52 protein-coding genes and 1 pseudogene are annotated in these 48,002 nt (G+C 64.3%); 40 read left to right on the top strand and 13 right to left on the bottom strand.

The genetic code is table 11. From position 1 onward, the window contains the following. Positions 1–182: 182 nt before the first annotated feature. From zapE to H610_RS0113575, 3 genes are all read right to left on the bottom strand, one after another. Positions 183–1,277, bottom strand: a complete 1,095-nt coding sequence (gene zapE / locus H610_RS0113585) for a cell division protein ZapE (RefSeq protein WP_028240175.1) — start codon at positions 1,275–1,277, stop codon at positions 183–185. A 133-nt stretch (positions 1,278–1,410) separates the two neighbouring features. Next, positions 1,411–2,775: a tryptophan--tRNA ligase gene (locus H610_RS0113580; protein ID WP_028240174.1), complete on the bottom strand. Its 1,365-nt coding sequence runs from the start codon at positions 2,773–2,775 to the stop codon at positions 1,411–1,413. Positions 2,776–2,803: 28 nt separating this feature from the next. Continuing rightward, positions 2,804–3,430 (bottom strand): alpha/beta hydrolase, encoded by a 627-nt coding sequence (locus H610_RS0113575; RefSeq protein ID WP_028240173.1) that lies wholly within the window; start codon positions 3,428–3,430, stop codon positions 2,804–2,806. A gap of 236 nt (positions 3,431–3,666) precedes the next feature. Between H610_RS0113575 and H610_RS0113570 the strand changes: the two genes are divergently transcribed. Then, positions 3,667–4,095: a YhcB family protein gene (locus tag H610_RS0113570; protein WP_028240172.1), complete on the top strand. Its 429-nt coding sequence runs from the start codon at positions 3,667–3,669 to the stop codon at positions 4,093–4,095. Between the two features lie 46 nt (positions 4,096–4,141). Here H610_RS0113570 and nadC read toward each other — a convergent pair whose 3' ends face one another. Continuing rightward, on the bottom strand, positions 4,142–4,990 hold the full coding sequence (gene nadC / locus H610_RS0113565) for a carboxylating nicotinate-nucleotide diphosphorylase (RefSeq protein WP_028240171.1): 849 nt from the start codon (positions 4,988–4,990) through the stop codon (positions 4,142–4,144). Between the two features lie 276 nt (positions 4,991–5,266). Between nadC and H610_RS0113560 the strand changes: the two genes are divergently transcribed. The 9 genes and pseudogenes from H610_RS0113560 to H610_RS24995 form a co-directional block, all read left to right on the top strand. Beyond that, positions 5,267–6,466 carry a tyrosine-type recombinase/integrase gene (locus H610_RS0113560; protein WP_028240170.1) on the top strand — a complete coding sequence of 400 codons (1,200 nt, stop codon included), beginning with the start codon at positions 5,267–5,269 and terminating at the stop codon, positions 6,464–6,466. Then, positions 6,463–6,762, top strand: a complete 300-nt coding sequence (locus H610_RS25495; RefSeq protein ID WP_033045758.1) for a hypothetical protein — start codon at positions 6,463–6,465, stop codon at positions 6,760–6,762. The genes H610_RS0113560 and H610_RS25495 overlap by 4 nt, the downstream gene beginning before the upstream one ends. A 13-nt stretch (positions 6,763–6,775) precedes the next feature. Next, positions 6,776–7,159: a type II toxin-antitoxin system RelE/ParE family toxin gene (locus H610_RS0113555; RefSeq protein WP_028240169.1), complete on the top strand. Its 384-nt coding sequence runs from the start codon at positions 6,776–6,778 to the stop codon at positions 7,157–7,159. Further along, the gene (locus H610_RS0113550; RefSeq protein WP_028240168.1) at positions 7,143–7,445 is read left to right on the top strand and encodes a helix-turn-helix domain-containing protein; all 303 of its coding nucleotides are present in this window, start codon (positions 7,143–7,145) and stop codon (positions 7,443–7,445) included. Before H610_RS0113555 ends, H610_RS0113550 begins: the two co-directional genes overlap by 17 nt. Positions 7,446–7,524: 79 nt before the next feature. Then, positions 7,525–7,992: a TIR domain-containing protein gene (locus H610_RS0113545; RefSeq protein WP_028240167.1), complete on the top strand. Its 468-nt coding sequence runs from the start codon at positions 7,525–7,527 to the stop codon at positions 7,990–7,992. Then, a complete protein-coding gene (locus H610_RS25005) occupies positions 7,992–8,618 on the top strand; it encodes an Nmad2 family putative nucleotide modification protein (RefSeq protein ID WP_033045760.1) in 627 nt (208 codons plus the stop codon). Before H610_RS0113545 ends, H610_RS25005 begins: the two co-directional genes overlap by 1 nt. A 3-nt stretch (positions 8,619–8,621) precedes the next feature. Further along, the gene (locus H610_RS0113540; RefSeq protein ID WP_028240166.1) at positions 8,622–9,752 is read left to right on the top strand and encodes a nucleoside triphosphate pyrophosphohydrolase family protein; all 1,131 of its coding nucleotides are present in this window, start codon (positions 8,622–8,624) and stop codon (positions 9,750–9,752) included. A 2-nt stretch (positions 9,753–9,754) separates the two neighbouring features. After that, entirely contained in the window at positions 9,755–10,417 is a 663-nt protein-coding gene (locus H610_RS25000) for a uracil-DNA glycosylase (RefSeq protein WP_071534888.1), read from the top strand. 63 nt (positions 10,418–10,480) lie between these two features. Continuing rightward, positions 10,481–10,591, top strand: a pseudogene (locus tag H610_RS24995) (JAB domain-containing protein); the annotation flags it as partial. 82 nt (positions 10,592–10,673) lie between these two features. On the opposite strand, the gene H610_RS24990 reads toward H610_RS24995, so the two are convergent. The 4 genes from H610_RS24990 to H610_RS24980 form a co-directional block, all read right to left on the bottom strand. Next, positions 10,674–11,243 (bottom strand): SLOG domain-containing protein, encoded by a 570-nt coding sequence (locus H610_RS24990; protein WP_033041349.1) that lies wholly within the window; start codon positions 11,241–11,243, stop codon positions 10,674–10,676. Beyond that, the gene (locus H610_RS23890; protein WP_158407679.1) at positions 11,240–12,409 is read right to left on the bottom strand and encodes a toll/interleukin-1 receptor domain-containing protein; all 1,170 of its coding nucleotides are present in this window, start codon (positions 12,407–12,409) and stop codon (positions 11,240–11,242) included. Before H610_RS23890 ends, H610_RS24990 begins: the two co-directional genes overlap by 4 nt. 14 nt (positions 12,410–12,423) lie before the next feature. Further along, complete coding sequence (locus H610_RS24985; protein WP_033041352.1) at positions 12,424–13,026, bottom strand: TIR domain-containing protein; 603 nt, start codon at positions 13,024–13,026, stop codon at positions 12,424–12,426. Positions 13,027–13,131: 105 nt separating this feature from the next. Beyond that, positions 13,132–13,608 carry a TIR domain-containing protein gene (locus tag H610_RS24980; protein ID WP_033041353.1) on the bottom strand — a complete coding sequence of 159 codons (477 nt, stop codon included), beginning with the start codon at positions 13,606–13,608 and terminating at the stop codon, positions 13,132–13,134. Between the two features lie 625 nt (positions 13,609–14,233). Here H610_RS24980 and H610_RS0113525 point away from each other — a divergent pair. From H610_RS0113525 to H610_RS0113510, 4 genes are all read left to right on the top strand, one after another. Then, a complete protein-coding gene (locus H610_RS0113525) occupies positions 14,234–15,061 on the top strand; it encodes a DUF932 domain-containing protein (protein ID WP_028240164.1) in 828 nt (275 codons plus the stop codon). Positions 15,062–15,140: 79 nt separating this feature from the next. After that, positions 15,141–17,204 carry a ParB/RepB/Spo0J family partition protein gene (locus H610_RS0113520; protein ID WP_028240163.1) on the top strand — a complete coding sequence of 688 codons (2,064 nt, stop codon included), beginning with the start codon at positions 15,141–15,143 and terminating at the stop codon, positions 17,202–17,204. A gap of 61 nt (positions 17,205–17,265) precedes the next feature. Further along, positions 17,266–17,475: a hypothetical protein gene (locus tag H610_RS0113515; protein WP_028240162.1), complete on the top strand. Its 210-nt coding sequence runs from the start codon at positions 17,266–17,268 to the stop codon at positions 17,473–17,475. Between the two features lie 758 nt (positions 17,476–18,233). Beyond that, positions 18,234–18,548 carry a DUF736 domain-containing protein gene (locus H610_RS0113510; protein ID WP_014646114.1) on the top strand — a complete coding sequence of 105 codons (315 nt, stop codon included), beginning with the start codon at positions 18,234–18,236 and terminating at the stop codon, positions 18,546–18,548. A gap of 70 nt (positions 18,549–18,618) precedes the next feature. Here H610_RS0113510 and H610_RS0113505 read toward each other — a convergent pair whose 3' ends face one another. Further along, positions 18,619–18,912: a helix-turn-helix domain-containing protein gene (locus H610_RS0113505; protein ID WP_015476703.1), complete on the bottom strand. Its 294-nt coding sequence runs from the start codon at positions 18,910–18,912 to the stop codon at positions 18,619–18,621. A gap of 318 nt (positions 18,913–19,230) precedes the next feature. On the opposite strand from H610_RS0113505, the gene H610_RS0113500 reads away from it, so the two are divergent. From H610_RS0113500 to H610_RS0113460, 9 genes are all read left to right on the top strand, one after another. Further along, entirely contained in the window at positions 19,231–19,581 is a 351-nt protein-coding gene (locus H610_RS0113500; protein WP_015476702.1) for a DUF2958 domain-containing protein, read from the top strand. Between the two features lie 335 nt (positions 19,582–19,916). Continuing rightward, the gene (locus H610_RS0113495) at positions 19,917–20,714 is read left to right on the top strand and encodes a DUF2285 domain-containing protein (RefSeq protein WP_028240160.1); all 798 of its coding nucleotides are present in this window, start codon (positions 19,917–19,919) and stop codon (positions 20,712–20,714) included. A 90-nt stretch (positions 20,715–20,804) separates the two neighbouring features. Continuing rightward, entirely contained in the window at positions 20,805–21,074 is a 270-nt protein-coding gene (locus tag H610_RS0113490; protein WP_003488056.1) for a helix-turn-helix transcriptional regulator, read from the top strand. Between the two features lie 26 nt (positions 21,075–21,100). After that, a complete protein-coding gene (locus H610_RS0113485; protein ID WP_156867395.1) occupies positions 21,101–21,958 on the top strand; it encodes a replication initiator protein A in 858 nt (285 codons plus the stop codon). A gap of 241 nt (positions 21,959–22,199) precedes the next feature. Beyond that, on the top strand, positions 22,200–22,838 hold the full coding sequence (gene parA, locus H610_RS0113480) for a ParA family partition ATPase (RefSeq protein ID WP_015476698.1): 639 nt from the start codon (positions 22,200–22,202) through the stop codon (positions 22,836–22,838). Then, the gene (locus H610_RS0113475; protein WP_023094609.1) at positions 22,835–23,098 is read left to right on the top strand and encodes a hypothetical protein; all 264 of its coding nucleotides are present in this window, start codon (positions 22,835–22,837) and stop codon (positions 23,096–23,098) included. Before parA ends, H610_RS0113475 begins: the two co-directional genes overlap by 4 nt. Continuing rightward, the gene (locus H610_RS0113470) at positions 23,095–23,652 is read left to right on the top strand and encodes a DUF2840 domain-containing protein (protein WP_015476696.1); all 558 of its coding nucleotides are present in this window, start codon (positions 23,095–23,097) and stop codon (positions 23,650–23,652) included. Before H610_RS0113475 ends, H610_RS0113470 begins: the two co-directional genes overlap by 4 nt. Beyond that, positions 23,649–24,248, top strand: coding sequence for a S26 family signal peptidase (locus tag H610_RS0113465; RefSeq protein ID WP_028240158.1), 600 nt, complete (start codon positions 23,649–23,651; stop codon positions 24,246–24,248). The genes H610_RS0113470 and H610_RS0113465 overlap by 4 nt, the downstream gene beginning before the upstream one ends. A gap of 448 nt (positions 24,249–24,696) precedes the next feature. Next, positions 24,697–26,682: a relaxase/mobilization nuclease domain-containing protein gene (locus H610_RS0113460; RefSeq protein ID WP_028240157.1), complete on the top strand. Its 1,986-nt coding sequence runs from the start codon at positions 24,697–24,699 to the stop codon at positions 26,680–26,682. 234 nt (positions 26,683–26,916) lie between these two features. Here the strand turns inward: H610_RS0113460 and H610_RS0113455 are convergent, their stop codons facing one another. From H610_RS0113455 to H610_RS0113440, 4 genes are read right to left on the bottom strand one after another with little or no spacing between them, the layout of a single operon-like run. Next, complete coding sequence (locus H610_RS0113455; protein ID WP_236079463.1) at positions 26,917–27,369, bottom strand: chromate resistance protein ChrB domain-containing protein; 453 nt, start codon at positions 27,367–27,369, stop codon at positions 26,917–26,919. A 58-nt stretch (positions 27,370–27,427) separates the two neighbouring features. Next, positions 27,428–28,027: a superoxide dismutase gene (locus H610_RS0113450; RefSeq protein WP_028240156.1), complete on the bottom strand. Its 600-nt coding sequence runs from the start codon at positions 28,025–28,027 to the stop codon at positions 27,428–27,430. Positions 28,028–28,038: 11 nt separating this feature from the next. Then, positions 28,039–29,367 (bottom strand): chromate efflux transporter, encoded by a 1,329-nt coding sequence (chrA, locus tag H610_RS0113445; RefSeq protein WP_051231744.1) that lies wholly within the window; start codon positions 29,365–29,367, stop codon positions 28,039–28,041. A gap of 38 nt (positions 29,368–29,405) precedes the next feature. Further along, entirely contained in the window at positions 29,406–30,347 is a 942-nt protein-coding gene (locus H610_RS0113440; protein ID WP_028240154.1) for a chromate resistance protein ChrB domain-containing protein, read from the bottom strand. A gap of 65 nt (positions 30,348–30,412) precedes the next feature. Here H610_RS0113440 and H610_RS23885 point away from each other — a divergent pair, with 65 nt between their 5' ends. The 17 genes from H610_RS23885 to H610_RS0113350 all read left to right on the top strand — a co-directional run bounded on the left by H610_RS23885 (position 30,413) and on the right by H610_RS0113350 (position 47,849). After that, on the top strand, positions 30,413–31,264 hold the full coding sequence (locus tag H610_RS23885; RefSeq protein ID WP_051231742.1) for an MFS transporter: 852 nt from the start codon (positions 30,413–30,415) through the stop codon (positions 31,262–31,264). Between the two features lie 67 nt (positions 31,265–31,331). Then, on the top strand, positions 31,332–32,276 hold the full coding sequence (locus tag H610_RS0113430; protein ID WP_017677032.1) for a LysR family transcriptional regulator: 945 nt from the start codon (positions 31,332–31,334) through the stop codon (positions 32,274–32,276). Beyond that, entirely contained in the window at positions 32,273–32,551 is a 279-nt protein-coding gene (locus tag H610_RS0113425) for an EexN family lipoprotein (protein ID WP_028240153.1), read from the top strand. The genes H610_RS0113430 and H610_RS0113425 overlap by 4 nt, the downstream gene beginning before the upstream one ends. 236 nt (positions 32,552–32,787) lie before the next feature. Continuing rightward, a complete protein-coding gene (locus H610_RS0113415; protein WP_028240152.1) occupies positions 32,788–34,788 on the top strand; it encodes a conjugal transfer protein TraG in 2,001 nt (666 codons plus the stop codon). Beyond that, positions 34,785–35,249 carry a ribbon-helix-helix protein, CopG family gene (locus H610_RS0113410; RefSeq protein WP_028240151.1) on the top strand — a complete coding sequence of 155 codons (465 nt, stop codon included), beginning with the start codon at positions 34,785–34,787 and terminating at the stop codon, positions 35,247–35,249. The genes H610_RS0113415 and H610_RS0113410 overlap by 4 nt, the downstream gene beginning before the upstream one ends. Next, a complete protein-coding gene (gene trbB, locus H610_RS0113405) occupies positions 35,246–36,298 on the top strand; it encodes a P-type conjugative transfer ATPase TrbB (RefSeq protein WP_028240150.1) in 1,053 nt (350 codons plus the stop codon). Before H610_RS0113410 ends, trbB begins: the two co-directional genes overlap by 4 nt. Then, entirely contained in the window at positions 36,295–36,678 is a 384-nt protein-coding gene (locus tag H610_RS0113400; protein WP_003103996.1) for a TrbC/VirB2 family protein, read from the top strand. Before trbB ends, H610_RS0113400 begins: the two co-directional genes overlap by 4 nt. Beyond that, entirely contained in the window at positions 36,675–36,947 is a 273-nt protein-coding gene (locus H610_RS0113395) for a VirB3 family type IV secretion system protein (RefSeq protein ID WP_023083647.1), read from the top strand. Before H610_RS0113400 ends, H610_RS0113395 begins: the two co-directional genes overlap by 4 nt. Positions 36,948–36,962: 15 nt before the next feature. Beyond that, entirely contained in the window at positions 36,963–39,416 is a 2,454-nt protein-coding gene (gene trbE / locus H610_RS0113390; protein WP_028240149.1) for a conjugal transfer protein TrbE, read from the top strand. Continuing rightward, on the top strand, positions 39,413–40,138 hold the full coding sequence (gene trbJ / locus H610_RS0113385; RefSeq protein ID WP_028240148.1) for a P-type conjugative transfer protein TrbJ: 726 nt from the start codon (positions 39,413–39,415) through the stop codon (positions 40,136–40,138). Before trbE ends, trbJ begins: the two co-directional genes overlap by 4 nt. Before the next feature lie 11 nt (positions 40,139–40,149). Further along, the gene (locus H610_RS0113380; protein ID WP_028240147.1) at positions 40,150–40,491 is read left to right on the top strand and encodes a hypothetical protein; all 342 of its coding nucleotides are present in this window, start codon (positions 40,150–40,152) and stop codon (positions 40,489–40,491) included. Further along, the gene (gene trbL, locus H610_RS0113375) at positions 40,488–41,864 is read left to right on the top strand and encodes a P-type conjugative transfer protein TrbL (RefSeq protein ID WP_028240146.1); all 1,377 of its coding nucleotides are present in this window, start codon (positions 40,488–40,490) and stop codon (positions 41,862–41,864) included. Before H610_RS0113380 ends, trbL begins: the two co-directional genes overlap by 4 nt. Before the next feature lie 12 nt (positions 41,865–41,876). Further along, positions 41,877–42,581: a conjugal transfer protein TrbF gene (trbF, locus tag H610_RS0113370; RefSeq protein WP_028240145.1), complete on the top strand. Its 705-nt coding sequence runs from the start codon at positions 41,877–41,879 to the stop codon at positions 42,579–42,581. Next, positions 42,578–43,570, top strand: a complete 993-nt coding sequence (gene trbG, locus H610_RS0113365; protein WP_028240144.1) for a P-type conjugative transfer protein TrbG — start codon at positions 42,578–42,580, stop codon at positions 43,568–43,570. The genes trbF and trbG overlap by 4 nt, the downstream gene beginning before the upstream one ends. Positions 43,571–43,572: 2 nt before the next feature. Then, positions 43,573–44,856, top strand: coding sequence for a TrbI/VirB10 family protein (locus H610_RS0113360; RefSeq protein ID WP_028240143.1), 1,284 nt, complete (start codon positions 43,573–43,575; stop codon positions 44,854–44,856). Beyond that, positions 44,853–45,098 carry a DUF2274 domain-containing protein gene (locus tag H610_RS0113355; RefSeq protein WP_028240142.1) on the top strand — a complete coding sequence of 82 codons (246 nt, stop codon included), beginning with the start codon at positions 44,853–44,855 and terminating at the stop codon, positions 45,096–45,098. Before H610_RS0113360 ends, H610_RS0113355 begins: the two co-directional genes overlap by 4 nt. Positions 45,099–45,593: 495 nt before the next feature. After that, the gene (locus tag H610_RS0113350) at positions 45,594–47,849 is read left to right on the top strand and encodes a DUF1631 domain-containing protein (RefSeq protein WP_028240141.1); all 2,256 of its coding nucleotides are present in this window, start codon (positions 45,594–45,596) and stop codon (positions 47,847–47,849) included. Positions 47,850–48,002: the final 153 nt, after the last annotated feature.

Here is a 48,002-nt window from a genome sequence, read left to right as displayed (position 1 = left end):
AGATGATGGCCCAGCGGCAGGCTTTTGTAGGAGCCAGCTTGCTGGCGAATTGGTGCATGGCGGGCCCATCGCCTCACCGCTCGCCGTTCGCGAGCAAGCTCGCTCCTACAACCGAACACCCAAGGCCGGGACGGCCACGTTATTCCGTCCAGCCTCCAGCGCTCTTTATCGTCTTTTCCGCTTTAAGGCTTGTGCGGCCGCGCCAGGTATTCGTGCGACTGCATTTCCAGCAGGCGGCTGAGCGTGCGCTGGAATTCGAACTCCAGGCGGCCGCCGGAATACAGGTCCTTGAGCTCGACCTCGGCGGAGATGATCAGCTTGACGTTGCGGTCGTAGAACTCGTCGACCAGGTTGATGAAGCGCCGCGCCATGTCGTCCTTGGCCACGCCCATCTGCTCGACGTTGGCCAGCAGCACCGCGCCGAAGATCTTGCCCAGCTCGATGTAGTCGTTCTGGCTGCGCGGCCCATCGCAGAGTTCGCGGAACTCGAACCAGGCGACGTCGTTGCAGACCTTGCGCGCATGGATCTCGCGGTTCTCGATCATCAGCACTTCGTCGAGCTGGCACTTGCTGTTTTCCGGCAGCAGGCTCTTGAAGCTGCGCTCCAGGCTCTGCTCGGCTTCCTCGCCGAGCGGGAAGTGGAACAGCTCGGCCTGCTCCAGGGCGCGCAGGCGGTAGTCGATCCCGCTGTCGACGTTGACGATCTCGGTGTGTTCCTTGAGCAGGGCGATCGCCGGCAGGAAGCGGGCACGCTGCAGGCCGTCCTTGTACAGGCCGTCGGGCACGATGTTGGAGGTCGCCACCAGCGTCACGCCATTGTCGAACAGTTCCTGCAGCAAGGTGGCGAGGATCATGGCGTCGGTGATGTCGGAGACGAAGAACTCGTCGAAGCAGATCACCCGGGCCTCGTCGGCGAAGCGCTTGCCGATGATGGTCAGCGGGTTCTTCTCGCCCTTGAGGGTCTTCATTTCCTCGTGCACCCGCTTCATGAAGCGGTGGAAGTGAGTGCGCATCTTCCGCTCGAACGGCAGGGCGTCGAAGAAGGTGTCGACCAGGTAGGTCTTGCCGCGGCCGACGCCGCCCCAGAAGTAGATGCCCTTGATCGGCCCCTGCTTCTTCTTGCCGAACAGCTTGCCGAGCAGGCCGCCCTTGCCGCGGTCGTCCGCGACCAGGTCGTCGTACAGGCGCTGCAGGTGGCGTACCGCGTTTTCCTGCGCCGGGTCGTGGAAGAAGTCAGGACGTTTCAGGTCTGCCTGATAGCGCTCGAGGGGAGTCATCGCGGAGTCGGGGTAGTGAAGCGGGGCCGCCACTTTAGCCGCGGCCTCGGCACTTGGCAATTTAGTCAGGTCGTTCAAGGGAGCCCTCGCATGATGTGTCGAAAAGTGGCCCGAGGGCGTGCACAGGCGCCCGTCAGTCGGCGGCGGCCAGGCTCGCCACGGCATCGCGCAGCCGCAGCATCGCCGCGTCCAGCGCCTCGCCGTCGGCGTGCGCCGGGCTGTCGCCGATGCACTCGCCGTCCAGCCACAGGCTGAATCGGTTTCCTTCGTCCTCGCGAAGCTCCAGGGCGTCGGCACCGCTCGCCAGCAGCCGCTGGGTGACGGCGCCGACCGCCTTGGGATCGGCGAACGGACGCGACAGCAGCAGTTCCTCACCATCGGCGGCGAGGAAGCGGAAGCGGAAACTGCCGTCCTGCTCGCGGAAGCTGACGAAGCGCGGCGTCTTGCCCGCCTTCTTCTTCGCCGGCGCGGCCGCGCGGGTCTCGCTGCGGAAACTGCGCAGGCCCACCGCCTCGCGCAGCTCGCCGAGGAAGGGGGTGGCGATCCCGCGGGCCCTGGCGGCGCCGGCCAGGAGGATGTCCTCCAGCTCGGACGGCCGCGCCATCAGCGCGTGGTAGCGCTCGCGCGCCTCGCCCAGCTCGTTGTCGAGCAGCGTGAACAGGCGCTCCTTGGCCTCGCCCCAGGCCAGCCCATCGAGCAGCGCGGCGCGGAACTCGGCCAGCTGCGTCGGCGTGGCGAAGGCCTGGTAGAGGGTGTAGAGGTGCGCGCTGTCCGGGTCCTTCGGCTCGCCCGGCAGGCGCGAGTCGGTGACGATGCGGGCGATCGCCGCCTTCAGTTCCCTGGCGCTGGCGAACAGCGGGATGGTGTTGTCGTAGCTTTTGGACATCTTGCGTCCGTCGAGGCCGGGCAGCGTCGCCACCTCTTCCTCGATCACCGCCTCGGGCAGGGTGAAGAACTCGCGGCCCCGGCCGAACAGGTGGTTGAAGCGCTGGGCGATGTCGCGCGCCATCTCCACGTGCTGGATCTGGTCGCGGCCGACCGGCACCTTGTGGGCGTTGAACATGAGGATGTCGGCGGCCATCAGCACCGGGTAGCTGTACAGGCCCATGGTGACGCCGGCATCCGGGTCCTCCCCGGCCTCGACGTTCTTGTCCACCGAGGCCTTGTAGGCGTGCGCGCGGTTGAGCAGGCCCTTGGCCGTCACGCAGGTCAGCAGCCAGCACAGCTCGGGGATCTCGGGGATGTCGGACTGGCGGTAGAAGGTCGCCTTGTCGGTATTCAGCCCGCAGGCCAGCCAGGTGGCGGCGATCTCCAGGCGCGAGCGCTGGATGCGCAGCGGGTCGTCGCACTTGATCAGCGCGTGGTAGTCGGCGAGGAAGTAGTAGGAGTCGGTCGCCGCGTCGCAGCTGGCGGCGATCGCCGGGCGGATCGCGCCGGCATAGTTGCCCAGGTGCGGCGTGCCGGTGGTGGTGATGCCGGTAAGGATACGAGTGGTCATGTGGGGCTCTTGCGTCTTTGGCGGCGGGTCACAGGCGAGGCAGCACCAGCTCCTTCAGCTCGACCAGCTTGCCGTGAAAAAAGTGGCCGCATTCTGCCACTTTCAGCAACTCGTGGGGGCGCTGCAGGGCCGCCGAGAAGGCATAGACCGTCTGCGGATCGACCACTTCGTCGGCCTCCGGCTGGATGATGGTCAGCGTGCCCCTTTCCGGGAACGGCTTGTCGGCCAGGCGGTGCACCGCCGGGGCCACCATGAACAGGCGCTCGACCGACTCGCCCGCGGCCTCCAGGCGGGCGGCCAGGCTTGCCGCGACGAAACCGCCGAAGGAAAAGCCCATCAAGGTGAGCGGACGGTCGGGGTATTGCGTCCTGAACCAGCGCAGTGCGGCTGCGGCGTCGTCGATCTCGCCCTCGCCCATGTCGTGGCTGCCGGCGCTGGCGCCGACGCCCCGGTAGTTGAAGCGCAGGGTGGCGTAGCCGGCATCGCGCGCGGTGCGCTGCAGGGTCGAGACGACCTTGTTCAGCATGGTGCCGCCCTGCACCGGGTTGGGATGACAGAGCAGCGCGATGCGCGCCGCCTCGGGCTCGGCATAGTGCAGGGCCTCCAGCGCACCGCTGGGGCCTTCGATGACCAGGGATTCTTCGCGTTTGAGCAAGGTGGGAACTCCGTGACCCGCGCCGGGGTCGACTCGTCTTCTCCGGGGGCTGTCACCGACCGGAGCCTTTTGCGGCGGTGTACAGCGCCGGAACGAGACGTTAACGTAACAGGCCATCGAAACACCACCGTGCCGGCAGGCGAAACCGGCCCGGACGCTGCTGTGAGATGGCCGCCCGCACCGCATGCCGTCGGCTTCGACCGCTGCACGCACAGCCGTTTACAGAGGAAGGACTCGTGGAACAGACCCTCGCGACCTGGTTGCTCCCGATCGTCGGCCTGATCGCCGGCATCGCCATCGGCTACCTGATAGCCCGCAACACGGCCCCCAGCCGCACCCAGCGCCAGGTCGACGACCTGCAGGAGCGCTTCGACACCTACCAGAGCGAAGTGATCACCCACTTCAACACCACCGCGAGCCTGCTGCGCAAGCTAACCAACAGCTACCAGGACATGCAGGAGCACCTGTCCGAGGGCGCCAACCGCCTCGCGCTCGACGAGCAGACCCGCCAGCGCCTGCTCGCCGCCCTGCACAACGAGGACGCGGCCACACGTGAACGGCTCAGCGCACCGGCCTTCACCGAAGCGCCGAAGGACTACGCGCCGAAATCCGCCGACGCGCCCGGCACGCTGCACGAGAACTTCGGCCTGAAGAGCCGCCTCTGACCCCTCGGGTGCCGGCGTCCGCCGGCACCGTCTTACCACCCCGCCCCTACTGACGCAGCCGCATCGACAGGTCCACCGCCCGGACGTGCTTGGTCAGCGCTCCGATGGAGATGTAATCCACCCCGGTCTCGGCGATCTGCCGCAGGGTGACTTCGTCGATCCCGCCGGACGCTTCCAGCTTCGCCCGGCCGGCGCTGAGCGACACGGCCGTGCGCATGTCCGCTAGGCTCAGTTCGTCGAGCATGACGATGTCGGCGCCGGCATCCAGCGCCTGGCGCAGTTCATCGAGATCCTCGACCTCCACCTCGACCGGCTTGCCCGGTGCGATCCGCCGCGCCGCCCGCACCGCCTCGGCGATGCCGCCGCAGGCGGCGATGTGGTTCTCCTTGATCAGGAAGGCGTCGTAGAGGCCGATCCGGTGGTTGTGGCAGCCGCCGCATGTCACCGCGTACTTCTGCGCCAGGCGCAGGCCCGGCAAGGTCTTGCGGGTGTCGAGCAGGCGCACGCCCGTGCCTTCGACCAGGTCGGCGTAGTACCGGCAGCGGGTGGCCACGCCGGAAAGCAGCTGCAGGAAATTCAGCGCCGTGCGCTCCCCGGTCAGCAGGGCGCGCGCCGGTCCCTCGAGATGGAACAGCACCTGGTCGGCGCGGACCCGGTCGCCGTCGACCACCTGCCAGTGCACGGCCACGCGCGGATCGAGCTGGCGGAACACCGCATCCACCCAGGCCGTACCGCTGACCACGGCCTCCTCCCGGGTGATCACCGAGGCATGCGCCAGGCGCTCGGCTGGAATCAGCTGCGCGGTGATGTCGCCGGTGCCGACATCCTCGGCGAGGGCGCGGCGGACGCTGGCGTCGATTTCCGCGGTGAGATCCGCGAGGACGAGGTTTGGCATCTAGGCTACTCCTTAAGGTGCGCGGAATTATAAGGAGACCACCGGCCACTCGCAGCATTCGCTTAACGGCTAGGCTCAACCCGGCCCCGGAACTTTTTTGTTTGACGATGACTCCAGCCCGGTACTTCGCTGGACTGCGCCGTAGCTCGATGAAGCAGGTTTATCAAGGACTTACGCGCGTCCATCATATGCCGGTGCTTTCTGAAACTTGACCCGGTTTTCCCTCGCGCCGCTCCTATCTGGCTCTTGGAATTCGGGTCGTTCCAAGGAGTCATCATGGCGAAGATCAAGCTCACCAAGACCGCCGTAGAGTCGGCGCAACCCCAGGCCAAGGACATCGAACTACGGGATACCGTGGTGCCGGGTTTCCTCTGCAAGATTACCCCGAAGGGCCGTCGGGTGTTCATGCTCCAGTACCGCACGAACTCCGGGCAGCCCCGCAAGCCCTCGCTGGGCCTGTTCGGGGAACTGACCGTGGAGCAGGCCCGCGTCATGGCGCAGGACTGGCTGGCCGAGGTTCGCCGAGGCGGCGACCCCGGCGGCGCCAAGGCCGAGGCGCGCAAGGCGCCCACGGTCGAAGCGCTGTGCAAGAAGTTCATGGAGGACTACTCCAAGAAGCGCAACAAGCCGAGCACGCAGCGCGGCTATCAGGCCGTCATCGACCGCTGCATCGTCCCGCTGATCGGCCGCAAGAAGGTGCAGGACGTGAAGCGGCCCGACATTGCCGGGCTGATGGAGAAACTGGCCTACAAGCCCGCCGAGGCGAACAACGCCTTCGGCGTGCTGCGCAAGATGTTCAACCTGGCCGAAGTGTGGGGCTACCGCCCGGACGGCACGAACCCGTGCCGCCACGTCCCGATGTACCCGCCCGGCGAGGAAACCCGGCTCATCGTGGACGACGAACTGGCGCTGATCTTCCGCCAGTTGGAGAAGCTGGAGGCGGAAGGACTGGAGAACTACGTCATCCCGCTGGCGATTCGCCTGCAATTCGAGTTCGCCGGCCGCCGCTCCGAAATCTGCATGCTTGAATGGGATTGGGTCGATCTGGAGAACCGGCGCGTGGTCTGGCCCGACAGCAAGACCGGCGGCCTCTCCAAGCCCATGAGCGCGGAAGCCTATCGACTGTTCTCGACGGCACCGCGCCGAGAAGGTTGCCCCTACGTCCTGCCTTCGCCCAACGACCCGACCAAGCACCTGACCTTTGGCGAGCACTATGGCGGATGGTGCCGGGTGCTCAAGGCAGCCGGCGTCCCACACGTCGGCACGCACGGCATCCGCCACCGCTCCACGACCGACATTGCCAATTCGGGAGTGCCGACCAAGGTAGGCATGAAGCTGACGGGCCACAAGACCGTGGCGATGTTCATGCACTACGTCCACACCGAGGACAAGCCGGTGCGGGATGCTGCCGAACTGGTGGCGAGTCGGCGGCAGGCCATCACGGGCGCGCGGCGCCCTGCGGAGGCCACGGCATGAGCAAGAGGACGCTTTCGGTGGCGCCCCCCGCTGCCTTGGCGGCCGACTATCCCCGTTCCGCAATTTCCGAGACAGTGTCTGGGAAATTCGGCCTCGCCGAGCTGGCCAAGGTCTTCACGCTGCCGTGGTCGGCCTATGCGCTGCTGATTTCGGTCAAGGATGCCCGCGGATCGGTGGCCGGCATCCCGTCCAGTCGGCTCCGATTGTCGTGCCGGCGTCACGACAATCGGGCGGGCCATCCCTTCTATCTAGGTGCTACACCGGAGACTGGAAAAGTATGCCCGTTTCGGGTATAGTTTGGAGGTCGAAATGACGGTCATCCTCAAGCGCAAGGACTTTGCACGCTGGCAGTCGGGCGAGAAGCTGTCCGATGCCGCGTTGTGCAAGGCGGTTCAGGAGATGGAAAGCGGTCTGATCGACGCGGACTTGGGCGGCTCCCTCTACAAGAAGCGGGTGGCCCGCCCCGGTGGTGGTAAAAGCGGCGGCTACCGCACACTGGTATCGGCCAGGATCGGCAGCCGCTACGTGTTCCTGCATGGGTTCCCGAAGAACGACAAGGCGAACATCACGCAGGACGAGAAGAAGGCGCTGCAATTCGCCGGCAAAGCGTTCTTGCAACTGTCCGGGGAAACGTTATCGAAGGCGTTGCAGTCGGGCGTGTTATTGGAGGTGCATTGTGAGCAAGATCATTGAATCCCTGCGTGACGACCTGGCCACGCTTCATGAAGTGGGTGCGATCAGCAAGGTGACGATGCGCGAGTTCGACGCGATCTGCCCGCCGCCAGTGCGGGAGTTTGGCGCCGAGGACATTAGGCGCCTACGGGAGACGCTGAAATTCAGCCAGCCGGTGTTCGCGCATCACCTGCACACCTCGGCCTCGACCGTGCGCAAGTGGGAGCAAGGTGAAACCCGACCCGCTGGCCCGGCGCTGAAGCTGCTCAACATCATCGCCGACAAGGGGCTCCGGGCGATCCTTTGATTGATCTGCGTTTTCTGCCATAACCACCTAATTTCAGTTACGATCTTTTACGCTATCAAAACGTCGATGGAGGTGACAGATGGCAGAGAAAAGGAACGTGTTTATCAGCCATGTCCATAAGGACGATCATGGGCTCCAAAAGCTCAAAGATCTGCTGGCTCCGAAAGGGATGGATGTAAGGGACTCCTCCATCCATACAGGAAAGTTCAACAACGCCACGGATGAGCATTACATCAAGACGCAGATTCTGGCCCCAGCGATAAACTGGGCGGGCGTATTTATTTGCTACGTCTCACCCCAGACGAAAGATAGCGACTGGGTGACCTGGGAAATCGAATATGCAGCCAAGCAAGGCAAACGTATTGTTGGCATCTGGGAGCATGGTGAGAAGGAATGCGACATTCCTGAGGCACTGAAAGAATACGCCGATGCCTTGGTCGGCTGGAATGGTGACTCAATCATTGATGCGATCAACGGAAAAGATACATGGGAAAAACCCGACGGTGGCGCCTGTGATCCGGTTCCTCTGAAAAGGCATCCCTGCTGATGGCACGTGTCCACTCCTACGTGGTGCGGTACGACAGTGGTTTCGCACCCAATCCCTTTTACGAATACTGCACGCTTGCAACCTGCAAGCCAAATATCCGCAAGGGCGCTGACATCGGTGATTGGGTGGTAGGCAGTGGCAGCAATGATCGAAGTGTTCGGCGAGGCGGGTATCTGGTTTATGCGATGCAAGTCACCGAAACGATGACATTTGATGAATATGGGGCAGATCCACGGTTTGAATCTAAAAAGCCCTATCGCAACGGTAGTCGGAAGCAAAGTTGCGGGGACAATATCTACTTCAGAGCCGCACCAGCGGCCGTCTGGCAGCAACGAGATTCCTTTCACTCTCGCCCCGATGGTTCACTTAATCCTGATCACGTCACTCGCGACACGGGTGTAAACAGGGTTCTCATCAGCAATGACTTCGTGTACTTCGGAGGAGAGGGGCCGGAGTTCCCGGAAGAGCTAAAAGACCAGCAAGGCCGGTCTCTATGCAAAACAGGAATAGGTCTAACTACTTTTGACGATCCAAAACTGATTGCGAACCTAGAGCAATGGGTTCGTAGCTTTGGGCTGAATGGATATCAGGGCGCTCCATTCGAATGGCTGACGCTTCGGAGGTAACCGATGCACAAGGAAGGTTCTCTGCTGCTTTCGGACTACGCTTCGGAAATTGCAGCTACGGATGTACTCAGTCCAACCGATTTCAATCCTGTCCTTCAAGGGCTTTATGGGGAAGTCGGTGGAATAATGTCTACTGTCAAAAAACATGTCCGGGAAAAATCTGCGTACCCTGGTTTCAGAAGGGCGGCGGAAGAAGAATTCGGTGATACGCTTTGGTATTTGGCTGCGATCTGCCGGCGCATGCAAGCTCCACTTGAAGATATCTTTGCCGAGGCGGCGAATCACGGGAACTTCAAGAACATAGGGGCAGCAAGCGACATAGCCGAAGGTGCATTCGCTTACATCGCCATGCCTGTGGCGGCCCCTGCGTCGTTGGACATTACCTTGGTACGCTTGGGGCAGGCGGCCGCAGCTCTGCTGGGAAGTGGGCCTGCGCGCAATGACGTGGTCACCTTCGCGCGAGCCTATCTCGATGCAATCCATGCCGCAGAGTTGGCGTTCTCGGACGTAGCGCGGGGGAACCTCCGGAAAGCTAGGGGTGCATTCTTGGAGCCACAGGCGGTTGACCTGATTGGCCTTGATTTCGATAGCGAGTTTGGAATAGAAGAGCAGCTCCCTAGAGAGTTCAAGATCCGAGTCAATCAACGCGGTAGCGGCAAAAGCTATCTCCAATGGAATGGCGTATTCATAGGTGATCCCCTGACCGACAACATCGCTGACCGAGATGGCTACCGATTTCATGATGTTTTCCATTTTGCATATGCAGCCATCTTGCATTGGTCACCTGTAATACGGGCATTGATCAAGCACAAGCGAAAGAGCCAGTCCAAATATGATGAAGAGCAAGACAGCGGCCGGGCAATCGTCGTTGAGGAAGGGCTTACGGCATGGATTTTCTCTAGAGCCAAGGAATTAAACTATTTTGAGAATCAAGAAAAGGTTTCCCTTGGGATTCTCAAAACCATTGAAGAGTTTGTGAGTGGCTATGAGGTTGAGAAGTGCCCGCTAAAGCTTTGGGAAAAAGCCATCATGGACGGATATTCCGTATTCCGTCAAATCAAGAAAAATCAAGGCGGCTGGATCATCGGCAACCGAAAAGAACGCACCCTACAATATATGCCGCTTGAGTCTTAAGAATGAAAATCCACCCCTTTGTTGAATCAGTTTCCTCGCTGCAATTTGAGGACTGCTTCAATCCTTATTCTGATCGCTGTGAAGTTCATGATCGTCGAGACGCGCCCCGCCGCCGCGCCGCCGCACTTTCCGCATTATTGCGTCGCGCTTCAGAGGAGCCTGTAGATGCGATTTGGATCGGTCGAGATTTGGGGTATCGCGGAGGCCGCCGAACTGGGTTGGCCCTGACTGACGATGTTCACATGAGCCAACATGCCAAACGTTGGAATGTCGATCTGGCTCCAGAACGGCCCACAGTCGGCAATGCCGTAGCCGAGCGAACCGCTGCGGTTATATGGGGAATGCTAGAGCACATTGATGCTCGCATCTTTCTCTGGAATGTTTTCCCACTTCACCCTCATGAATCAGGGGATCCGTTCACCAACCGGCAACACAACGCCCGTGAAAGGCGAGCCGGCGAAGAGCTACTACAACAGCTCATCGTTCTGCTTCGTCCCTCGCGCATCGTCGCCATCGGCAACGATGCTGCCGCAGCCGCTCATCGAATCACGGATAGCGTGCCTGTTATCTGCGTGAGGCATCCGAGCTATGGCGGACAGACGCAGTTTCAAGGGCAAATCTCTGAACTGTATGGACATCCAATGAAGACTGGATCGCTGTTCTGACGAATTGCTCCAGCATTTTAGCGAGCGGATACCGCCCCTTCTATCCAACTCGCCAGGTTTTCACTGATGCAGCGACTGAAAGAGGCTCTGACGCTGGTGGAGGTGCGCACACTGGATCACGTCGTTGTGGCCGGGCAGGAAACAACTTCATTTGCAGAGCGAGGGCTATTGTGAACCGAGGGGGCTGCACAGGCGGCCCCATTTTTTTATTCGCTCCATCAAGCTTACTGAACGCAGTTACTGCAAAATTTCCCGGCTAATCCACAGGCAGAAGCTTTCGACGAAATAAGCTGGAATAGGTTCGGTCGCGTGAAAAAATTGGATCATATTCTCCCTGTTGATAAATTATTTTGGCGGCGGCCCCTGTTGTTGAAAGCGGGAGCACTGTAGCTTTGGGATGGTGTTCGACGAACAATTTATGCTCCTCATAGATCCCCTCCATGCCGCCGACGAACACCGCTGCGCTGAAACGGCGGCTTTCGATCATTGCTTGCCTCATGGCCGTCAAACTGGCTTCTCTGTTGCCATCAACCGCTGGCACCATATGCACGTCGACGAACTCCGCTAGCTCAGGAGGCAATCGACCCTCAAAAAGCTTACTTTGGTAAATCGCCACCCTGTTGCGGTCAAGGTTTGCCTCGCGGGAAAAGAGAGCCAATAGCGGCGTTATCGCCGGATGGCCGCCGCACGTGATTCGTCCAATCGGCAACACTACTTCAACCAAAGCCTTGATTGCTTCCCGTATAGCAAGAACATCGGCGGTGTCGAAAAATACCCGATTGCGATCAGGCAAAGGCACGCTGGCAGATAGAAATATATCTATCATGCGGTGAGCTCCTTCAGAAGTTGTGGCGCCTTCGACATTTGCACGGCCCGGATCGGCAAATACGAGTCAAGCCAATCTAGGTGAGAGAGCCACGTTCTCAGTACACCTCTATTGTCGTAAATCACCCATATTTCTCTCGTCTCAACAGTGGGGTTGGTAATGGCTTCGAACACTTCGTTGATGCGATCAGCGGTTGGTATTCCCACTGCCGGTACGATCGCCAGCGTTCGATTGGACTCGGTTTTGAGAGAAATCCAGCCTTCAATCTGAACACTTGGATCAAGTCCCTCGTCGCGGGCGGCGTCGCAAAAGTTATCGACCAAATATCGGTGGCGGGCGGCAATTGCTGGTGCGCGTAGCCGTTCGACCTCGTCGCAAATTCTCGTCACCAATCCCTTCGTGGCCCAACGCCCCCGCATTGGAATAAATCCAAAGAAGTCCCGACGCCTAAGCTTCATGAAGTGGCTGAAGGACGATGCAGGGTCTTCCTTTTGCCCCGGCCATAGTAGGTGCAAGATTTGCACATTGGTCGCGTTTGCGCGCGCCAATTCTTCAGCCGTCCAACGACCTTCTCTGAAGCCAGGTGTGTCGATCAGCACCACGACATCGGAATCCGACATCCTGTGCCAGAGTTGTGATTGGAAATCTGCGGCTGGAGGCACTGACCTCACGTCGATGAAAACGTCAAAGCCACGAGCATCGAGCGCATCGTACAACCGATCGGCCAGCGGCTGAGACCCTGTTCGTTTGTAACTGATGAAAAGTCGTCGCTCACGTCGCAACAGCCTAAATGTCTCAAGGACTAGCGTAACGAGGCGGGTGATGCCTTCATCGTTGGTGCCCAATACAATAGCATTGACATGTCTGAGCTGCGGCGGAATTTCTGCATGAACCTGGGACAAATCCGAAACGACCGGAGCGATAACGATCGAGTCATCAATCAACTCCGTCACAAGTGCGGTATCGGCAGTGCTTTCCGACGAGCCGAAAAATACTGCCATCACCGGCGATTTTAAGCTGCGGTTAGAGGCGTTGGCATCGCTGAGAAACGTAATTGCGTTGCTCGGAATCCCGAGCCCCTGAAGCGCCAGATCAACGCTACGGCGGAGGCGAGTGTCATGCCCATGGACCGCACCCAGCAGGATAAGCTGGTAGGGTGATCTCATGCTTGAGTTCTCGCTCATCGGCCAGCCATTCCCGCAGCAGTTTCAATCCATCCGCCAATATTTTTCCTGCCATCCTGGCCTATGAAATCGTAACTCAGGCAGTGATTTGACAGTTGGACTACGCTATTCGTTTTTGGTGCTGTGAACCACAGATCACCCTCAGGAATCGCAAGCGTGTAATCTGCGTAGGCCACCCACTTTCCGTCCTTCCACTCGGCGAGATATATGCCGCGATCGGTTCTATAAAGTCCCATCTGCGCCAATGGATCAGCACCCTTTGTAGATGTCGCTTTGTCTTTATTCTGGACACCGTGAATGAAAACGGTTAGCAAGCCGTTTCCCTTGATAACACTGCGAGCAATTTCGTAGCGCACCCATCGCCGTGACCATGTATGGGTTCCAGCAAGGACACAAGTTACCGAAGTATTCTCCAACCCCTTGCGGAGAAAAGTCTTTAGTGCATCGTCACTCTCTTTTTTCGATGCCTCAAACACGCTGCTGTCAAAGAAGCCCCGGCTTTCCTCATCGGATTCCTTCACAACCCAACTGTTGCGGACATTCCAGGCGCGCCATACATCAGGCTCATAGTGAAAAGAAAAGAATGTTCTGCGTGGCATTTTGACTCCATCTATTACACTAAACCCAGGCAAATTTGGATGTAGGTGACCCGCATCCTCCACAGCAAACGACACCTCGCAGGATGCAATTCAGATATTGCCGGTTCATCGTGCCTTTATAGCGTCGCTGACCCAAGTTTCAATATTCGACTTGATGTAGTCATACACATTGGTGCTGGTGGTGTATGGCGGATCGTAGACTTTACCCGTGACAGCTTCTCCATCAACGGTGAGGCCTGTAAACGGATTAGATCCTTTCGACGACTGATTTCCGTCTGAGTCTTTCAGATTGTGGACATGGATGGCGAGTACACCCAGCCCGTCCTTCCAGGCTTTCTTTATCTCGTGTTTGACCCAGCGGCGGCTGGCAGTCTTCTCGCCCACAAGTACGACAAGGCATTCTTTGCCTTTCATGTTGTCGGCGATCCATTTTTTGATGGCATCATCGCCTGCTTTCTTGATTTCTTCCCATTTGTTCGAATCCAGTAGAGGCTGTTTTTCGATAGCTCCGATTTGCCGAACTTGCGACACGCGCCAACTATCCTGTTTATAGTGAAAGCTCAGAAAGCATTTATTCGCCATGACTTATCTCCATTTGTCGTTGGTGCTTCGATGAAGCAAATCTCGAATTGAGGATTGCGATAGTTATTTAACTGAAGTCGTAATTAATCGCTGGCTTGAAATACTTTCTTGTAAATTTCCTTACAAATGATAGCTGAAAGTGTGCGCCTGCGTCTCCGCTTCGCGGACCGCGCTGCTCCAGGTTCGCTATTCGCTCATCCCTGACGGGACTGGCATTCGCCAGCCTTCCACATCCCTGACGCCTCCGGCCCGGCTTCCAGCTTCGGGCCTGCGCGCTTCGCTTGCGTGCGGTCAGCACAAAGGGATGGCCGTTGCCTTGTCCAGCCGTCTCCCCTGACTTCATCACCTTACCCGCGACCGTAGCCCGCTCCCGTGTGCCGTCAAGGCGCGCAGGGCCGTGTCCTCGGCTGCGCCTGCGGGCCGCACCAACCCTGCGCTTGTCTCCTTGACGGCCCCCGTCCGCGCGCTCCTTTGGCCGCGGGCGATGAACTCAGGAAAGACGGTGGCAACAGGGCCAACCGGGTTCCTCGTGCCGACCGCACCGAACAGCCGAAAGGCTGGGCTCCGAATCTAGGAATCCGGTGTGCGGTTTGAACAGCAAACCCTTTTCGTCAGGAGAAATGCAATGCAACTCGCATCCCGATTCGCTTCCCGTTCCCCGTCGCTGCGCAGCGATTACCCGCTGTCCGATGACCAAATCCGCCGTGTGGCCCCGTCCATCTTCGCGGACGCGCCGCACGAAAGCCGTTCCGAACGGTACGCCTATATCCCCACCGCCGCCGTGCTGGCGGAACTACGCAAGGAAGGGTTTGAACCCTTCATGGCAGCGCAAACCCGCGTGCGCCACGACGACCGCCGCGACTACACCAAACACATGCTGCGCCTGCGCCACGCCAGCCAGATCAACGGCGCGGAGGCTAACGAAATCGTGCTGCTGAACTCGCATGACGGCACGAGCAGCTATCAGATGCTGGCCGGAATGTTCCGGTTCGTGTGCAGCAATGGCCTTGTCTGCGGCGACACGGTGGCGGACGTGCGCGTGCCCCACAAAGGCGACGTGGCCGGTTCCGTCATCGAAGGCGCTTACGAAGTCTTGCGCGGCTTCGACCGCGTGCAGGAATCCCGCGATTCCATGCGCGCCATCACCTTGAACGATGGCGAATCCGAAGTGTTCGCCCGCGCCGCGCTGGCCCTCAAGTACGACGACCCCGACAAGCCCGCGCCCATCACGGAATCGCAAATCCTGATGCCGCGCCGCTTTGATGACCGCCGCCCGGACTTGTGGAGCGTGTTCAACCGCACGCAAGAGAACCTGACCCAAGGCGGCCTGCGCGGGCGCAGCGCCAACGGACGCCGCCAGCAAACCCGCCCGGTACAGGGCATCGACCAGAACATCCGCCTCAACCGTGCGCTTTGGCTGCTGGCCGATGGCATGCGCCAGTTGAAAGCCTGAACCCCCACGCGGCAGGGGCAGGCAGCAGCCCTTGCCGCTTCTCTCGCTGCTGCATCCCTAACCGCAAGGAGTTATCACCATGAACGCCGTTACCCAAACCGAAACCCGCGCCATCGAAACTGCCGCGCCGCTGGAAGTGGCCGACCCGAGCAAGAACCTGATTTTGGTTCCACTCTCGCAGTTGCTGCCGCGCCGCTCCAAGCGCAACGCACGCAAGACCCCGCGCCTGTCCATTCCCGAACTGGCCGCGAGCATCGCCCGCATCGGCCTGCTGCAAAATCTCGTCGTCATCCTCGCCGCCGATGGCGAGCAGTACGAAGTGGTGGCCGGCGACCGCCGACTGACCGCGTTGAAGCTGCTGGCGAAGAAGAAGCGCATCCCTGCCGACTACGAAGTGGCGTGCCTGCTGGTGCCCGATGCTTCGGCCCGTACCGTCAGCCTCGCGGAAAACCTGCTGCGCGAGCAGATGCACCCGGCCGACCAGTTCGAGGCGTTCGCCGCACTGGTCAAGGAAGGCCGCCCCATCGAAGACATTGCCGCCGACTTCGGCGTGACCCCGCTGGTGGTGCAGCGCCGTCTCAAACTCGCCAACGTCTCGCCGCGCCTGCTGGCCGACTACCGCGCCGGAGCCGTCACCCTGGAACAGTTGATGGCCCTGACCATCACCGACGACCACGCCGCGCAGGAAAGCGCGTTCTACGGTGCGCCAGAATGGCAGCGTGGCGCGTCCGCGCTGCGCGAACGCCTGACCGAACGCGAAATCGACGCCACGCATCCGCTGGTGCGCTTCGCCGGGCTGGACGCCTACACGGCGGCGGGCGGCGGCATCCGCCGCGACCTGTTCGCGGAAGGCGATGCCGGAACCTACCTGACCGACGCCACGCTGCTGGAAACGCTGGTGCGCGGCAAGCTGGATGCGCTGGCTGGGGACGTGCGCGCCGAGGGTTGGGCGTGGGTCGAAGCCGTGCCGCACATGAGCTACGCCGAGCGGCAGGCGTTCCAGAACGCACCGCGCCAGCGCCGCGAACCGAGCGCCCGCGAAGCCCGCCGCATCGCCTCGCTGCAAACCCGCCTCGACAAGATCGACACCGAACTGGAAGAAGCCTACGACGCCGAGGACGAGGACAAGACCGAAGCGCTGGAACCGCGCCGCGAACAGGTTGCCGGGGAACTGCAAGCCGTGGAGGAAGCCTTGCAGGGCTACGCCCCGGATGTGCGCGCCGTGGCCGGCGCCATCGTCACCCTCGACCGCAGCGGCGAAGCCGTGATTCATCGCGGGCTGCTGCGCGAGGCAGAAGCCAAGGCGCTGCGCACGCTGGAACGCTTGCGGCAGGGTTTCGGCAGCGCGGAAGGCGAGGCCGGGAACGACGACGAAGGCGAGGACACCGAGCAGCCCAAGGCCGCGAGCCTGTCCGACCGGCTGGCGCAGCGGTTGAGCGCGCACCGCACCGCCGCGCTGCAAATCGAAGTCGCCCGGCATCCGCAAGTCGCGCTGGCCGCGCTGGTGCATGGCATGGTGCAGAGCGTCTTGCAGGACAACCACTACGGCCACGACTTGCCGCTGGGCGTGAGCCTGAAAGTGCAAGACCGGCTGGAAGGCATGGCCCCCGACTGGCCCGAGTCGCCCGCCGCCGTCGCCCAGCGCGAGTTGCAGCAGGTCGCGGGCGAAGCGCTGCCGCAGGACAGCGCCGAACTGTTCGTCGCGCTGCTGGCGATGGAGCAAGGCGAACTGGTGCGGCTGCTGGCGGTATGCGTAGCGGCGACCGTGGACGTGGTGACGCCTCGCGCCACTGCGCACCAGCCGGGCGCGGAACTGGCGCAGGCTGTGGGGCTGGACATGGCCGCATGGTGGCAGCCCACCGCAGACGGGTATTTCCAGCATGTGCCGAAGGCCGCGATTCTGGAAGCCGTGGGCGAGTTCGCACCGTCGCACGCTGCACGGCTGGCGAAGTTGAAGAAGGCCGACATTGCCAGCGAAGCGGAACGGCTGGCCGATGGTACGGGCTGGATGCCCGCCATCTTCCGCACCGAAAGCCCGCAACAGGACGCGCAGGCCGTGGCAGTGGATGCGGGCGCCGAAGCGCCGGAGGAAGTCGCCGCCGTGGCGGATGAGCTGCCGCAGGCCGAGGCACTGGCCGCGTGATCCTGCACCGCAGATAGCGCCCCGGTTCCGGCCGGGGCGCTTCACGCCAAGGATTCCTATCATGAGCCGCAACACCACGGACCGCCCGCGCATGGCGGCGATCTATGCCCCCGGTACGGTACGCGCCCGCCGCTGGCACGGCGATGGCGACGTGCGCGGCTACCGTCCGCCGCGTGGCTGGACGGCCCGCGCCGACCTGACCGACCTACATCCCATTACCGGCCACACCTTGCCGCGTGCCGCGTGGTGGATTGTCGAAACCAAGGAATAACGAGCAGCACCGGCCCCAAGCCGTTCCGCCTTGGGGCCGGTGGTCAAAAATCCGGGGCGTCGGTGGCCGCGCCCGGTTCCAACGTCGAAGTCAAAATCGCCCCGTTGCCGCCTTCGTCCAGGCGGCAACGGGGCGGACGTGCAAGTGCCTTGCACGCGACACGTCCATCGGTGCCCGCTGGCGCGGGCAAGGTTTCGATGGCGCCCCGCCGCAATGGGCGGGGCTTGTAGGGCTACGCCCCGGCTTGCTGCGGCAGGTTGTGCGATAGCGTGCCGTCCCCGACGCTGGCGATTCGCGCCTGTACGTCACGAAGGGCGATTCACCGACACGCCACCCGGCCTCGCTATGGAGCATCCACACCACGCCTCAAGCATGTGGTCGCGCGCTGCGGCAGGGGCGCTCTGGCCTTGTCGTCGGGGCTTTGACCTGGTTCGCGTCAGGGCGCAAGCCGGTGCAGCCGTCACGCGGGGATGCCGAGTCGGCCATGTCTCCTTTCGGGGGCGGGCGGCCCGTGCGTCCTTGGCTTGTCGTGAATCCTGGCGAGGGAACGGCTACGCCTTGGGCTTCATGGCCGCAACCTTCCAGCGAAAACAATTTCCCCGCCGCTGCGCGGCTTCCTCGCGCGGCAAATTCTTTTCGCTTCCAGGTTCTCCACGGTGTTGCGACCGCTGCGCGGTGCGGCCAGCCCATCCCCCGCCGGCCGGATCACAACAAGGACGCACTGGCGCGACCTTGTTCAACCCGAAAGGAGAAACATCATGGCTAACATCGGCACCTTCACCGCAGAGAAAGACGGCTTCACCGGCCAGCTCCGCACCCTGACCCTGAACGTCAAGGTCAAGCTGGTTCCCAACGACAAGGGCGACAGCGAGAACGCCCCCGACTTCCACCTTCAGGCGGCCGGCCACGAGATCGGCGCGGCGTGGAAGAAGACCAGTGAGGCCGGGCGCGAGTACCTGTCCGTGAGCATCGACGACCCTTCGTTCCCGGCGACGGTCTATGCCCGCCTGATCGAGAACGAGGACGGCACGCACGACCTGATCTGGTCGCGCAGCAAGCCCAAGGCAGCCTGACGGCCGCCCACCGCGCCCCGTCCATTGCGGCGGGGCGCCGTGCTGCTGGCGCAGCACGTCACGCACGCGCCTACGGCGTGTCGCGTTCCTTCAACACCGCCTCCAGCTCCTGGCGCACCTGCGCCAGAAGCTGATCGGCCCTGCGCGTGCTGTCGCCGGCATAGGCCAGCGTCAGCAACGTGAGCGGATGCACGTCCATGACCTCGCACAGCTCGGTCAGCTTGTGCATGGTCGGGCTCTTCAGGTCGCGCTCCAGCAAACTCAGGTAGGTACGGCTGGACACGTCGGAGAACGCTTCCTGGCTCAAGCCGCGCGCTTTCCTGACCGTCCGTATTGCTGTCGCCAATGAGTCTTTCGCCGCCACCTATGGTTTTCCTTAGAAAACCAAGATGACAGCCGATTGCGCACTATAGGGCTACAAACTATAGTGCGCATTTGGTGTCGTTGATTTCCGTATTCGTGCCTTTGCAGAAATCCGCATGGGCGGATTCCGACAGAATCTGGGAACCGCATCTGTGTCTTTCCTGGCCTGCGCAATTCCGCTTCCGCGTTTCCGTGCATGTACGGATTCGATGGCTTGCGCCTTCGTGCTTTCCCGCCAAAGCACGCATCCGCTTCGGCGGTTCCGCGCTTCGGTGGAAAATCGTATCCGTGCATCCTCGGATGCGTGGGGATTCGGGCCATGACCCAGCCGCTCGTCACCGCTGAACAGCGGGCGCAACTGCTCGCCGTCGGCGCGGCACGCGCCGCTGGCCGAAGCATCGACCCAATGCCGGCGGTGCGACTGTTCACCCCCGACGCGCACGCCACCTGGCTGCTGGCCGCGCTCGACCCGGCCGATGGCGATACGGCATGGGGGCTGATCGACCTGGGAATAGGCATGCCCGGCCTGGGCCATGTGAAGCTGTCCGATCTGGCGTCCATCGTCGGGCCGCACAAGCAACCTGTGATGCGCGATCGCTACTTCCAGCCCGTGCGGCGGCTGTCGGAGTACCTGCGGCTGGCCGAGGAAAACGGTTCGATCACCGACTGAGCAGTCCCAGCCAACGACGGCGCATTCTGACTATTTCAGTCTTACCCAAGACCTGATTGGTCTGAATCCGCACTCTTGCACCGAAGCGGTGCGCTTCTGATGCAAACAGTCATGATCTATGGCGCGGGCTGCTGCACGGTGCTCCATGCTGCGCACCATTTTTGTGGCGCGCAACCGTCGCATTCAGACGATTTCCGCAATGCCCTGGAGCCAATCGGTCTTGACACCGCAGTTACAGAGTACCCCGATTTCGATGACGACTTGATGGCGACTCGATAGCTCCCGCACAGCGGAATCCGTGGCGACGTTCCTGCTGAATGACAGGAGGCTGCGTCATGGCTGACCCGAGCGCCGAACACTGGTATCCGACCGCCGCGTATCTCTACATGCTGCACCTCGACGGCCCCGCGCTGGCGTGGGAATACCTGCGTCGCCACCCCGACTACCGCCGCGACTGGCTGCGCCGCCGCCGCCGGCCAGAGGCCGCCGCGCGCTGGGGACTGCGCCTGCTGGAAGATCCCGCCCTGGATGCGCGCGACGCGCACCCGGCCTGGTTCCCCGATCACGATGCGGTAGTGCAGCTCTACCCGGACGCCGACCCGCCGCCCGACGCGGTGGCTTTCGCGTTCTGGTGCCTTCCCGGCCAGAAGCACCTGATCCACGACGGCAAGCGCCTGGTGCTGCTGACACGCTGGCTGGGCTGCTGCCTGCGGCTGGTGATCGCTCCCGGCCTGGCCGACGGCATGGCTTACGCCTATGCCATTCGCGCCTGCGCCGCATCCTGCGGACGCTATCAGGCGCTGGCGGCCGAACTGGACAAGCTGGCCGCCGCTGGCGATGCAGCGCCAGCGGGAACGGCACGGTCGCGGCCGGCACCCGCTGCGCTGCTGGAGTTGAACACGCTCCAGGCGCTCGACGGCACCCTCGCGGGCGCGTCCCTGCGCGACGTGGCCGAAGGGCTGTTCGGCGTCGATGCTGTCGCCGCCGACTGGTACGCCGATAGCGCCTTGCGCGCCCGCGTGCGGCGACTGGTGCACCGGGGCGATGCGCTGATGCGCGGCGGCTATCGCCGCCTGGCACAGCTTCCGCCCGTTGCACAGGGACGCGCTGCATCCCCTGCAAAACGTCCCTGAGCAGGAAGCCTTGCTTTCTTGAAAGTGCCTCTATCCGGCCGCGTGGTGTGGCCGGGCTTGATGGAGGTACATCCCATGCGACCCGCTCCCTTGCGGCCTGCCGCCGCTGCTGTCGCTGCGCCCGTGCAGCCCCAACGCTACCTGACCAACGACGAAGCCGCCGAATACCTGCGTCTGTCGCCGCGCACGCTGGAGAAACAGCGCGTGATCGGCGGCGGCCCGAAGTTCCGCAAGTTCGGCCGCCGCGTCATGTACGCGGTGGCCGACCTCGATGCCTGGGCCGACCAGCGCAGCTACGAGGCCACGTCCGACCCGGAATATGCCGAGCGTCACGCGGGCGACTACCGTGATGGCCGCTGATCGTCGGCTCGCCGGTGGCCATCGTCATGTCCAGCCCATCGCTGCCGTCGGGGCAGCGATCGCAGCAGCGGGAACAGCTCGACCTGTTCCGCGCGCTGCCGGGCGACGGCATGGCGCCGCGCGACAGCCAGGACTTGATGGCCTTTCCGTTCTTCTCGCTGGCGAAGTCGCGGCGCACGGCGCCGATCGACTTCCGCAGCGGGAACATCACCATCCGCGTGGAAGGCACGGCCGAGCACGGCATCGCCACGATATGGGATGCCGACGTGTTGATTTGGGCGGCCTCGCAGATCGTGGAGGCGCGCGACGCAGGCATTCGCCCGTCGCGCTGGATACACGCCACGCCCTACGAAATCCTGCGCTTCATCGGGCGCGGCACGTCCTTGAACGACTACCAGCGCCTGAAAGCCGCGCTCGACCGGCTGCAATCGACCAGCGTGGCGACTTCCATCCGCGAAACCACCGGGAGGCGCTTGCACCGCTTTTCGTGGGTGAACGAATGGCGCGAGCTGGCCGACGCCAGCGGCACGCCGCTGGGCATCGAGCTGATCCTGCCGGACTGGTTCTATGCCGGCGTGCTCGATGCCGCCCTGGTGTTGACCATCGACCCGGCCTATTTCCGCTTGAAAGGTGGCATCGAACGCTGGCTGTATCGCCTGGTGCGCAAGCACGGCGGGCGGCAGGAACACGGCTGGCAATTCGACTTCCGGCATCTGCACCGCAAGTCCGGCAGCGCGGCGCGCTTCTCGGACTTCGCCTACGACCTGCGCGTGCTGGTCGCGCGGCAGTCGCTGCCCGGCTACGTCCTGGGCATCGAGTCGATGCCGGACGAGAAGCTGGAACTGCTGACCTTCCGGCCCGTGCCGTTCACGGCACGGGGATAACTGCGGGAAAAGCTGTGGACGGCCTCGTGCTATCAGGAGTGCCGGGTATCGTGCTATCGGGAGTACGCCTATCGTGCTATCAGGAGTACGAAAACGCCGCAAAGCCAGTAACGGCGCGGGTTTGCGACCCCTCTAACTTACCTAACTATAAATCTCTAACTTTTAGTAGAAACGCGTCGTTTCGGTGGACAACCACGAAACGGCACGGCCAGGCCGGCTTTCCAGCAGGGAGGGCCGCGCCATGATCTTCGCGTTTCTCAACCAGAAAGGCGGCGTCGGCAAGACCACACTCGCTACCCACATCGCGGGCGAGCTGGCGATGCGCGGGCTGCACGTCATCCTGCTGGACGCCGACCCGCAGGGTTCTTCGCTGGACTGGACGCAGCGCAGAAGCCAGCAGGGCTTGCCACGGCTGTTCAGCGCCGTGGGCCTCGCCCGCGAAACGCTGCATCAGGAAGCGCCGGAGCTGGCCCGCCGCGCCGATCACATCATCATCGACGGCCCGCCGCGCATCGCCGCCCTGGCGCGTTCCGCGCTGCTGGCGGCCGAGCGCGTGCTGATTCCCGTGCAGCCCAGCCCGTATGACCTTTGGGCCAGCGCCGAGATGGTGGCGCTGATCCGCGAGGCACAGGTGTTCCGGCCTGCGCTGCGCGCGGCCTTCGTCATCAATCGGCGCGTCAGTACCACCATCATCGGCAGGGAAGCACGGCAATCGCTGGCCGAACAGCCGCTGCCGGCGCTGCACAGCGAAGTGCGCCAGCGCATCGTCTTCGCCGACAGCGTGGCCGCTGGCCGGCTCGCCCGCGAAACCGCGCCCGACAGCGCCGCCGCACGCGAGATTGCCGTGCTCACCGATGAACTGCTGCGGTGGCCGACATGAGCAGCCCGCGCAGCAAGCGCGTCGGCATCGGCGCACGTCCGCCCGCGAATCCGCACGCCGAGGCGTGGATTCGCCAGGGCGATGCCGATGCACTCAACAAAGGCGACCTCTACACCGCACGCCTGACGCTCGACGTGACGCCTGCGCTGCGCGCGCGCATCAAGATCGCCGCCTTCGGCCAGGGCGTGACCGTGGCCGAACTGCTGCGCGGCCTGCTGGAGCGGGAGTTTCCCGACAAGCGCCCGGAGAACCTGCCATGAACGGATCCGCCTTGCCTGCCGCTCATGCGGCGACGGCTGCACCGGCTGCTGCGCCGCCGCCTTCGCTTTCGACGCTCGCCGACCAAGCTGGCAGCGTGCCGCTGACTCGCGTATCGCTCGCCTACATCGAACCGCGCTTCAAGCTCTACCTGCGCTTCGGCGAGCCGGCGCGCACGCTGCGGCTCGACCGCTGGCGGCGCTGCGCGGTGTTCCTGCCGCGTGCAATGTTCTGCCGCGTGCGCTGGGAAGCAAACGACTACGGCACGATCCGCTGGCAACTCATGGTGATGCAAGCCGCCACGCCGCTGGACGACATGCAGCGCATCCCCGGCGTGCGGCCGGGCGCACGCCTGCTGCTGCACGCCGAAGGCGAAAACGCGGTGCCTGCCGTGCTGGAACGCATCGACGGCATCGAAGGGCAAGGCATCGCCGCCATCGACGTGTCGCCCGCGTACTGGCGCACGCTGGGCAACCGTCTGGCGGCCCGCCTGGCGCTGCCCGAATACACCGCCGAGCGGCACGCCGCCTGGCTGGCCGGAAAGGCGCTGCCATGACGACCCAATCCAACACCACATGCACGCACGAAGCCGCGCCGCATCCTCGCTCGCGCCTGCGCGTTCGCATCGTGCTGGCGGGCTTCGCTGCCGTCGGCCTCGCTGCGCTGGCCTGGGCGGCTTTCGTGTCGCCGCTGCCGCGTCTGACCTACAACCCGTCCGACAGCGTGGCGGTCGGCTGGTATCGCATCGAACCGTTCGACCCGCGCACCGCCTCGCTGCCACGTCCGTTGTCCGTGGACAGCATCGTGCTGGTGCCGCTGCCCGACAGGGCCGCCATGCTGGCTGCGCAGCGCGGCTACCTGCCGACCCGCGTTCCGCTGCTCAAACGTGTGGGCGCGGTCGCGCCGCAACACGTTTGCATGGTCGCCGGGCAGGTACGCATCGACGGCGTGCCTGCGGCCGCCTCGCTGCCTGCCGACCGGCTGGGCCGGCCGCTGCCATCCTTGCAGCTTTGCCGCCGCCTCGAACCGGGCGAGCTGTTCCTGTTGAGCGTGACCAATCCGGCATCGTTCGACAGCCGCTATTTCGGCCCGGTCAGCGCATCCGCCGTGATCGGCGTCGCGCACCCGGTCTGGCTGGAGACACGCCCATGATGGCCGTCGATTCGCTGCACGTTGCCGTGCCTCTCGTCGTGCCATCGAGCATGTCGTTCCAGTGGCTGCCGCCGTGTCGTCGCGCGTGCAGCGCGGGCGCATTCGCGCCGCGCCTCGCGCAACATCCGGCGCAGCCGTCCAGCGTGCAGGTGTCTTGCCTCGAACGCGCCCGGCCTGCGGCCATTGGCGCGTTCGCCGGCGGGCTGGCTGCAAGCAGCGCAGCGCCGCCGGGCCGCCGACGCCCGGAGCGACAGCGAGGGGCAAAGGCGGAAGGCAAGACAAAAGGACGCGGCACCGGGCCGCGTCGAAAGCCAGTCTGCACATGGGGGTTGCGCGGCACGGAGCGGCTTCGCCGCCGTGCCGCGTGGGGCGCGAAGCCCGCGCCGATGCGGGCGTGTCCGCGTGCTTCGCACGACCGGACACGCCAGAGCTTGCAGGGGGCGCAGCCATGACCGACCGCCGCGACGATGATTTCCGCATCCGCCCCAGCGCCCCGAAGAACCGGGGCCAGGGCTTCGTCTCCAAGGTGCTCAAGCAGGCAGGCAAGGCCAGCAGCGGCAAGTCGTCGGTGCGTCGTCCTGGTGCTGCCGGCGGCTCCGGGAGGGGCACGGGCCAGCGGCCCGGCTCGCGCCTGGGTCGCGGCCACACGGCGGCGCGCTTCGCCGGGGCGAAGCTGACGCCCATGTCGCGGCGCGTGACCATCAAGACGCTGCTGGTCAACCAGCGCCAGGCCAGCCCGCAGTCGCTCGCCAAGCACCTGCGCTACATCGAGCGCGATGGCGTAGGCCGCGATGGCGAGCCGGGCCAAGCCTACGGGCCGCAGACCGATGCCGCCGACCTCGACGCCTTCAAGGAACGCTGCGCCGACGACCGGCATCACTTCCGCTTCATCCTCTCGCCCGAGGACGGCGCCGAGCTGGAAGACCTGCGCACCTACACGCGGCACCTCATGGGCCGCATGGAGGCCGACCTGGGCATGGGCCTCGATTGGGTAGCCGTCAACCACTGGAACACCGACAACCCGCACACGCACATCGTCGTGCGCGGACGCGACGACACCGGCAAAGACCTCATCATCGCGGGCGACTACATCGCCGATGGCTTCCGCCATCGCGCCGCCGAACTGGCGACCGAATGGCTGGGGCCGCGCACCGAGCTGGAGATCCAGCAGACCTTGCAACGCGAGGTGGAGCAGGAACGGTGGACGAGCCTCGACCGTACCCTGCAACGAGAGGCCGGCGAGGATGGTCGGGTGCAGATCGAACGGTTCAACGAACCTGGGCTGCAACGCCAGCGCCTGCTGCTGATCGGCCGGCTGCAACGCTTGCAGCGCCTGGGCCTGGCCGACGAGATGCAGCCGGGCACCTGGGCCGTCCATGCCGACGCGGAAAAGACCCTGCGCGCCCTGGGCGAACGTGGCGACATCATCCGCACCATGCAGCGGGCGATGCGCGGCGAGCCGCGCGAACTGGCGGTGTTCGAGCCGGGCGACGAGGGCCGAACCATCCTCGGCCGCGTGGCCGCGAAGGGACTGGCCGACGAGCTGCGCGACCGGGGCTATCTGGTCATCGACGGCGTGGACGGCAAGGCCCACTACGTCGCGCTCAATGCCCGCGACGAGCTGGCGAACTACCCGACTGGCGCCGTGGTGGAGGTGAAGGGGTCGGCCGACGTGCGCGCGGCCGACAAGAACATCGCCGCGCTGGCGAGCGATGGCCTGTACCGCACTGACCACCACCTGGCCGTCGCGCAGGGTCAGGCCGTGCCGGGCCGCGATTCGCACGAAGTCGTCGCGGCCCACGTCCGCCGGCTGGAAGCCCTGCGCCGCGCCGGCATCGTGGAGCGCGTGGCCGAGGGGCTATGGAAGGTGCCGAACGACCTGGCCGAACAGGGCCGCCGCTATGACGCGCAGCGCCTGGGCGGCGTGGCGGTGGAACTGAAATCGCACCTGCCCATCGAGCGGCAGGCCCGCGTGATCGGTGCCACTTGGCTCGACCAGCAGTTGATCGGTGGCGGGTCGGGGCTGGGTGACCTGGGTTTTGGCAGCGAGGCCAAACAGGCGATGCAGCACCGTGCCGACTTCCTGGCCGAACAGGGGCTGGCAGAGCGGCGTGGGCAGCGCGTGATCCTGGCGCGCAATCTGCTGGGCACGCTGCGCAATCGGGAGCTGGCGCAGGCCGCCAGGGACATTGCGGCCGAAACCGGCCTGGAATATCGGCCTGCGGGTGACGGTCAGCGCGTGGCCGGTATCTACCGGCGCAGCGTCATGCTCGCCAGCGGGCGCTACGCCATGCTCGATGACGGCAAGGGGTTCAGTCTGGTGCCGTGGCGGCCGGTGGTCGAGCAGCGGCTGGGCCAGCAGCTTGCCGCTACGGTGCGCGGCGGCGGGGTGTCCTGGGAGATAGGACGGCAGCGTGGGCCTGCCGTTGGCTGATCTCCTGATATAGATCCATCCAGCGTCAACATGAAACCGCAGGTCTTGTCATAAAGAGCTTGGTTATAGAAATCTGTCTGGCATACGCAGAATATTCCTATCGCAGCCTCACGAACGTCGTGCGTTGCTAGCTGACATCGGAAGTGGAGTGCCAGCCTATTCGAAAGGGCACTTCCTGATTCAATGTGTTGCCAGGCCGCCTGGGGGTTGTTGATCCCAAGGGCTTGGGTTCATTCAGGCAGGCGGCCAGTTATGGGTTTCGTCTTGACCCTCTCGGTTCCAAGCATAGAGGGCGTCATACATCACCAGGCCGTGGCGCAGCATCTCGTGGTCGTCCACGAACATGCGCGATAGGCCGAGCGAGATCGCGTAGAGGCCCGCCGATTGTGGTGTGAGTTCGAGGCGTGAAGTGTCGGCACCGCGCACGATGTTGGCCAACTGCACGAGTGCTGGTTCGGTTAGCTGGTACTTTGCCAAGAAGGCATCGAAGCTGCATTGCTCCCCGACGTGGCTAAACTCTACTCCTGGGATGTCATAGGGTATCGCACCCGTTTTCTCTGCAATGGCTAGAACCTCTGATGCGGGTACGTAAAGGAACTCGGCATCATGGTCGATGAAGCGCAGAATTAGCCAGGGACAAGCGATACGGTCGATTTTGGGACGTTCACGTGTAATCCACTTCATCATTGCCTCCTTCGTGACTCGGCTGACTTGATCGAACCCTTCATCAAAGCGCAGATGCTGATCAGGCTGTCCGGGCGCACTGGATATATCGGTTGGCCACTTCATCCCACAGGATATTTTCCATAAATGCATCTACATAGGCTGCTGCCTTCGCGCCGTAGTCGATGTGGTAGGCGTGTTCATACATATCCAGGGCCAGTATGGGCGTTCCCCCTGCCATGGCGTGACAGTGATCAGATCCCCATTGATTGCTGAGCCGACCATCACGCGGTGACCAGACCAACAGCACCCAGCCAGAACCCCCCGCCAATGCTTTGCCCATTGCAGAGAACTCGGTTTGCCAGCGAGCCAGACTTCCGAAGTCGCGCTCAATGGCGTCCCGTAAGTCGCCGGGCGGCAACTGGCCATCACCGCCCAGCGCCGCAAAGTACACTTCATGCAGCACCATCGAGTTGTAGGCCACCAGTTCTTCTCGCTTGAGGCCATTGATCAGAAATCCAGCCTCATTCAAGTAATCAAGTTCTGCGAGCTTTCTGCGAATGGCATTGAGTCTTTTGACCGCGCCTGAATAGTTGTTTTCATGGTGGCTGACAATCAGTCGTTCCGATAGACCCCTGAGACTGGTTGGATCAATTGGCAAGGCGCGTATTTCAAGTGACATGGCTTCGTTCCTCACAGAATCAGGGTTTTCAACACCAGGCCCACGACAGCGCTGGCGGCAATGACTTGGATGACGCTGCGCTTGAAGCGGAACAGGGCTACAGCCGCTCCCAGCGCCATCAGCGCCGATATCCAGTCGAAGCGCCCGGCCAGGCCCTCGGGCCATAGCACGTGATAGGCGAAGAACACGGCCAGGTTCAGGATCACACCGACGACGGCTGCGGTGATGGCGGTCAAGGGCGCCGTGAAGCGAAGATTGCCGTGGGTCGATTCGACGAGCGGTCCGCCGGCGAGAATAAAAATGAAGGAAGGCAGGAAGGTGAACCAGGTCACCAGCGCCGCCGCGACGGCACCGGCGACGAACAGAAGGTCGGGACCGAACAGCGCCTGCACATAGGCGCCCACGAAGGCGACGAAAGCCACCACCATGATCAGTGGCCCCGGATTCGCTTCGCCGAGGGCCAGGCCGTCAATCATCTGCGTCGGGGTGAGCCAGGCGTAATGGCCAACCGCGCCTTGGTAGATGTAGGGCAGTACCGCATAGGCGCCGCCGAAGGTCAGCAGGGCCGCCTTGGTGAAGAACCATCCCATCTGCGTCAGGCTGTGATCCCAGCCGTAGCCTGCCGTGAGCAGCGCCATGGGAATCAACCACAGGAGAAAGCCGGCGACGGCCACGCGCAACAGGCCGGACCAGCGGAATCGGGCATGTTCGGGCGTTGGTGTGTCGTCATCAATCAGTGCCGGGCCGTAGGACTTGTCCGCTGCGGCATGACCACCACCCGTCTTGAACCTGTGCGGTGCAATGCGCCCGCCGATGTAGCCGGTCAGTGCGGCGCCGGCAACGATGTAGGGGAAGGGCACGTTCAGCGCGAAGATGGCCACGAAAGCGGCGGCGGCAATGGCCCACATCACGCTGTTCTTGAGTGCCCGCGAGCCGATGCGATGCACGGCCTGCACCACGACCGCCGTGATGGCGGGCTTGATGCCGTAGAACAGTCCCGCCACCAGGGCCGTGTCGCCGTAGGCGATGTAGAGCCACGACAACAGGATCAGGAAGCCCAGCCCCGGCAGCAGAAACAGGGTGCCCGCCACAATGCCTCCCCAGGTACGGTGCATGAGCCAGCCCATGTAGGTGGCCAACTGCTGCCCTTCCGGACCCGGCAGCAGCATGCAGTAGTTGAGCGCGTGCAGGAAACGGCGTTCACTGATCCAGCGGCGCTGTTCGACCAGTTCCCGGTGCATGAGGGCGATCTGTCCGGCGGGGCCGCCGAAGCCGATGAAACCGAGTTTTAGCCAGAGACGAAAAGCCTCCCAAAAACCGACCGGCGGCGGAGCCGCCACTACAACGTCCTCCGTCAAACTTTCTGTCACGTTATTTGTCACGTTATGGTTGCTCCTTTGTTGTCAAAGCTGGCGAGCAAGCCGTCGAAGACAGCAGATGCGGCGGCCAGCAGCGAATCGTCTTGGGTAAGGGTTTCGCGCAGCCCGGCGAGTACGCTCTCGATGCCGACCGCCTCGGGCGGCTGGATGCCACCGACATCGAGGTAATGCACCAGTAGGCCAAGCCGTGCGATGGCAGCCTGTTCCAGCCCGAAACTCACAGCCAGCACCTCGAAGGTGACGCGACCACCGATGTGGCTGAAGGTGGCACCATCGAAATCGAAGCCCAGCGCGTCGGGCGGGCAGTCGTCAGGACTGTCCAGCCACAGAATCCGCGCCTGCGGGTCGATGAAACGGCGGATTAGCCAGGCGCTGGCCAGCCGGTCCACCCAGGGCCGGCGCCGCGTCGCCCAGGTACGGCCCTGATAGTCGGACAGGCCCAGGCGCTCAATCACGCCGTTCATCGCCTGCGGTTCGTCCGGGGACAAGGCCCGCGCACAGGCCAGTTCCAGTTCACACAGGGCGGCATCCGTCTGCCGTTGCGCTTCGCCGGGGAAGAAGTCGATTTCGATTAGATTGGTGAAGGCCCTGCGCAGCTTGCGCACTTGCTTGAGCGCGTCTTGAACGGTCTCGGGGGTCAGCGTTTCCCGCACCTGTGCCACTTCGGCTGACAGGGCGGTGAATTCAGCGCCGCGATCGAACAGGGCGACGAAGCTCTCTCCCTCCGGCTCCTCGATGTGCAGCACATGGGCGCTCCCTCCTCCCTCGCGCACTTCGGCCGCCAGCCCTTCCAGGGTGGTGCGGCAATCTTCGTGTTCCGGCATCAGGTAGACACCGTCGCGCAGGACGGCGGCGCCGGATGCCTTGAGGGCACGCCAGACCCGTTGCCGGGCTGTGGCGTTCTCGGTGGGCAAAGACAGAATCAGGGTGATCATCTTCATGTTGTAGATATTATCTCAATGTAGAATAATACTCTACAACATTTTTTTCTGAGGCGGAGGGTCACATGAGCATCCACCTTGCTGGCTTAGTAGGTACGGCTTTCGGCTTTCTGTTCTCGGCCGGACTGATTAAGGCGGCGGCGCTTCCGGCAGTCGTCGTCGCTAGTAGGCGCAACGGTGGATTCGGCGAAAGACTCCTTCGCGGAACACGCATCTACCTCCAAACGCCACGGTTGCGCGGTCTGCTGGCATTGCATCTTTGCGCGGCGGCCGGTGGGGCGATGGTGTTCGTCAACACCATCGTGATCGTTCGGAACTTCTTGGATGGCAGCGAACAGCAGGTTGCACTGGCGCTTGCGACCTTCGGAGGCGGTTCCACGTTGGCCGCGCTGCTATTGCCCAAGGTGCTTGACCGAATCTCTGATCGCTGCGTGATGTTGTCCGCCGCGACGATGATGGTGCTTGCGCTGCTGGCCACTGCTGCCGCCTGGATCGCATTGCCATCTTGGCGAGATTGGGCGTTGCTGCTGCCGGCATGGGGCGTGTTGGGCGTTGCCTATGCCGGATTGGTGACGCCTGGAGGGCGCTTGATACGGCGGTCGGCACACGAGGAGGATCTACCAGCGGTGTTCGCCGCGCAATTCTCCTTCTCGCATATCTGTTGGCTGCTGGCGTACCCATTGGCAGGCTGGGTCGGCCTCAAGTTCGGTCTTGGCGTTGCCTTGGCTGCTCTGAGTTGCCTTGCGGTCGTTGGGATGCTTGCCGCAGTTCGGAGCTGGCCGCGAGACGACCAATCAGTTCTTGTGCATGAGCATGGCGATCTTCCAGATGACCATGCGCATCTTCGGTCGTATGGCGTAGCGCCGCACGCACATCCGTTTGTCATCGACACGCTGCATCGGCGCTGGCCCGGATGAACAAGTCGAGGTTCCGGCAATGGTTAAGGAGCGGCTTCTTTCTTGGTTCGCAGGGAGTGAGTATTCGATGGAATTGAGACACCTGAGATATTTTCTCGCTGTAGCGGAGGAACTTCACTTCGCACGTGCCGCAGAGAAGCTGCACATCGAGCAATCGCCCCTGTCCCGAGCCATCAAGGAGTTGGAAGAAGAATTGGGCGTTGTGTTACTCGCCCGTACCACACGCAGTACGCGGCTGACTCGTGCTGGCAAACTCTTCATAGTGCATGTGCGCCGCGTGTTCTCCGCCTTGGAACAAGCGCGCGACAGTGTGAAAGCAGCGGCGAATGGCTTTCATGGGCAGTTGCGTGTGGCCTTGTCCGATGGCATCACGCCATCGCGCCTGCCAGCTTTGCTGGCGTTGTGCCGCCAAGAAGAACCCGAGGTTGAACTGCGATTCTTCGAGGTGCCATTGTCTCAGCAGATCAAGGGGCTGCATGAAGATATGTACGACGTGGGGTTTGCACAGTCCGATGACGTGGGCGATGGCATCGCCACCATGCCGGCCTGGAATGACACGCTCATCGTGACGGTGCCAGCGCGGCATCCGCTGCTGGCACACAAGCGCATCCCTCTGGAGGAACTGCTGCGCTATCCGCTGGTTCTGTGCGATCCACAAGTGTGCGAAGGCCATGCCAAATTCGTCGATCGGGTGCTGCGCCGAGCCGACATTGAGCCGCTGGTCGCAGAGCGTGTCGCTACGTGCGATCTGATGATGGCCTTGGTATCGGCCGGCCTCGCGCTTGGGTTTACTGGCGCCGCGCGCATTGCCGCCAATCCCGATTCAGGCGTGGTGGCCCGGCCGCTGGCATTGCGCGTGCCGCCGCTGACAACCTACCTGCTGTACCCCGACGGCGAGCCGTCCGAGGTGCTGGCGCGGTTCGTTGAGCGCGTGCAGGCCATCGAGTCACCGGAACCCGCAAGGCCCAAGGCGGGTCGTCATTCCGATTTCCTAGAGGAGCCTCCGCCATGAAGAAGACCGTCCCATTCTTGTTGGTGGCCGCATTGACTGCCTGCGGCCAGTCCGAGACGCCTCAGAAGGCCAACACGTCGGAAGCGAATATCCCGACAGTGGAAGAACTGGCGGCCAACCCCGAACGGCTCAAAGAGTTGCGCCAGCAATGCAAGACCGATCGCCCCAAGCTCGGCGACTTGCTGTGCAACCGAGTGGCCGAGGCCACACGCAAGCGGTTCTATGGCGACGTCGAAACGCCGTACACGCCGCCGAAGGAACCGCCCAAGTTCTGATCGTTGGCGATTCGCCGCATCGCCTTCATTTTTCTGTTCGACACGCCGCAATGCGCCTTCGCTTGCGGCGTTTTTCTTTGGCTCGCCGTCACACTCATTCTGTCTTTTTGCTCGACCTTTCTGCTGAAAACGGTCTTTGACCGGCACTGACCCGGCACCGATCCTGACGCCTGCGGCACGCCTTTGTGCCGCTCTTTCCATGAGGAATCAGCTCAGGAGAAATCGGAGGCCAGGTCATGCAAGGGACGAACGTGCTGTTCGGTCAGATCGCCGTCGTATTCGGCATCGTGATCGCCGGCGTGTGGGGCGCCACACAATGGACAGCAGCCGCCCTTGGCTATCAAGTACGCCTTGGCTCGCCCTGGTTCGACTTCCTTGGCACGTCGATCTACCACCCTTGGAAACTGTTTGAGTGGTGGTTCTTCTTCGGGGCCTATGCACCGGAAGTATTCGACACCGGCGGCACCATCGCCGGCACCAGCGGCATGGTCGCCGTGGGCGTTGCCATCGCCATGTCGGTCTGGCGCTCGCGCCAAGCTCGCCTCGTTACCACCTACGGCTCTGCGCGCTGGGCTAGCGCGCAGGACATTCGCAAGGCGGGCCTCACGCAACCGGCCGGCGTGTTCCTCGGCCAGCACGACCGCCAGTACCTGCGGCATGAAGGCCCGGAACACGTCCTGACCTTCGCGCCTACGCGCTCGGGCAAGGGCGTTGGCCTCGTGGTGCCGACGCTGCTTTCCTGGCCCGCATCCGCCGTCATCCACGACATCAAAGGCGAGAACTGGCAGATCACCGCAGGCTGGCGCTCGCGTTTCTCGCATTGCCTGCTGTTCAACCCGACCGATGCGAAGTCGGCGGCCTACAACCCGCTGCTGGAGGTGCGGCGAGGCGCGCATGAGGTGCGCGACGTTCAGAACATCGCAGACATTTTGGTCGATCCCGAAGGTGCATTGGAGCGCCGGAACCATTGGGAGAAAACCAGCCACGCGCTGTTGGTCGGTGCGATCTTGCATGTGCTCTACGCCGGCGAAGACAAGACGCTGCGCGGCGTCGCCAACTTCCTCTCCGACCCGGCCAGCCCGTTCGAGCTGACCTTGCACCGGATGATGACCACGCCCCACCTGGGCGATGGGCCGCATCCTGTCGTCGCTTCGGCGGCGCGCGAAGTGCTCAACAAGTCGGACAACGAGCGTTCCGGCGTGTTGAGCACCGCCATGTCGTTCCTCGGCCTGTACCGCGACCCGACGGTGGCCGAAGTCACCTCGCGCTGCGATTGGCGCATCGCCGACCTGATCGCGGTCGAGCATCCGGTATCGCTGTACCTCGTGGTGCCGCCTTCGGACATTTCGCGGACGAAGCCGCTCATTCGCCTGATCCTCAACCAGATCGGACGGCGCCTCACCGAATCGCTCGATGGCTCCGATGGCATCGAGCGCCGCCACAAGCTGCTGCTGATGCTCGATGAGTTCCCTGCGCTGGGGCGCCTGGACTTCTTCGAGACGGCGCTGGCCTTCATGGCGGGCTACGGCATCCGCAGCTTCCTCATCGCGCAGTCGCTCAACCAGATCGACAAGGCGTATGGGCAAAACCACTCCATCCTCGACAACTGCCATGTGCGCGTGACGTTCGCCACGAACGACGAGCGCACCGCCAAACGGATCTCCGAGACGCTGGGCACGGCCACCGAGCTGCGCGCCCAGCGCAACTACGCGGGCCATCGGCTCGCGCCGTGGCTGGGCCACCTGATGGTGTCGCGCCAGGAAACCGCGCGCCCGCTGCTGACGCCGGGCGAAGTGATGCAGCTTCCGCCCGACGAGGCGGTGGTGATGGTGTCCAGCGTCGCGCCAATCAAGGCGAAGAAGCTGCGCTACTACGCGGACGGCAATTTCAAGCGTCGCGTGCTGTCGCCGCCCGTACTGGCGGGCGGGCAGTACGCAGACGCGCCGCCATCGCGGCCCGACGACTGGAGCGGGTTGGCGGTTCCCGCCGTGCCCGCCGCACCGGCCACGGCATCCGCCGATGGCCTGGGTTCCACGGATGACGGCGGCCCGCGCCGCCAACCCGAACTCTCCGAAACCGTCACCTACGCCCCCGAGCTGGCCGTGCCGACTGCCGACCTCGCGCTGCTCGATGACGACGACGACCTGCCGCTTCCCCTTCCTCGCCAGCTTGACCCGGTCATGCAGCGCACGGCGCGGCTGGCTTCCCTCGACCCCAACGACGGAATCGAGCTATGAGCCACTACCGCCTCAACCTATTCATCCAGCCAGAGCACGCCAAGCGCCTGGACGAGCTGGCCGCCATGAAAGGCGTGTCCAAGTCGTCCATCGTCGCCGCTGCCTTGGCGTCCTGGCTGTCGCCCGATGCCGCCGACCAGCGCGAGGCGGCCATCGCCAAGCGGTTGGATCGCCTGTCGCGCCAAACCGAACGCCTGGAGCGCGACCAGAACATCCAGATCGAGACGCTGGCGCTGTTCATTCGCTACTACCTCACGGTCAGCACGCCAGTCCCCGAGGCACACCAAGAGGCCGCCCGCGCCCAAGGCAAAGCGCGCTTCGAGCAGTTCGTTGAACAGTTGGGCCGGCACCTGCTGCGCGGGCGCAGCCTGGTGCGCGACGTGGTGGAAGAACTGCATCCCGACCCGATGCGGATGGAAGACGCGGCGGCAGCCGCGCAAGCGCAGGAGCGTGCGTCATGAGCGCCGTTCCGCAGTCCATGAGCGCCACGTCGCTCGACCGCCGCTTCCAGATGCTGCGCACGGCGATGGGGCCGCTGATCGCCGCGGCACTCGAAGACCCGGACGTGGTGGAGGTGATGCTGAATCCCGATCGCACCCTCTGGGTGGATCGGCTTTCCAGTGGTCGGGCGCCGATGGGCGTGGAACTGTCCGAAGCGGACGGTGAGCGAATCATCCGCCTCGTGGCAGCCCATGTCGGAGCGGAGGTGCATCGCGGCCAACCGCTGCTGTCGGCCGAGTTGCCGGAAACGGGAGAACGCTTCGAGGGCATCTTGCCGCCTGCCGCGCCGGGGCCAGCCTTCGCGCTGCGCAAGCGCGCCATCGGCGTCATTCCGCTGGAGCGGTACGTCATCGACGGGATGATGACCAGCGCGCAAGCGGGCTTTCTCGTTCGCGCCGTGCGCGAGCGGCAGAACGTCTTGATCGCCGGCGCTACCAGCAGCGGCAAGACGACCCTGGCCAATGCGCTGCTGGCCGAGATTGCCGCCACGGGCGACCGCGTGCTGGTGCTCGAAGACACGGTGGAGCTGCAATGCGCGGCCCGTGACCACGTTCCCCTGCGCACGCGCGCAGGCGTGGTGTCGATGACCGAGCTGGTTCGCTCGTCCATGCGCCTGCGGCCTGATCGCGTCGTCGTTGGCGAAGTGCGCGGCGCCGAGGCGCTGGATCTCATCAAGGTATGGGGCACGGGCCACCCCGGCGGCATCGCCACGATCCATGCCGGCTCCGCGCTCGGCGCGCTGCTGCGCCTGGAGCAACTGATTCTCGAAGTGGCGGTGAATCCGCCCCGTGCGCTGATCGCCGAGGCGGTCAACGTGGTGATCCACATCGCCGGACGCGGGCGCAAGCGCCGCATCGAGAGCATCGCCCGTGTCGTCGGCTTCGACGCAGTGGGCTACCAACTGGCGGACGCGCTGGAAACGCCGTTTCCCGAGCTTCAGCCACTTCCCGATGCCGCACCCGCTGCGGCGACTTCCCCACCCCCTGACTCACTTGGAGAACTGCCATGACGCAGATGACCATTCCTGCTTTCCGTTTTTCTGCAAATCCGGCTTTGCGTCTTGCGCGGCTGCGCTGCCTGGCCCGTCCTGCGGGACAAGGGCTGCTGCTGGCCGCGCTGCTGTTGTTCCTGGCCGGAACCGCGCAGGCCGCCGGTTCCTCGATGCCGTGGGAAGGCCCGCTGCAATCCATCCTCGAATCCATCCAGGGGCCGGTGGCGCGCATCGTGGCCGTCATCATCATCATCGCCACGGGCCTCGCGCTCGCCTTCGGCGATACGTCGGGCGGATTCCGCAAGCTGATCCAGATCGTCTTCGGCCTGTCCATCGCGTTCGCCGCTTCGAGCTTCTTCCTGTCGTTCTTCAGCTTCTCCGGCGGGGCCGTCGTATGAGTGCCCCGGACACCTTCGCCGCCGGCTTCGAGGTGCCGCTGCATCGCTCGCTGACCGAGCCGATTCTGCTGGGCGGTGCGCCGCGCACCGTGGCGATCGCCAACGGCACGCTGGCCGCCGCTGTCGGGCTGGGCCTGCAATTGTGGATACCGGGCGTGGTGCTCTGGATCGTCGGCCATTCGCTGGCGGTCTGGGGCGCGCGCCTTGATCCGCAGTTCATGGCCGTGTTCGCCCGCCACATCAAACACAAGCCGCTGCTGGATGTTTGAGGGGAGGACGCCGCGATGCTGAATCTCGCCGAATACCGCCAGCGCCCGGCCTTGCTGGCCGACTGGCTGCCCTGGGCCGGACTGGTCGCGCCGGGCGTCGTCTTGAACAAGGACGGCAGTTTCCAGCGCACGGCCCGGTTTCGCGGGCCTGACCTCGACAGCGCGACGCAAGGCGAACTGATCGCCACGTCGGCGCGACTGAACAACGCGCTGCGCCGCATGGGATCGGGCTGGGCGCTATTCATCGAAGCCGAGCGCCATGCGGCCGCCGACTATCCGCGCTCGGAGTTTCCCGAGCCGCTTTCGTGGCTGGTGGAGGAAGAACGCCGGGCCGCGTTTGAGGAATCCGGCCATCACTTCGAGAGCGGCTATCACCTGACGCTGGTGTACCTGCCGCCGGAGGAATCCCGTGCTCGTGCAGCCAAGATGCTCTACGAGAACACGCCGACAAATGGCGTGGACTGGCGCGAGCGGCTGCAAGCCTTCGTCGCGGAAACGGATCGCGTCTTTGACCTGCTCGACGGCGTGATGCCGGAAATTGACTGGCTCGATGACGCGCAGACGCTGACCTACCTGCACGCGACCATCTCGACGCGGCGCTACCGCGTCGGCGTGCCCGAAGTGCCGTTCCACATCGACGCGCTGCTCACCGATTCCGCACTGATCGGCGGCCTGGCGCCCATGCTAGGCGATCAGCACCTGCGGCTGGTGTCGGTGCGGGGCTTCCCGACCTCGACCTGGCCGGGGATTCTGGACGACCTCAACCGCCTCGGTTTTGCGTACCGCTGGAGCACGCGCTTTCTCTGCCTCGACAAAGCCGAGGCGGAAAAAGAACTTTCCCGCCTGCGCCGCCAGTGGTTCGCCAAGCGCAAGAACGTCATCGCGCTGCTGCGCGAAACGATCTTCCAGCAGGAAAGCCCGCTGGTCGATACCGACGCCAACAACAAGGCCGCCGATGCCGACGCCGCCTTGCAGGAGTTGGGCAGCGATCAAGTCGCCTTCGGCTATCTGACGGCGACCGTCACCGTCATGGACGAGGACGCCGCCGTCGCAGACGAGAAGCTGCGCATGGTGGAGCGCGTCATCCAGGGTCGGGGCTTCGTCACCATCCCTGAAACGCTCAATGCCGTGGATGCCTGGCTGTCCTCGCTCCCCGGCAATGCTTACGCCAACGTGCGCCAGCCCATCGTCTCGACGCTGAATCTGGCGCACATGATGCCGGTGTCGGCGGTATGGGCCGGGCCGGAGAAGAACGAACACCTCGACGGCCCCCCGCTGATCGTGACACGCACCGACGGCGCCACGCCGTTCCGGCTGGTGACGCACATCGGCGACGTGGGCCATACGCTGGTCGCGGGGCCGACCGGCATGGGCAAGTCGGTCTTGCTCGCCACGCTGGCGATGCAATTTCGCCGCTATCGCGGCTCGCGCATCTTCGCCTTCGACATGGGCCGCTCCATGCGGGCCGCCATCCTCGGCCTGGGCGGCGAACACTACGACCTGGGCACGGATGGCGAAATCGCCTTCCAGCCACTCGCGCGCATCGACCGTGAGGGCTACCGCACCTGGGCCGCCGAATGGATCGAAGGCCGCTTGCTGCACGAAGGCGTGGCGATCGGCCCCGACGAGAAGGCGGCTATCTGGTCGGCGCTGGGAAGTCTCGCCGGTGCGCCGGTGGAGCAGCGCACGATGACGGGACTTTCCGTGCTGCTGCAATCGAACACGCTGCGACAAGCGCTGTCGCCCTATGTGCTGGGTGGCGCCCACGGCAAGCTGCTGGACGCCGACCACGACCGGCTGGGCATGGCCGACGTGCAGTGCTTCGAGATGGAGGAGCTGATGCACAGCAAGGCCGCCGTCATGGCCGTGCTGCATTACCTCTTTGCGCGTTTCGATGAACGCTTCGACGGGGCGCCCACGCTGCTGATCCTTGATGAAGCGTGGCTGTTCCTCGATGACCCGGTGTTTGCCGCGCGTATCCGCCAGTGGCTCAAGACACTGCGCAAGAAGAACGTCAGCGTCATCTTCGCCACGCAGAGCCTCGCCGACATCAAGGATTCGAGCATCGCGCCCGCGATCATCGAGAGCTGCGCGAGTCGGATTTTCTTGCCCAACCCGCAGGCCACCGAGCCGCAGATTCGCACGATCTACGAGGGCTTCGGCCTCAACAGGCGGCAGATCGAGATCGTCGCCACCGCGCAGCCCAAGCGCGACTACTACTACCAATCCCGCCTCGGCAACCGCCTGTTCGAACTCGACCTGGGGCCGGCGGCTCTGGCGTTTGCGGGCGCTTCCACGCCGCAAGACCAGCGCGACATAGACCGCGTGCTGCTGGACGCCGGCGTGCCCGGCTTCGCGGGCGCCTGGCTGCGCCATCGCGGCCTCGATTGGGCGGCCGACCTGCTGCCCTCGTTCCCCGGCCTCGCGCCGGGTTCCCTCGCTGACCAACCTCTGGAGAACCTGCCATGAATAAGCGCCTTATCGCCGCCGCCATCGCGGCCATGCTTTGCACCGCCACCGCCCATGCGCAATGGGTCGTGGTCGATCCCACGAACCTCGTGCAGAACACGCTGACCGCGATCCGCACGTTGCAACAGATCAACAACCAGATCCAGCAGCTTCAGAACGAAGCGCAGATGTTGATGAACCAGGCGCGCAACCTCGCCAGCCTGCCGTCCAGCGTGGTGAACCAGTTGCGCGCCAATTTGGCGACGACCGAGCGGCTAATCGCCCAGGCGCGCGGCCTGGCCTACGACGTGACGAATCTGGATCGGGAGTTCGCGCGCCTGTATCCCGAGCAGTACGCCGCCACCGTCAGCGGCGACCAGATGTACCGCGACGCGCAGGAGCGTTGGAGGAACACGCTCCACGGCTTGCAGACCACCATGCAGATGCAAGCGCAGGTATCGCAGAACCTGGGCGAAGACGAAAGCGTGCTGGCCGACCTCGTGGGCAAGAGCCAGTCGGCCGAAGGCGCGTTGCAGGCGATGCAGGCCATGAACCAGTTGCTGGCTTTGCAGGCCAAGCAGTCGATCCAGTCGCAGCGGCTCCAGATCACGCAAGACCGGGCCGCCTCGCTGGAGCTGGCGCGGCAGGCGGCGGCCACCGAACGCGCCCGCGAGGTGCGGCGGCGCTTCCTGGGTGAAGGCACGCCGTACACGCCGCAGCGCGTGGACTTCTACGGCAACTGACGGAGGCCGCCATGCGATGCGTCCTCGCCCTGTCGGTTTCGCTGCTTGTGGCGCTGCTGGCCGCTTGCAGCGAGCAGCCGACCGACAACCTTGCCGATGCCCTGACCGCCGATCCCGTGCGGCTCAAGGCATTGCGCGCGCAATGCGCGGCCGACCGGCAGGCCACGGGCGAGGACGCTTGCCGCGCCGCCGCCGAAGCCTTCCGGCGGCGCTTCTTCTCCGGCCAGGCCGGGCCGGATGAGTACCAGACGCTGGCCGACCTGCCGCCGATCCCGCCAAGTTTCGATGCACCGGCCGAATCGGACGACGGCAGCGAATCGCCGGCCGCATCCGATCAAGAGGACGCGCCATGAATGACGTGACCATCATCGACCGCTTCCTCAGTATCTTCGCCGCCTACATCGACTCGGGTTTCGGGCTGTTGCAGGGCGAAGTGGCCTTCCTCACCGCAACGCTGATCGTCATCGACATGACGATCGCCGGACTGTATTGGGCGATGAGCCACGCCACCGGCCAGGGCGAGGACGTCATCGCCAAGCTGCTGCGCAAGGTGCTCTACGTCGGTGCCTTCGCCTACATCATCGGCAACTTCAACTGGCTGGCCGGCATCGTGTTCCGCTCCTTCGCCGGGCTGGGCATCACCGCCACCGGCTCGGCCATCACGATGGAGAACTTCTTGCAGCCGGGCCGGCTGGCGAAAACCGGCATCGACGCAGGAGCGCCGATTCTGGAGCAAGTCGGCGAGATGGCCGGCTTCCCCGAGGTGTTCGTCAATCTTGACGCCATCACGGTGATGTTCCTCGCCTGGCTGATTGTGGTCTTGAGCTTCTTCGTGCTGGCGATCCAGCTATTCATCACGTTGATCGAGTTCAAGCTGACCACGCTCGCAGGCTTCGTGCTGGTGCCTTTCGCGCTCTGGAATAAGACGAGCTTCTTGGCGGAAAAGGTGCTTGGCAACGTGGTGTCGTCTGGCGTCAAGGTCTTGGTGCTGGCTGTCATCGTCGGCATCGGTTCGGGCGTGTTCGCGGAGTTCCAAGTCCATCCCGCCGAGCCTTCCATCGACCATGCGCTGGTCATCATGCTGGCCTCGCTCACCTTGCTGGCGCTCGGGATCTTCGGCCCCGGTATCGCCACGGGCCTGGTGTCCGGTGCGCCGCAACTCGGCGCGGGCGCGATGGCCGGGGCCGCTGTCGGCGCCGCCGGCACGGCCGTTGCCGTCGGCGCTGCCGCGACGGGCGTAGGCGGCGCCGTCATGGCCGGGGCGCGCATGGCGCCTGCCGCCGCCAAGCTCGCTGGCAGCGGCGCGCGTGCTGCCGCCTCGACGGCCAGCAGCGCACGCTCGGCGTTTCAGGCCGGTTCCGCCGCCGCAGGCGGTGGCGCGAAGGGCGCGATGGCCGGCTTGGGCAACGTCGCCAAGACCGGCGCGCAGTCCGCCGGGCGCGGCATCGCATCCCGTGCTTCCGCTGCTGGGCAACGCATGGCAGCTCCCTTCCGCTCTGGTTGGAACGGCCAGGCGGCTGACGGCGACTCGGCAGCCGGAGCATCCGGCCAGGCCGCCGCAGGCGAGGCCACGTCCGGCGCAGCCAATACACAGCCCGCTTGGGCCAAGCGGCTGCATCGCCGCCAGCAACTCACCCATGCCGCGACCACCACCGCCCATGCGCTGCGCGGCGGCGACGGCGGCGGCTCCGGCCAGGGGCCGAGCCTGCGCGATTCCGATTCATAAGGAGAACTGACAATGCGATTCAAGAAACCGCAGGTGCGCTATGCCGACACGCCGCAGCCTGCCACGCCGTACCAAGCTGCCGGCCAGGTATGGGACGAGCGTATCGGCTCGCCGCGCGTGCAGGCGAAGAACTGGCGGCTGATGGCCTTCGGTTGCCTGACACTCGCGCTGCTGATGGCTGGCGGCCTGGTGTGGCGCTCGGCGCAGTCCATCGTGACGCCCTACGTGGTGGAGGTGGACAGCGCGGGCCAGGTGCGCGCCGTCGGCGAAGCCGCCACGCCTTACCGGCCCAACGATGCGCAGACCGCGCACCACATTGCGCGCTTCGTGACGCTGGTGCGCTCGCTGTCCATCGACCCCATCGTCGTCCGCCAAAACTGGCTGGACGCCTACGACTATACGACCGACAAGGGCGCAGCCGTGCTCAACGACTACGCGCGGGTCAACGACCCATTCGCACGCATCGGCAGGGAGTCGGTGACAGTGCAGATCGCCAGCGTCGTGCGCGCCAGCGACACGTCTTTCAACGTGCGCTGGACGGAACGCCGCTACGTCAACGGCGCCGCGGCTGGCCTAGAGCGGTGGACGGCCGTGGTGTCCATCGTGCTCCAGCCGCCGCGCACCGAAGAACGCCTGCGCAAGAACCCCCTGGGCATCTACGTCAACGGCTTGTCGTGGAGCCGAGAACTGGATTCTTCCGAAGGAGCCAAGCCATGAACCTGTCTTTCCGTATTTACGTTTCCGTGCTGATGCTTGCGGCCCTGGCGGGCTGCGCCACGCAGGGCAAACCGCCGCCGGTGATTTCGCTCGATGAGCCGGTGCAGGCTCAGCCGCTGCCCGAGCCGCCCGCGCCGGTGGAGGTGGTGGCCGTACCCGAGGTGTTGCCGATGCCGGCGCAGTTGAAGCCAGCGCCCGAAGCAGAAGACGCCAAACCCACGCCGGAACCGGCCGACGAGAAGGTGCGCGTCTCGCGCGCCAATGCCGAGGCCCGCGTCGCACCCACGCGCGAGGGCTACGTCAACGCGATTCAAGTCTGGCCCTTCACCGATGGCGCGCTGTATCAGGTCTATGCCGCCGTGGGTCGCGTGACCGTGATTTCGCTCCAGCCGGGCGAAGAACTGGTGACGGTAGCCGCCGGCGATACCGTGCGCTGGATCGTGGGTGACACGTCCAGCGGCAGCGGCGCCGAGTTGCGCGTGAACGTGCTGGTCAAGCCGATTCGCTCGAGCCTCAAGACCAACCTCGTCATCACTACCAGCCGCCGCACCTATTTGCTTGAGCTGACCTCGACGGAAAAGACGTGGATGGCGTCGGCGTCATGGGAGTACCCGCGCGACCGGATGCTGGCATTGCAGCGCCAGGCGCAGGCGGCCAGTGCCGCCGCCCCGGTCGATACCGGACTGTCGCTGGAGAAGCTGCGGTTCCGCTACGCGATCAGCGGCAGCAATCCGCCGTGGAAGCCGCTGCGCGCCTTCGATGACGGCGAGAAGGTCTATATCCAGTTTCCGCCGGGCATCGCGCAAGGCGAGCTGCCACCGCTGTTCGTCATCGGCGCGCAGGGCGATGGACAACTGGTGAACTACCGCTTCCGCTCGCCGTACTACATCGTGGATCGGCTGTTCGGCGCGGCCGAACTGCGCCTGGGCAGTGACAAGGGCGACGTGGTGCGAATCGAGCGCACGGACGGCGTTGCGCGGAGGAACTGACCATGAGCCAAGACGACGCCCCTGACCTTGCCACGCCGCAGGCGGGCAAGGTAGCGCCCGAGGCGGTGGCGCTGCGCGCCCAGCCGCGCCCGGTCACGCGCCTGAATCGGCGCACGCTGGCCATCCTTGCCGGCGGCCTGTCGGTCGCCGTGTTCGGGGCCACGATCTGGTCATTGCAGCCGCAGCGGCGCGGAGCCAGCGAGCAGGCCGAGCTTTACAACGTCGATCGCGTGTCGAAGTCCGAAGGGCTGGACGCGCTGCCAACCGATTACTCGAAGCTGCCGGCCTTGCCGCCCGCCGCACCCGAACTGGGGCCGCCACTACCGGGCGATCTTGGCCCGGCCATCGTGAACTCGCAGCAGCCGGTGACACCGGCCTATACGCCTCCGGGTCACGATCCCGAGGATGCCTTGCGCAAGGAAGCTGATGCGGCGGCGGCTTCGTCGGTGTTCTTCCGCTCGGGCGGCCAAGGCCAGGCCGCCGCCACGGTGGCGCAGGCGGCGCCGGGGGTGCCTGGCGCTGCCAGCGCGCTCGCGGCCTTCGACCCACTCGCTGCCGGGCCGGCCTCTGTGGCTGCACAGCCAGCCGATCCGACCGCCGTGCAGAACCGGCAAGACCAGAAAGAGGCATTCCTGAAAGGCGGCTCTACGGAAACCCGCAATTCCGGCAACCTGGCGCTGCCGGCATCGCCTTATCAGGTGATGGCGAGCACGGTGATCGCCGGCGCGCTGGTGACAGGTATCAAGTCGGACTTGCCGGGCGACGTGATCGCCACGGTGACAGAGCCGGTCTATGACACGGCCACGGGCAAGTTCCTGCTGATCCCGCAGGGATCGCGCATCCTCGGGCGCTACAACAGCCAGGTCAGCTACGGGCAGAGCCGCGTGCAGGTGGTGTGGAACCGGATCATCCTGCCCGATACGTCCTCGCTGACGCTCGACAACCTCGTGGGCACCGACCCGGCCGGCTACGCCGGCCTGGAAGACGACGTGGACTGGCATTGGGATCGCATCGTCGCCGGTGCTGTGCTGACGACGCTGCTGGGCGTTGGCGCCGAGCTGGCCGCGCCGGAGAACCGCCAGGACGGCAACCGCATCGTCATCGCCGGACGCGACAGCGCACAGGACAGCATCAATCAGGTCGGCCAGGAGATGACCCGGCGCAACATGAACATCCAACCCACGCTGACCAGCCGGCCCGGCCTGCCGGTGCGGATCATCGTCAACCGGGATCTTGTGCTGCGGCCGTACCAGCCGCTGTTCTTCAACCGGGGGGCTTCGCAATGAGCACGACCAAGAAGCTGCGGCTCGGGCCGCTGCCCAAGACCGAAAGCGTCAAGCTGACCTTCGCCTGTCCGGCCAGCCTGAAAGCCGACCTCGATCGCTACGCCGCGCTGCACGCGCAGGCGTATGGCGAGGCGGTAGATGCCATGACGCTGATCCCGCACATGCTGGAAGCCTTCATGGCGGGAGACAGGGGATTCAGGAAGGGCACGGCCACGCGGAGCGCGCCATCGAAGCCGGCATGATGGTGTCGTACATCGCCCGCCGCATCCATCGAACGCGCAGCCCCAAGGCTGCGCGTTCTTCGTTCTGGATGCCGCCAAGCCTCTTGGGCTATGATGATGCGGCAGGCCCGCCGTTCCTCGGCAATCAAGCACGACACAGTGCGATGCGGCTTCCCCTCCCGACGCTCTTATGTGGCTCCTAGCCCACGAAGCCGCAGTGCTGCAAAGCGGCCCCGAAAAGAGCTAACCTACTGCCCCACATACGGTTTCAAGCCCTTCGTGATTTACACGAAAGACTTGACACCGGCACTTTTTTGGCGTTCCGCGAAAATTCCGGGGAGTATCTGTGACGAAAATCATGTCCAACTCAAATGCGGGCTTGGATTAATACCGGACCCGCCAATAATGGAGCTTAATTGGCGTCAGGGCGTTGACAGCAAGGCACAGCTGGGCTTTCTTTCTTCAGCTGGCTGTCGGGTCGAACAGCCCGGAGCAGGTGTCCGCGGGAGATTAGGAATGCGTACCGACGCAAAAGTAGTGCATCTCAGCAAGGCCGCCCCCGAGCACAGGCCGGCAATGCCGGCGGGGCGGTTGCCGGTCGCCCTGATCAGCGTGCGCGACAAGGCTGCGCAGCAGCTCAAGCAGGCTCTGCAGGCGCTGTTCGACAACGCCGACGACGCCCTCTTCGACATGGCCGATCGGGCCGGCAGCAACAGCGACCAGAACGCCTTCTTCGAAGCCATGCGTGACCTGCGCATGAAGCGCCGCAGCATCGAGCGCAGCTTCCTGCAGCGGGTCTTCGAATCCTTCTCCTCGCTCAATCAGTACGAGATCGGCCGCCCCGCCGAACCCGACGTCTCCTTCGACAGCCTGGCCCTGGTGCAGAACGACGAACTCGAGGAGTCGGTGGCCGTCGACACCATGGTCGCCAAGGTGATGAGCCGCGACGCGCTCGCCCTCACCCACCTGACTACGCGCCTGAACACCCTGGTCAGCAAGAAGCTCGACGACCGGAACAACCCGCTCGGCCCGCTCACGCTGTGCGACTGCTTCCTGCAGGCCTGCTCCGAGCTGGTGATGGATATCCGCGTCAAGCTGATCATCCTCAAGATGTTCGACAAGTACGTGCTGACCAACCTCGACCAGCTCTACGCCGAGGCCAATCACACGCTGATCGCCGCCGGCGTGCTGCCGGAGCTGCGCTCCATTGCGCCGCGCGCGCGCCAGGAACGCCCTGCCGCCTCCGCCGCCGGCCTGGGAGCCGGCAGCTACGCCGACACCCAGGCTGGCGACGCCGACATGCAGGAAGTCTTCGGCGCATTGCAGAGCCTGCTCGCCGAAGTCCGCGACAGCTCCCTGCGCGCCATGCCGCGCCCGAGCGATGCCGTACCGATTTCCAGCAACGACCTGATGCGCCTGCTGTCGCACATGCAGACCCGCCTGCCGGCAACCGCCGAACACCTCGAAGTGCGCGACCAGCTCGACGAGCTGCTGCGTCGCGCCAGCGTCAAGAGCGGCAAGCACCGGGTCGTCGGCGAGATCGACGAGGACGTGATCAACCTCGTCTCCATGCTGTTCGAATTCATCCTCGACGACCGCACGCTGCCCGACTCGCTCAAGGCCCTGATCGCGCGCCTGCAGATTCCGATCCTCAAGGTCGCGGTGCTCGACAAGACCTTTTTCTCCCGGGGCAACCACCCGGCCCGCCGCCTGCTGAACGAAATCGCTTCCGCCGCGATGGGCTGGGGCGACCAGGACGATGCCCGGCGCGACAGCCTCTACCAGAAGATCGAGCAGGTGGTCAGCCGCCTGCTGAACGACTTCACCGACGACCCGGCGATCTTCTCCGAACTGCTGGCCGACTTCCTCGCCTACAGCGGCGACGAGCGTCGCCGCAGTGAACTGCTCGAGCAGCGCACCCGCGATGCCGAGGAAGGCCGCGCCAAGGCCGAAGCCGCCCGCCAGGACGTCGAGCGCGCGCTCAACCAGCGCCTGCTCGGCCAGACCCTGCCGGAGGTGGTGGTGCGCCTGCTCCAGGAAGCCTGGAGCAAGGTCCTGCTGCTGACATGCCTGAAGCACGGCACCCAGTCCGAGGAATGGCAGTCGGCGCTCGACACCATGGACCTGCTGATCTGGAGCGTGGCGCCGCACGAGGAATCGGCCGAGCGCCAGCGCCTGCTGGAGGAAGTCCCCGGGCTGCTGAAGTCGTTGCGCGACGGGCTGAGCAGCGCCGCCTTCGATCCGTTCTCCACCAGCGATTTCTTCAACCAGCTGGAGCTGCTGCACGTCCAGGCGCTCAATCCGGTCCCCGCCATCGAGCCGGCTCCGGAACAACCCGCCGCGGCGGACGGCGAAGCGCAAGCGCAGGCCCCGGCCGGGGTCTTCGTCGGCCCGCCGGCGCCGGCCATGGTCGAGGTAGTGGAGGAAATCGTCCTGCTCGCGCCCGGCGAGACCCGTGCCGCGGAGCCGGAAATCCAGCTGCCGGACGACGACGAAGCCATGCTCCAGGTCGACAGCCTGCGCGTGGGCAGCTGGGTGGAGTTCCAGGAAGACGAGGAACACAAACTGCGCTGCAAGCTCGCCGCGATCATCAAGCCGACCGGCAAGTACATCTTCGTCAACCGCACCGGCATGAAGGTTCTGGAAAAGACCCGCACGGGCCTGGCGATCGAGTTCCGCCGCGGTGCCGTGCGCCTGCTCGACGACGCCCTGCTGTTCGACCGCGCGCTGGAGTCGGTGATCGGCAACCTGCGCCGTCTGAAGAACGCCTGACCGTCTGGCCCCGACGGCGTGCCCCACGGCCTTGTGGGCCGCCTTCTCCCGGGGAGAGGGCTGGAGGCTGGAGGCTGGAGGCTGGAGGCTGGAGGCTGGAGGCTGGAGGCTGGAGGCTGGAGGCTGGAGGCTGGAGGCTGGAGGCTGGAGGCT

It is taken from the genome of Stutzerimonas azotifigens DSM 17556 (genome assembly GCF_000425625.1).
Lineage (GTDB): Bacteria > Pseudomonadota > Gammaproteobacteria > Pseudomonadales > Pseudomonadaceae > Stutzerimonas > Stutzerimonas azotifigens.
The sequence above is the reverse complement of the archived record's forward strand: the minus strand, read 5'-3'. Positions and strand labels throughout refer to the sequence as shown.

What these genes read in the sequence shown, in the direction of transcription:
- trbG (WP_028240144.1), top strand. Translation starts at nt 42,578, where the DNA reads ATGAACCTGTCTTTCCGTATTTACGTTTCCGTGCTGATGCTTGCGGCC.
- H610_RS0113515 (WP_028240162.1), top strand. Translation starts at nt 17,266, where the DNA reads ATGAGCCGCAACACCACGGACCGCCCGCGCATGGCGGCGATCTATGCC.
- H610_RS0113440 (WP_028240154.1), bottom strand. Translation starts at nt 30,347, where the DNA reads ATGAAGATGATCACCCTGATTCTGTCTTTGCCCACCGAGAACGCCACA.
- H610_RS25495 (WP_033045758.1), top strand. Translation starts at nt 6,463, where the DNA reads ATGAGCAAGAGGACGCTTTCGGTGGCGCCCCCCGCTGCCTTGGCGGCC.
- H610_RS0113460 (WP_028240157.1), top strand. Translation starts at nt 24,697, where the DNA reads ATGACCGACCGCCGCGACGATGATTTCCGCATCCGCCCCAGCGCCCCG.
- parA (WP_015476698.1), top strand. Translation starts at nt 22,200, where the DNA reads ATGATCTTCGCGTTTCTCAACCAGAAAGGCGGCGTCGGCAAGACCACA.
- H610_RS0113425 (WP_028240153.1), top strand. Translation starts at nt 32,273, where the DNA reads ATGAAGAAGACCGTCCCATTCTTGTTGGTGGCCGCATTGACTGCCTGC.
- H610_RS0113520 (WP_028240163.1), top strand. Translation starts at nt 15,141, where the DNA reads ATGAACGCCGTTACCCAAACCGAAACCCGCGCCATCGAAACTGCCGCG.
- H610_RS0113450 (WP_028240156.1), bottom strand. Translation starts at nt 28,027, where the DNA reads ATGTCACTTGAAATACGCGCCTTGCCAATTGATCCAACCAGTCTCAGG.
- nadC (WP_028240171.1), bottom strand. Translation starts at nt 4,990, where the DNA reads ATGCCAAACCTCGTCCTCGCGGATCTCACCGCGGAAATCGACGCCAGC.
- H610_RS0113545 (WP_028240167.1), top strand. Translation starts at nt 7,525, where the DNA reads ATGGCAGAGAAAAGGAACGTGTTTATCAGCCATGTCCATAAGGACGAT.
- H610_RS0113400 (WP_003103996.1), top strand. Translation starts at nt 36,295, where the DNA reads ATGACGCAGATGACCATTCCTGCTTTCCGTTTTTCTGCAAATCCGGCT.
- H610_RS24980 (WP_033041353.1), bottom strand. Translation starts at nt 13,608, where the DNA reads ATGGCGAATAAATGCTTTCTGAGCTTTCACTATAAACAGGATAGTTGG.
- trbB (WP_028240150.1), top strand. Translation starts at nt 35,246, where the DNA reads ATGAGCGCCGTTCCGCAGTCCATGAGCGCCACGTCGCTCGACCGCCGC.
- H610_RS0113500 (WP_015476702.1), top strand. Translation starts at nt 19,231, where the DNA reads ATGACCCAGCCGCTCGTCACCGCTGAACAGCGGGCGCAACTGCTCGCC.
- H610_RS0113355 (WP_028240142.1), top strand. Translation starts at nt 44,853, where the DNA reads ATGAGCACGACCAAGAAGCTGCGGCTCGGGCCGCTGCCCAAGACCGAA.
- H610_RS0113455 (WP_236079463.1), bottom strand. Translation starts at nt 27,369, where the DNA reads ATGATGAAGTGGATTACACGTGAACGTCCCAAAATCGACCGTATCGCT.
- H610_RS0113510 (WP_014646114.1), top strand. Translation starts at nt 18,234, where the DNA reads ATGGCTAACATCGGCACCTTCACCGCAGAGAAAGACGGCTTCACCGGC.
- H610_RS0113560 (WP_028240170.1), top strand. Translation starts at nt 5,267, where the DNA reads ATGGCGAAGATCAAGCTCACCAAGACCGCCGTAGAGTCGGCGCAACCC.
- H610_RS0113380 (WP_028240147.1), top strand. Translation starts at nt 40,150, where the DNA reads ATGCGATGCGTCCTCGCCCTGTCGGTTTCGCTGCTTGTGGCGCTGCTG.
- zapE (WP_028240175.1), bottom strand. Translation starts at nt 1,277, where the DNA reads ATGACTCCCCTCGAGCGCTATCAGGCAGACCTGAAACGTCCTGACTTC.
- trbL (WP_028240146.1), top strand. Translation starts at nt 40,488, where the DNA reads ATGAATGACGTGACCATCATCGACCGCTTCCTCAGTATCTTCGCCGCC.
- H610_RS0113350 (WP_028240141.1), top strand. Translation starts at nt 45,594, where the DNA reads ATGCGTACCGACGCAAAAGTAGTGCATCTCAGCAAGGCCGCCCCCGAG.
- H610_RS0113430 (WP_017677032.1), top strand. Translation starts at nt 31,332, where the DNA reads ATGGAATTGAGACACCTGAGATATTTTCTCGCTGTAGCGGAGGAACTT.
- H610_RS0113465 (WP_028240158.1), top strand. Translation starts at nt 23,649, where the DNA reads ATGACGACCCAATCCAACACCACATGCACGCACGAAGCCGCGCCGCAT.
- H610_RS0113580 (WP_028240174.1), bottom strand. Translation starts at nt 2,775, where the DNA reads ATGACCACTCGTATCCTTACCGGCATCACCACCACCGGCACGCCGCAC.
- H610_RS25000 (WP_071534888.1), top strand. Translation starts at nt 9,755, where the DNA reads ATGAAAATCCACCCCTTTGTTGAATCAGTTTCCTCGCTGCAATTTGAG.
- H610_RS25005 (WP_033045760.1), top strand. Translation starts at nt 7,992, where the DNA reads ATGGCACGTGTCCACTCCTACGTGGTGCGGTACGACAGTGGTTTCGCA.
- H610_RS0113485 (WP_156867395.1), top strand. Translation starts at nt 21,101, where the DNA reads ATGTCCAGCCCATCGCTGCCGTCGGGGCAGCGATCGCAGCAGCGGGAA.
- trbE (WP_028240149.1), top strand. Translation starts at nt 36,963, where the DNA reads ATGCTGAATCTCGCCGAATACCGCCAGCGCCCGGCCTTGCTGGCCGAC.
- H610_RS0113415 (WP_028240152.1), top strand. Translation starts at nt 32,788, where the DNA reads ATGCAAGGGACGAACGTGCTGTTCGGTCAGATCGCCGTCGTATTCGGC.
- H610_RS0113475 (WP_023094609.1), top strand. Translation starts at nt 22,835, where the DNA reads ATGAGCAGCCCGCGCAGCAAGCGCGTCGGCATCGGCGCACGTCCGCCC.
- trbJ (WP_028240148.1), top strand. Translation starts at nt 39,413, where the DNA reads ATGAATAAGCGCCTTATCGCCGCCGCCATCGCGGCCATGCTTTGCACC.
- H610_RS0113525 (WP_028240164.1), top strand. Translation starts at nt 14,234, where the DNA reads ATGCAACTCGCATCCCGATTCGCTTCCCGTTCCCCGTCGCTGCGCAGC.
- H610_RS0113540 (WP_028240166.1), top strand. Translation starts at nt 8,622, where the DNA reads ATGCACAAGGAAGGTTCTCTGCTGCTTTCGGACTACGCTTCGGAAATT.
- trbF (WP_028240145.1), top strand. Translation starts at nt 41,877, where the DNA reads ATGCGATTCAAGAAACCGCAGGTGCGCTATGCCGACACGCCGCAGCCT.
- H610_RS23890 (WP_158407679.1), bottom strand. Translation starts at nt 12,409, where the DNA reads ATGAGATCACCCTACCAGCTTATCCTGCTGGGTGCGGTCCATGGGCAT.
- H610_RS24990 (WP_033041349.1), bottom strand. Translation starts at nt 11,243, where the DNA reads ATGATAGATATATTTCTATCTGCCAGCGTGCCTTTGCCTGATCGCAAT.
- H610_RS0113555 (WP_028240169.1), top strand. Translation starts at nt 6,776, where the DNA reads ATGACGGTCATCCTCAAGCGCAAGGACTTTGCACGCTGGCAGTCGGGC.
- H610_RS24985 (WP_033041352.1), bottom strand. Translation starts at nt 13,026, where the DNA reads ATGCCACGCAGAACATTCTTTTCTTTTCACTATGAGCCTGATGTATGG.
- H610_RS0113495 (WP_028240160.1), top strand. Translation starts at nt 19,917, where the DNA reads ATGGCTGACCCGAGCGCCGAACACTGGTATCCGACCGCCGCGTATCTC.
- H610_RS0113395 (WP_023083647.1), top strand. Translation starts at nt 36,675, where the DNA reads ATGAGTGCCCCGGACACCTTCGCCGCCGGCTTCGAGGTGCCGCTGCAT.
- H610_RS23885 (WP_051231742.1), top strand. Translation starts at nt 30,413, where the DNA reads ATGAGCATCCACCTTGCTGGCTTAGTAGGTACGGCTTTCGGCTTTCTG.
- H610_RS0113410 (WP_028240151.1), top strand. Translation starts at nt 34,785, where the DNA reads ATGAGCCACTACCGCCTCAACCTATTCATCCAGCCAGAGCACGCCAAG.
- H610_RS0113360 (WP_028240143.1), top strand. Translation starts at nt 43,573, where the DNA reads ATGAGCCAAGACGACGCCCCTGACCTTGCCACGCCGCAGGCGGGCAAG.
- H610_RS0113470 (WP_015476696.1), top strand. Translation starts at nt 23,095, where the DNA reads ATGAACGGATCCGCCTTGCCTGCCGCTCATGCGGCGACGGCTGCACCG.